This window comes from Acinetobacter sp. NigerLNRRAM0016 (assembly GCF_054112845.1).
The window spans coordinates 1-57,671 of the sequence record NZ_JBSYVT010000022.1 but is presented as its reverse complement, the minus strand read 5'-3'; the positions used below and the strand labels follow the sequence as shown (position 1 = coordinate 57,671).

Genomic DNA, 57,671 nt, shown 5'->3' with positions numbered 1-57,671 from the left:
CTTTGGTCGAAAGTGGTTCTGTCCGTGGCAAAAACACGGTCAATGTCCTGATGAAAAACTATATGGATGCTTGCTTGGGGGGCTTGGTCTTTTGGTTGATTGGCTTTGGCTTGATGTTTGGCATCAATACCACAGGATGGTTTGGCGCCAGTCATTTTGCTCCAAATGATTTGGATGATTGGAATTGGAACTTGGTGTTCTTTCAAATGATGTTTGCTGCGACCGCCACCACCATTGCCAGTGGTGCCATGGCGGAGCGAATTCATTTTGTGGCTTATGTGGTTAGTGCGGCAGTGGTCAGTGGTCTGATTTATCCAATTTTTGGGAGTTGGGCATGGGGCAGTCTGATTGAGGGTGAGGGTTGGTTAAAGTCTCTCGGCTTCATCGATTTTGCGGGTTCAACCGTGGTGCATTCGATTGGTGGTTGGGTCGCTTTGGCTGGGATTGTGGTATTGGGTCCGCGTTTGGGGCGTTTTGGACGGAATGGTCAGTCACATTACTTGGCAGGTCATAATGTACCTTTAGTCGCGTTGGGTGGTTTTATTCTCTGGCTGGCTTGGTTCGGGTTTAATGCAGCGTCTACCGTGAATGCCACAGTCAGCATTGGGCGTATAGCATTAAATACTCACTTGGCAGCGTGTGCGGCAGCTGTTGCCTACATGATTTATGCTTTAATGCGTGGTAAAGCCATTCTCATTCGTACCACAATTAATGCATCTTTAGGGGGCTTGGTCGCAATTACTGCGGGCTGTGCCACCATGTCTCCATTATATGCGGTAGTGACAGGTCTGGCTGCTGGGTTGGTGGTCAGTGTCATGCCTGTTTTGATTGAAAAGTTAAAACTCGATGACGTGGTCGATGCTGTCACCGTCCATGGCTTTTGTGGTGCTTGGGGGACATTGGCGGCAGGGCTGTTTTATGAAGCAAGTCCATTCAATTCGCAAATTATTTCTATTCAAATTTTAGGCATCATTGCTGGTTTTGTCTGGGGTTTCGGTGTGGCATTTGTGGTGTTCAAAGTGTTGGAAAAAGTCTTGGGCGGTTTGCGTGTGAGCAAACAACATGAACAGCGTGGACTGGACTATACCGAACATGCCGAGTTGTCATACCCAGAGTTTCAGCGGGATGTGACTTTTGAAACCGATGGTATGACCAAACGCCATTAAGGAGTTCATGAGTATGCCGAATGAATTATTGACGATAGGGCAAAAGCGCACTGCAATTGAGCGGGGCTTAAGCCAATATATAACAGGAATTGCGCTGGAACGTGTCCTGAGTTATTGGGAGCAAGAATATGGCGATAAACCTTCTTTTGTACTGAACCGCTTTTTAAGTGAAGTGTGTAATACTGAAGAACTGCGGTTTTATCGAAAAGACATGCTGCGCCAAGTGCTGTTTGAAATCTCGGCGGTGGAAAAACAGGTTTTAATGCAAACCAAGCCGCAAGCCAAAGAAGATGCCTTGGTTTCGGCTCAACTGACGGATGCTTTTCTGCAGTTTGTGTTCTTTGTGGTGAAGGGGGTTGCGCAGTCGGACTATTCCGATTTTGATCAGGATGTTAAAGCACGCCTGAATGAATCAGGTTATGCGGTGGTGACACAACAGGACATTCATGAATATGAATTTGTGAGCTGTTTGCCGATCACCAGTTATGCCAAAGTACTCACCACTATTTATGAAGTGTATTGCGAGTTTTATGGACCGAGTAAAGCAGACTTTATCTTTGCGCGGGCCAAAGAGCAAATTAAGCAACAATTTGTGGATGTGGATCTACATCAATTACTTTAGCGGGCATAAGTGTGAAGAAAGATAAAAGCGCTTCAAGCGTGGGGCGTTTTATCAATCCATTGAACGGATGCTAGAAAATAAAAAAAGCCAGTTAATCTTTAGACTAACTGGCTTTTTTAGACCGAATCGGTCAATTTCTTATGCTACAGATTCTGGAGCTGTACGCCATAAACTTTCGAGATCGTAAAATTTACGCGCAGTCGGTAACATGACGTGAACCACAACGAGTCCAAGGTCAATCAAGATCCACTCTGCATCACGTTCACCTTCCACACCAATTGGGCGGAAACCTGCTTTACGCGCTTCTTCAGCGACATTGTCTGCAAGTGCTTTCACGTGACGAGTTGATGTACCGCTAGCAATCACAATCGCATCTGCGACATTGCTGATGCTGCTCACATCAAGTTCGATAATATCTTTTGCTTTTACATCTAATAGAGCTTCATGTACAACTTTTAAGCAAGCTTGTACGTCTTGAGCTTGAGAATTCATTGCGAGATCGAGAGAATTAGAAGCGCTGGGCGATGGTTCTAAATTCATAAAGGGTCATAATTCCTGACAATAACTCATCTTCTAATATAGCGGTTTTATCACCAAATTTCAATTGTCTGTTTTTTAACTTTGTGGATGTTCGGCAAAGTACTTGTTTTTCCATGCAAATGAGTGGTTTGAGTGGGCTTGTGGGCGATACTCCGCGGCAATAAAACCTGCATAATCGCTATGGCTGAGCCAGTCAAAAATCTCTTTAAAGTTAATTTGTGCGGTGTCGGGTTCATGTCGTCCAGGGCAATCGGCAAACTGGATGTGTCCAATTTCGAGAATATTTTCTTTCAATTCTTCAAGCACATCTTCACCCATCATTGCCATGTGATAACAGTCAAATTGCATTTTAAGGGCAGGGTGTTGCACCGCTTCCAGAATTTCTTGTGCTTGGGCGATATTTTGAATTAGAAAGCGTGGCATGTCAGTGCCATTAATCATTTCAAATACGGGCTGAATATGATGTTCTGCTAACATGAAACAGGCCAGTTTTAAGTTTTTGGCCAAGGTATTGAGACATGGCAGCAGATCGCAATCCAGTGGCTGCTTGCCTGCTAAAATGTTTACATTTGGGACTTTTAATGCCACAGCATATTGAATTGCCAATTCAAGGGCTTGGTGAAATTCAACTTCTTTGCCAGGAATGCCCGCCAAGCCATTTCCGCCTTGCATCAAATCGCCCGCAGGTACATTAATTAAGCACAGACTTAAATCATGCTGCGTCAGTTGCTTTTGAATGTCGGTAATGCTGAGTTCATAAGGGAATTGAATTTCAACATGTTTGAAACCATGTGCATAAGCCAGTGCAAAACGTTCAATGAGTGGCACTTCAGTAAAGATCATGGAAAGATTCACAGCGAGTTTAGTCATGAGTCAGCTCCTGCATTATTATTCTGCTTCAACCTGTTGAATTACTGTGGCTAAATCTGATTCAGCATAGCCTTTATTCTGATGTGTCTGCAATTGTGATAATGCTTTTTTTGCTACTGGTATATCTAATTGGAATTTTTCAGCCAATTGCACCGCATTATTTAAATCTTTTGATAAGGTCTGCACCTTCCATTGTACAGGTTGAAATTGATGATTGGCCATTCTTGGTGTTAAAATTTGAAACGGCTTCGAGTCGGCAAAGCATCCTGCCAGTGCAGGAGCCAGTAGGGTGGTGTCCACGCCCGCTTGGCGTGCCAAGGCAACAGCTTCTGCAATAAGCGTGCTATTGGCTGCGACAATTAATTGGTTACAAATTTTGGTGGCTTGCCCTGTACCTGTTTCACCCATACGTGTGACACGTTGAGACAGCACATTATAGATGAGACTGAGATTTTGGATCATTTCAGCATCGCCACCAGCGAAAATCACCAACGTTCCTTGCTCAGCACCTGCTGTACCCCCAGAGACAGGTGAATCAATCCAGTGCAGTCCATCGTGCTGCGCTAAATCTGCCAGTGTTTTGGTTTTATCCACAGATAAACTTGAGAAATCCACAATCACCTGATTCGCTGTCCAGTAAGGCTGAATTTTTTCAATCACCTGTTGTGCAGCGGAATCGTCTGAAAGACAGGTCAAGATCACAGGATATTCTGCAATATTTTCCAGTTTCAGTGCTGTGGCACCTAAATCAATCAGGACATCACAAGCGGCAGCAGTTCTGTTCCATACAGCCACGTCAAATCCAGCCTGAATCAAACGGGTTGCCATGCGGCTGCCCATTAACCCCATCCCCAGAAATGCAATTTTCGTATTACGATCAAAACTCATTGGAATCTCTCTATAGCTTATTCTTGTTACCGAAAGTTATTGGAACTGGCGCGGCACAAATTGAACTTCGGGTTGTTTGTCTTTTTTACGCGCCAATTGACTGTTTTTACCTAATAAAAGTTTTAATTGCCAGATTTTTTCTAAACGTAAAGATTTACGCGGTTGATGTTCCATTGCATCCAGCACCTGTTTGGCTGCGGCGAGGGCATCTGGAGAACGTTGCAGCATTTCCTCTGCAAGGGCTTGCGCTTGTTGTAGTGGGGTCTCAGACAAATGCGTGACCAAACCAATCTGCTTGGCATAATTGGCATCGAAAATACGGGCAGTTAGGGTAAGTTCTTTGGCTAAATCCAGTCCAATCACTCCTTTAAGTGAGCGGCTTAAGCCCATGTCAGGAACTAGCCCCCAACGGCTTTCCATAATTGACATTTGAGTGTCGGGATGGGCAATGCGAATGTCTGCCGCCAAAGCCAATTGCATGCCTGCACCAAAGCAAAAACCTTCTAGGGCTGCAATGACGGGTACAGGTAATTCTTGCCAAATTAAAAATGCTTTTTGGAATAGGCTTTGCCCCGGCTTGACCAATTCCCAAGCAGCATAGGCTCTATTTTTAGGATTATTTAAATCGGCAAGATCAATACCTGCACTAAACACATTGGCTTCGCCAGTTAAAATCACACAGCGAATGCTGCGGTCTTTTTTCAGTTGATTGGCAACTTTGACCAATTCATTCAGTAAGGCAAAGCTCATGGCATTGCGCTTTTCTGGGCGGTTTAGACTGACGCTTGCAATTCCGTTTTGTTTTTCTACACGTAATAAAGCCATGCTGGATACTCTAATTTTGCTTTGCTTCGGAGCATAGCATGTGCATGTATGCCCATGCATGACAGCTCAGTCACATCTTTTTTCCTGAAATTATTGCATTTGTTTATTTAAAATGGACTGTGCTGCCTGTTTCACCTGTTGCATGATCAGCTTCAAATCATCAAAGCGTTGTAAGGTTTCTTGAGTAAACTGTTCATCAGCGCGACGCTTTTCTTTACGCAAGGTCGAGATGAATTGTTCAAACGCTCCAGATGCTTCTTGTAGGCTTGGTACACCCACATAGCGGGTTGCACCATAGAGACGATGCAGTACATGTTCCAGTTGAGGGAAGTCTTCCAGTTCAATCAGTTGTTGCATTTCATCCAGTTCAGTCTGAAAACTGTCGACCAGCATTTTTAGCAGATCAATCGCCAAGTCTTCTTTGTTCGCTGCCAGTTGTAAGCTGTGCTGCCAGTTCAGAATTTCTGGATCAAGCGCCTCAATCACAATATTCTTTTCGACGAGGGCAGCTTTGTCGAAACTTTTACTGGTCCAGTGGGTCAAGATCTGAATAATTTGTTCGATCTGAATCGGCTTGGTGACGTAGTCATCCATGCCGACCTTTAAGAGTTTCTGCTTTTCATCAGCCAGTGCATGTGCCGTGAGTGCAATAATCGGCAGATGGGTTTCTTCTTCTAAAGTGGACTCCAGTGCACGAATCGCGCGGGTGGTATCAATGCCTGACATTACAGGCATCTGAATGTCCATAAACACCAGATCAAAGGGTTTCAGTTTTTGTTCTAGTCGCGTTTGAATGATGTCAATCGCTTCCTGTCCACTTTGCGCTTTGGTGGTGGTGACATTCAGTTCACTGAGCAATGCTTCAAGTACAATCAGGTTCGGTAGGTGGTCATCAACCGCTAGAATATGCAAGCCCTGACCGTCGAAGTTTTCATGATGTTCAGACTGGAAGACCGACTGATTGTTCAGAAGTTGAATCAGGGCGCTACGGCTTAACGGTTGATACAGTGGACGGGCACGATATTCATTCAGCATGTTTGGATCGAGCGCCATTTGGTAGCCATAAACCGCAAGGCTGCCGGTATAACGGCTGCGAATTTCCTTCAACATGGCTTCGGTGTCACCACTATGATCCACAATCAGCCATGTATTTTCCTGTTGTGACTGAATTTGATTGAGACGGCTAAATAAATCCAGAATCGATGCGGCTTCAATATGCTCCACTTGGTAGTTTTCAAGATAGTGACGGAGTACATGTGCCGCTGCAGGATGGGCTAGATAAGACACCACTTTCATATGTTCGAATTGTGGATGCACAATTTCATATTCGTCATCTACTGCAAACATCGCGGTAAACCAGAAAGTCGAACCTTTCTCGGTTGGTGCGCGTTCTTGGTTGTCTTCAAAACCAATTTGGCCTTGCATTAAATGCACCAACTGTTTGGAAATCGCCAAACCGAGTCCTGTGCCGCCAAATTGACGTGTTACCGAAGCATCCCCTTGCGAGAATGATTCAAACAGGCGTTTGCGGTCGGTGCCACTTAAACCGATGCCGCTATCTTGGACGCTAAAATGCAGCAGGCATTGCCCGATATCATCATGCTTCATGCGTACCCGAACAATGATTTCACCATCGGGCGTAAACTTAATCGCATTGGAAATCAGATTGGTCAGAATCTGCTTAAAGCGTAAGGTATCACCAATCACTTGTTTCGGAACATCGTCGCCATAGTAGAACGCCATATCGATATGCTTTTGTGCTGCCAAAGGCGACAGCATATCCATCACATCGAAAATCGCTTCTTCCAGATCAAATGGCGCAGTTTCCAGTTCCAGTTTGCCTGCATCAATTTTAGAGAAATCTAGAACATCATTAATCAGTGCCAATAAGTGCGCGGAAGATTTACGAATGGTCTGTAAATATAGATTTTGTTCATTACTTAAATTGCCCTGACGCAATAGTAAATGAATAAAGCCGTCGATACTGTTTAATGGTGTTCTCAGTTCATGGCTAATATTCGCCAAAAATACTGACTTGGCTTGGTTGGCAGAAATCGCTTGGTCACGTGCTTGACGATAGGTAATGTTTTGCACTTCTAAGGTGTCGAGGGTACGTCTTAAGTCATCTTCAGTTTGTTCGGTATGTTCTTTGAGTTCTAAAAAACTGAAATGAAGACGTTTTACCACATTGGCGATGTCACGCTGTAGTAGGCGTAATTCGCCGGTACTGTTAATGATCATGTGTTGATCAAGGGTATCGGCATTTAGACGTTGTAGCTGCATGCGAATTTCGTACATCGGGGCAATCCAGCGACGCGAATAGAAATTCAAACACAGTAATAGCAGCAACAGGGTTAACAATCCTGTTGCGATCAACACAATCAGGACGCGATAACGCGCAATCTGTAAGGGTTGATTGTCCAGCTCAATCAGCAGCCAGCCTTTATGATTTGGAGAATCATTAATTTGCATGCCATACACATGATTGCCATTGGATTTGAGCGGACCGAAAAAGCTTTTATCTGTCGGGTATTTGGGCCATTGCGCTTGTGCATCACCGCCCACATGGATGCGTTCTGCACCCGTGTGGTCAATAATCGTCGCCTGATTCAGCAGCTTTTCATTAAACATATACTGCAGGGCATTTTGCGCTTGATCATAATGCCATGGATAGCGATTGAGTAAGTCGAGTGCTGATTCGGCAGTACTTTGATAGCGGGTCAAAATTGCAATTGCCATTTGACGTTGCTGCGCTTTGGCTGCATTTGAGGTTTCTGATAAGACCAATGCCGCACCTACACATGCCAAAACCATAATTGGCACAAAAATCATGGCAATCAATTGCCCATACGCATGATTTAAGTGTAAGCGTTTAAATAACTTTTTATTGATATTCGACATGGCAAACGTAGTAAATTCCCTATGCCCAGCATATTAACATGCTTTATTTGAAACTGACCGTGCTTTAATCACTTTCATGAAAAACCCTGCGAAATGGGTGCAGGGACATGCATTTTTTCATACAATACCCGCACCTCGATCAAGGTACACACCATGAGTAACACAACCCCCGATTTTCAAGCAGATGAATTTTTGTTGGACCACTATGTAGGAAAAACACCGCTGGTGCGTTTACAACGTCTAGCAAGTCACACGCAAGCCACGGTTTTGGCAAAATTAGAAGGCAACAACCCAGCGGGTTCAGTCAAAGACCGTCCAGCCTATAACATGATTATGCAGGCAGAAAAGCGTGGACAAATTCGACCTGGGGATACTTTGATTGAGGCAACCAGTGGTAATACGGGCATTGCCTTGGCCATGGTTGCGGCAATGCGCGGCTATCAGATGAAACTGATCATGCCAAACAACATGAGCCAAGAACGTAAAGATGCCATGCGTGCCTATGGGGCCGAGTTAATTGAAGTCACTCAGCAACAAGGTATGGAAGGTGCACGTGATTTGGCCTTGCAGATGCAAGCTGAAGGCAAAGGTTTAGTGCTGAATCAGTTTGGCAATCCAGATAATGTCGAGGCACATTACTTGACCACAGGTCCAGAAATTTGGCAACAAACCGCTGGCAAGATCACGCATTTTGTCAGTGCCATGGGTACGACGGGCACCATTATGGGCGTGTCCAAATATTTAAAAGAACAAAATCCCGACATTCAAATTGTGGGTTTACAGCCTGAAGATGGTTCCAGCATTGCTGGCATTCGCCGTTGGCCACAAGAATACTTGCCGACCATTTTTGATCGCAGCCGCATTGACCGCATTATGGATATTCCGCAAATTGAAGCGGAAAAAACCATGCGTAAACTGGCACAAAAAGAAGGCATCAGTGCGGGAACGTCATCGGGTGGTGCTGTGTGGGCATCCCTACGTATTGCAGAAGAAAATCCAGATGCGGTGATTGTCTGCATTATCTGTGACCGTGGTGACCGTTATCTATCAACAGGCTTGTTCTCAGTACAAGATCCTGAATAATTTAAGATTGATTATAGAGACTAAAGATGCGCTTACCTGTTCTTGTTTTTGACATTGAAACCATGACGGACTTAAAGTCTGGGGCGCATCTTTATGGTCTGGACTTGCCCGAAGCAGATTTGCAGCAGGCACTCACCAAGTTGCGTCGCCAAGAATCAGGGATGGACTTTCAACGCTTAGCTTTACATGAAATTGTCTGTATTTCAGGTTTGTGGATTGATGAGCTGGGGGCGATGAAACTGTTTTCGTTTAGTCGGGAACAGTATTCAGAAGCTGAGATCTTAAAGAAATTTCTCTCGATTTTTGATAAGAAGCATCCGACTTTGGTGAGCTGGAATGGTTCGCAGTTTGATTTGCCCGTGATTCTGTTCCGTGCCATGTATCATGGTTTGTCTGCATCAAGCCTGTTCGATCAAGGTGAGATTGATCATCAGAAGAAGTATAATAACTACCAAAATCGCTACCATCAGCGTCATGTCGATTTAATGGATGTGATGGCGATGTTTAATTTGCGCCATTTCCAAAAACTGGATGATGTTGCCCATCTTTTAGGTTTCCCTGGGAAGCGGGGCGATGGTGGTTATCATGTGCCCGAATATGTTCGGTTACAACAATGGCAGGATTTAACTGGCTATTGTGAGGGCGATGTATTAAATACATGGCTGATCTATTTACGCTGGTTGTTATTGAAAGGTCAATTACAGCAGCAAGAGCATCAGGCTTGGATTCAGGCGAGCATTCAGTTGTTACAGTCTCATCCACAACATGCTGATTTTCTGAATATTTGGCGCCAAACGTCATTGCAGACTGAATTTACAGCATCCGATTTTCACCATTCAAACTAGGTTTTCATGAAGCATCGTCAGCATACCCGTCCAAGTCAGCAACCGATTTATACTTTTCAGGTTGAGACACTTTCACATGAAGGACGTGGAATTGCCCACTACGGTACGGATGCCGCACACCCTGTTGAAAAGCACGGCAAGAAAGTTTTTATTGCTCAGGCACTCCCTGGGGAAACTGTTCGTGCCAAAATCACGCATAGCAATAAGCGCTTAGAAGAAGCGGATTGCATCGAAGTTTTGGGTACGCCATCAAGCTTAAGAGAGAAGCCCGCTTGTCCGCATTTTCATGTCTGCGGAGGTTGTAGTTTGCAACATATTGAAAAAGACGAGCAGATTCGTTTCAAGCAGGATGTACTGAAATCTCATTTACAGCATTTTGCAGGTTTACAGCCTGAAGAATGGCTGGCACCGATTCGTTCATTACGAGAAGACTACCGCCGTAAAGCGCGAATTGGGGTGCGTTATTTTCCGCAGCGTGATCAATTGATTGTGGGATTTCGTGAAAAGCAAAGTAATAAACTGACGTCGATTGACCGCTGTCTGGTACTGGATCAGGCTTTTGGTTCAATTACCCGTTTAAAACAGTTACTCCAAAGTCTAACAGCCAAAGCCGCGATTGGGCATATAGAATTGGCAATGGGTGAACAGGATATTGCCTTACTGATTCGCCATACAGAAAAATTATCGGACCATGATGTCAACCAATTAAAACAGTTTACGTTACAGAAACAATGGCAATTGTATTTGCAGCCCGCAGGTCCAGACAGTTTAGAACGTGTGGATCAGGCACAGGCTGAAATGCGTTTACATTATGCTTTACCTGACTTTGATGTGAATTTTAGTTTTAGTCCACTCGATTTTACGCAGGTGAACTCAACTGTAAATCCGCAAATGGTCAAGCTGGCATGTGAATTGCTTCAGCTGCAACAAGGTGATCGCGTTTTGGATCTTTTTTGTGGACTTGGCAACTTCTCTTTACCCCTCGCACGTTGTGTTGGACCGACAGGACAGGTGATTGCGGTCGAAGGAAGTGATGAAATGGTTCAACGTGGGCAAGACAATGCACGTCGCAATGCTATGACTCATGTTGAGTTCTTTTCACAAGATTTAACAAAAGATTTTTCGCATCATTCTTGGGCAAAACAGGGATTTGATGCATTATTGATAGACCCTCCGCGCTCTGGTGCGGAAGAGGTAATGCATTATGTTCCTAAATTTAATGCAAAAAAAATCGTTTATGTATCATGTAATCCAGCAACACTGGCAAGGGATGCGGGTGTTTTGGCACAACATGGCTATCGATTAAAAAAGGCGGGTGTGATGGATATGTTTACGCATACTGAACATGTCGAATCAATTGCCTTATTTGAGCAAGAAAAAGAGATAAACGATTTATAATATGAATGATCATTTCGTAGGAGAAGGGTATGGTCACAGTACGTGAGCAATTGCCTGGACGACTCAACGAGTTGTCTGAGGAAGCGACTGTAGAGCATGCCGAACAAGCTCAGCTGGATTTAGCCGAATGGTTAGATCGAGTACGCAGCATTTTAGACGGGGCAGCGCTCAAGCAACTCGAAGAAGTTGCCAAAGAGACGCTGCAAAAAGAGTTAGAGTCCACCACCAATCATCGATCGAATACCTTTTATACGGGTATTGAAATGGCTGATATTTTGGCGCATTTACATGTCGATGAAGATACCCTTTCTGCTGCAATGTTGTACCGCAGTGTTCGTGAAGGACTCATGAGCATTGATTTTGTACGAGAACATTTTGGCGAACAAGTCTATGGCTTGGTCAAAGGTACCCTGTCGATGGGTAAGCTTTCCGAGCTGATTGAACAAAATAAACGTTTAGAAGACCATTTTAATAATGATCAGCGTGAACATTTGACTGGTATCTATAAGATGTTGATTTCAGTCACTGAAGATGTTCGTGTTGTCCTGATTAAGCTGGCGGAACGTACCTATGCGTTGCGTGAATTGGCTAAATCATCGCGTGAGCGCCAAGAGCGTGTGGCACGAGAAATTCTCACCATTTACTCACCTTTGGCACACCGTTTGGGGATTGCGCAATTAAAGTGGGAGCTGGAAGATTTAGCCTTCCGTTATCTGGCACCAGAACGCTATAAAGAAATTGCATCTTTACTGAATGAAAAGCGCTTAGAGCGCGAACACTATATCCAGTTCGTGATTGATAAGCTCAAGAATGAATTGGCTGAGCATGGCATTGAAGCCGAGATCAATGGTCGGGTCAAACACATCTATTCGATTTATCGTAAGATGAAAAGTAAGAATCTGAGCTTCGATCAGCTGTATGACATCCGTGCAGTACGTGTATTGGTGAAGTCGGTTCCGGAATGCTATCACTCGTTGGGCATTGTGCATCAAATTTGGCGACATATTCCGCATCAATTTGATGACTACATTACCAACCCGAAAGCCAACGGTTATCGCTCATTGCATACTGCCGTGATTGCGGAAAACAAATCACTGGAAGTACAAATCCGTACTCGTGATATGCATGAAGAAGCAGAGCTCGGGGTTTGTTCGCACTTTAATTATAAAGAAGGCGCGAAAACCACTGACCGTTCTTTCAATCATCGTTTACATTCATTACGTTCAGTCTTGGAACACTACCAAGAGCGCAATGATGCCAGCGCGCACAAAGAAGATGAAGATTCTGAAAACTTTGAACAGATTCAAGAGTTTGAAGATTTTGAAAAAATTTATGTGTTTAGCCGTGACGGTGATATTAAAGAATTGCCACGTGGTTCGACCGTGCTGGATTTTGCCTACCATGTGCATACTGAAGTAGGGAACAAGTGTTATGCCGCACGTGTAAACCAACGCTATGTACCGCTGACCTATACTTTAAAAACGGGTGAGCAAGTTGAGATTTTAACCAAGAAAGACCGTGAGCCAAACCGTGACTGGTTGGTGAACTCGTTGGGTTATATCAAGACTGCACGGGCGCGTGACAAGTTACGCCATTGGTTCCGTCAGCAAGATCGCAGTAAGAATCTTGAAATTGGTCGCGATATTCTAAACAAAGAACTTTCGCGTCTGGCCATTCATCCTAAAAGTATCGATTTAAGCGACTACTGTAATCACTTTAATGTGAAAACAGGGGATGACATTCTGATCAACTTGGTCAGCGGTGATATTAGCCTGCATGCCTTGATGAATCAGGTCAATCGTCATATGCATCTGGATCAGGATGAGCCTGAGCTGGTGCTCAAGCCTGCTTTGAATCCACGTGCCAGTCATACCTTGTCGGCACATGGGATTCTGATTGATGGCTTGGACAATGTGGAACTGCATGTTGCACAATGTTGTCAACCCGTGCATGGTGAATCGATTGGCGGTTATATCACTCTGAATCGAGGGGTCAGCATCCATAAAGTGGCGTGCCCAGACTACGTGCGTATGATCGGTCAGGAACCTGAGCGTGCAGTCGAAGCGGATTGGGAAATGCAGCCAACCCGCGGTCAAAGTGTGCAGATTGTGGTGGAAGCCTATGACCGTCGTGGTTTGCTGAAAGATCTGACCCAAGTGATTTTCTCTGATCAGATTAATATCCGTCAGGTGAATACCATTTCCGAAGCGGACGGTATTGCCAATATGAAGCTGTTAATTGAGGTCAAAGGTTTGGCTCAGTTGTCACGTTTATTGGCACGCTTAGAGCAGCAACCCGGGATTATCAGTGCCCGTCGTTTAATTCAAGGGAATTAAGCGCATTCAAAAGCCTGCCTAGAGCAGGCTTTTTTATCGATGTTTTTTAAATTTTGAATAGAGAGCAAGTCAGAGATGGAACAGCTATTGGCGGTGATGCGTGAATTACGTGAAAAATGCCCATGGGATCAAAAGCAAACGCCCAATAGTTTAACGCCTTATGCGATTGAAGAAGCCTATGAAGTCGAGGCTGCTGTACGTTCGGGCGATGTGCAGCATATCAAGGAAGAGCTGGGGGATTTGTTACTGCAAGTGGTGTTTCAGTCGCAAATGTACAGCGAGCAAGGGGCTTTTAATTTTCAGGACGTGGTGCAGGGGATTACCGAAAAGCTGATTCGTCGTCATCCACATGTTTTTCAGGCTGAACAGTTTAATCAGTTGACCGCAGAAGAAGTATCAACCCTGTGGAAGCAAATCAAACAGCAAGAGAAACAGGGCAAGCCGCAAGCACGTTTAGATCAGATTAAACATGGTCCAGCCTTGCAACAAGCAGAGCAGATCCAAAAAAATGCTGCACAGATTGGTTTTGATTTTCCTAATGTGGCAGATGCCTATGCCAAATTAGAAGAAGAATTGGAAGAATTACAACAAGCCATGCAACAACAAAATTTCGATGAAATACAGGCAGAATTTGGCGACTGTTTGTTTTCTTTAATCAATGTTGGACGTAAACTAGGCGTTAATAATGAGATCGCGCTGTTAGGCACCATCGATAAATTTAGAACACGCTTTGCTTACATTGAAGATCAGACACACCTGCAAAATAAAACCTTAGCGCAGATGTCTTTGGCTGAAATGGACCAACTATGGGAGCAGGCGAAAAAACTATGACTTGATAATAAATATAGGCATGTTATGCAGCTGAATTTTAATGCACATCGTATTGTAGGATTTGTCACGTTTTTCATCGTGCTGGTTTTGGGATTGAAGCCTGCCAGCGCACAAAATTTTGACCAGCAATATTTGAATTGGAAAGCCCAACAACAGGCTCAAGATGCTCGACTCGGTTCATCTAACAGTGATGCAAATTATTACTTATCCAAGCCGAGTCTCACTCCTGCATCGGGTAATAAAATCCGTTTAAACAGTGCGAACACTGAGCAATTGCAGCAATTATCGGGCATTGGTGAGAAAAAGGCAGAAGCGATTTTGCAGTATCGCCAGCAACATGGAAAATTCAAAAGCATTGATGAGTTGCAGAATATCAAAGGGATTGGACCGAAACTGCTGCAGAAAAATAAAGACCGATTAGCTCTCTAAACTTTGCTTTTGGAGGATTGATACTCAATATTCACGATTGTGTTGAGATAATCAAATTGCCCTTTGATTGTGTTAGAGATATGATTAGCACCATCTTAGATATTTTACGTTCAGGCGTAGGAGACAGCGTCTTTTGCAAACTTTGCGCGCGTCAAAATGTGGTTTATCCACCGCTCAATTACCTGCTTCAATTCTTGATGTGATTGATGCCTTAACCAAGGCAGGCTACGAAGCATATATCGTAGGGGGCGGTGTTCGCGACTTAATGTTAGGCCTTAATCCGAAAGATTATGATGCCGTAACCAATGCCACACCTTCACAAATTAAAGAAGTGTTCGGTCGTCGTTGCCGTATTATTGGTCGTCGTTTCGAGTTGGCTCATGTTTATTCTGGGCGCGAACTGATTGAAGTTGCGACATTCCGTGCACCACCTAAAAAAGCAGTGACTTCCGCAGCTGGGATGATCCTGCGTGATAATAATTGGGGCACCATTGAGCAAGATTTTGCCCGTCGTGACTTCTCAATCAATGCGCTTTACTACCAGCCACGTAAAGGCATTGTGCTCGACTTCTGTCATGCAGTAGAAGATATTCAAAGCCGTACTTTACGTTTACTTGGTGATCCTCAGTTACGTTTCGAGGAAGATCCAGTGCGCATGCTGCGTGCATTGCGCTTCTCTGCCAAATTAAAATTCAGTATTGATCCAAAGATTCTCGAAATTTTTACCCCTGAACGGACGCAACTTTTGCGTGATGTTTCACCGCACCGTCTTTATGATGAATCGCAAAAGTTGTTTACCATGGGGCACCTATACCAAGTGTTGCCAATGTTGATTGACTTTGGCATTTGGCGTCAGTTATTTGCAGAGATTCGTCCTGAAATTACGCCGTTTATTGAACGTGCCGCAAAAAATACTGATCAACGCATTCAAATTGGTAAAACCATCAACCCTGCATTTTTCTACGCGGTGTTGTTGTGGAAACCCTTCTTAGAACGTTGTGATTTTTATCTGCAAAAAGGTGTGGTGCCAGCTGAAGCACGTGCCCAAGCGGGGCTGGATGTGCTGAAGCGTCAAGCGACACGTACGGTAATTCCTCGTTTTGCGGAAACCTTTATTCGGGAAGTCTGGGAAATGCAAACCCGTTTACTCAGCCCGAAACCACAACAAATTGAGGCACTGTCGAATCATGTACGTTTCCGTGCAGGATTTGACTTCCTGTTGCTGCGTGAAAAAGCTGGTGATAGCACTACACAAGCGATGGGTAGTTGGTGGGATGCTTATCAATTGATGTCGACGGACGAAAAAGAGCGTGCGATCAGTCAATATAACCGTCAGCGCGCTAAAACACGTCGTAAAGCCGCGACCCATGAAGATGTTCCTGAAACGAAATCCAGTGTGGAAATTGAGCCTTTGGTTCAAGAGCAGGAAAGCCGTAGTCGTCGCAGCCGAAAAGCCAAAGCAACGGAAACCACCTCGCAAATTGTGACCAGCCAAGGTCCATCTGACCTCGGTCAGGATCATCCGATTATGAAAAGAAAACGGGTGAAACGCGATTTAAGCCAAGTGATTTTTGGGCCAACACAATGAAGATGGTCAGCTATATCGGCTTAGGCAGTAATTTGGGTGATTCACGTCAAATCCTGACTGAAGCCATTCAAAAATTAGCAAGCTTAGGCTCGGTTCAAACTTCTAAACTCTATCAAAGCCCACCCATGGGTCCTCAAGATCAACCGCATTATTTGAATGCGGTTGCCCGCTTGGAAACAGACTTGTCTGCATTAAGTTTGCTGGATCAATTACAGCAATTTGAGCAGGAAGCTGGGCGTGTACGTCTGCGCCGTTGGGGTGAGCGTACTTTAGATCTGGATGTCTTGCTATATGGTGATGAGCAGATTCGACATGAACGTTTGACTGTGCCACATATTGGCATTTTAGAGCGCGATTTTGTGGTTATTCCCTTACTGGATTTAGACCCAAACTTACATATTCAGGGACACCGATTAGATCGCTTGGCTTTATTGCAGCATACGACTTTAACTGAAGTTGCTGATCAAAACTGGGCCAATATTTAATCACTAAAGGTATGTTCTAGGAACTTCTAGAGAGGAACATCTCATGATTAGTCTGAGTGACTTAAGACAATTTAAACAAGATGGACGTAAGTTTTCATGCTTAACTTGCTACGATGCGAGTATGGCAAAAGCGATGGAACTTGCTGAAGTTGATACGATTTTAATTGGTGACTCTTTAGGAATGGCGATTCAAGGTCGTGATTCAACTTTACCAGTAACCGTTGAAGATATGGCTTACCATACTGCGGCAGTACGCCGTGGGAATCAACATGCGTTGATCATGACCGATTTGCCGTTTATGTCTTATGCGACACTCAATGATGCCTTGGTGAATGCCAAAACTGTGATGCAAGCAGGCGCACAGATGGTCAAAATTGAAGGTGGTGCTTGGTTAAGTGAAACCGTTGAAGTGTTGACCCGTAACGGCATTCCAGTGTGTGTACATTTGGGTTTAACTCCACAATCCGTACATGTTTTGGGTGGCTATAAGCTACAAGCACGTTCACGTGAAGCGGCAGATAAGCTAATTGCGGATTGTCAGGCTGTTGTGGATGCGGGTGCGGCAGTATTATTGCTTGAGTGTGTGCCAGCACAGTTGGGTCAAGAAGTGACCGCGCGCTTCCCACATATTCCTGTGATTGGGATTGGTGCAGGGGTGGAAACCGATGGACAAGTCTTGGTTGTGCAAGATATGCTCGGTTTGACTTTCGGACGTGTGGCGAAATTCGTACGTAATTTTATGAAAGAGCAAGCAGGGGAAACTGCAATTTTAGATGCAATTAAAGCCTATCATGCAGCGGTGCTTGATCAATCCTTTCCAGCCAAAGAACATACTTTTCAAGTAGAGCTGTAACATGAAGACTGAAACAACAATACAAGGCTTAGCTGCATCATTACAACCAGCTCGTACTGCGCGAAAAATTATCGGTTTTGTGCCGACTATGGGGAATTTGCATCAAGGGCATTTGAACCTTGTGCGCGAAGCACGAAAACTTTGTGATGTGGTGGTGGTCAGTATCTTCGTCAATCCAATTCAATTTGGACCAAATGAAGACTTTGATAATTATCCACGTACTTTGGATCAAGACAGTCAGCTTTTAGCAGATGTTGGTTGTGATATTATTTTTGCACCATCAGTGGAGCAAATGTACGGCAAACAGCCACGTTTAACCAATATCAGTGTTTCAAATATTACGGATGATTTGTGTGGTAAACAGCGTCCAGGTCATTTTGATGGCGTGGCGGTGGTGGTCACCAAATTGTTCAATATTGTGCAGCCCAATTATGCCTTTTTTGGACAAAAAGATTTTCAGCAGTTGGCGGTGATTCGCCAGTTGGTACGTGACTTGAACATTCCACTGGAAGTGATTGGTGTGCCCATTGCCCGCGCTGAAGATGGCTTGGCTTTAAGTTCACGCAATAGCTATTTGAGCGAAGAGCATCGTAAAACTGCACCTGTGATTTTCCAAAGTTTGAAAAAGGCAGAAGCAGAGTTACAGCAAGGCACTGATTTATCAGAAGTGTTAGAGAATATTAAAACCGCATTGACAGCAGCAGGTCTTGTTGTGGACTATGTGGAAGCACGTACACCAAACTTGCAAGCGATTGATCAGTTTGATCAGGATCTTGTGTTGTTTGTAGCGGCGAAATTAGGCACAACCCGACTTATCGATAATTTGCAGGTTAAGCATACTGCAGCATAAAACATCAAGGAATAGCTTTGCCATGAAGCGCATTTTGATTGTGACAGGACAATCTGGTTCAGGTAAGTCATCTGCATTGCAGGTACTGGAAGATTTAGGTTATTACTGCATTGACAATTTGCCTTTGGCATTGTTGCCCGAGATTGTCGAGAAGCTCGATCATGAAAATAATCTAGAGCAGCTTGCACTTGGGGTTGATGTCCGCAGTACCCGTGCCGACTTACAAGAGTTCGATCATGTTTTCGAGCTGTTGTTAAGGCATGGGACGGTCGATATTATTTATTTGACCACGCGTGATCAGGAGTTGATTGCACGTTTTAGTGCTTCAAGACGTCCGCATCCGTTATCCAATCGTTTTAAAAGTTTGAATGAATGTATACAGGAAGAAAAAACCTTATTACTTCCGATACAATTGCGTTCCACAGTACATATTGATACAACGGATAAAAGTGTGCATGATTTGAAGCATACTTTATTGTCTAAACTTGGACAGTCCGATAACTTAATTGTGATTTTGCAGTCATTTGGTTATAAGCACGGCATTCCTTTAGATGCCGACTATGTCTTTGATGTGCGTCATTTACCCAATCCGCATTGGGATTTAGAGTTGCGGAAATATTCTGGCTTAGATATACCCGTACAAAATTTTTTAGAACAAAGCCCACAGACCAATGAAATGTTTAAAGACATTTATCATTTTTTGGACAAGTGGTTGCCTGCATTTGCAGAGGGGCATCGTCACTACATGACGATCTCAATTGGCTGTACAGGTGGACAGCATCGTTCTGTTTATATTGTGGATAGACTGAAAAAAGCCCTTGAGGAAAATTGGTCTATTCAGGTCCTACATCGAGAAATGAAGCACTGGTCATGATTGACACAACTGTTGACGTAATTAATAAACTAGGGTTACATGCGCGTGCATCTGGCAAACTCATTGAAGTAACCACCAAATTCAAGTCATCTATTCAAATTGGAAAAGGTGATAAATTGGTCGATGCGAAAAACATTATGTCTTTACTGATGCTTGGCGCAGGTAAAGGCACCACTTTACGTTTAGTGATTGATGGGGCAGATGAAGAAAAAGCACTGTCTGAAGTTCAAGCACTATTTGCAGCAAAATTTTACGAGGCAGATTAACCGTGGCACGTCGACCGAACCGTTTTACTGACGAAGACTTCGAAACTTTAGAAGGACGTGCAAGTAAAACCGAACAAAAGAAAGCAGTCCAGCGTATGGCTGCTTTAGGTGAACAGTTGGCGCAACTGAGTCCAAAACAAATTCAGCAACTTCCTGTGGATGAGCGTTTGATTGACGCCATCTTGGATGCGCAAACCATTACCTCGCATGAAGCACGTCGTCGCCAATTTCAACGTGTAGGCAAGTTGTTGCGTAATGAAGATGAAACTGTGATCTTGTCGTATTTAACGCCACAGCAAGGTGCGAAGAAAACAGCGCAGTTGCAGCGCTGGGTCGATCGTATCATTAAAGATGGTGATCCGATCATTAATGAATTCTGTAAAGTGTATAATGCCGCAGAACGTCATACCATCCGTCAGCATACTTTGCGTATTCACCGCGATATGGCCAAAGAGATGAGTGAGGCTGAACTGGCTGAGTCTAAACTCAAATTATTTAACTATGTTCAGCAGGTTGCTTTGCTTTCTGATAACTGATCGGGTTGAATAAAAAAAGCACTTCATTTGAAGTGCTTTTTTTATTGGTATTGAGATCGTAGATTCAAATTTTAAAACCCGTATACAATTTTAACTAAACTCACCAACAGCACGTTCTTTTGCCCAGTCTCGCAGCACAAATTTCTGTAGTTTGCCTGTCGATGTCTTCGGAATTTCAGTGATCACAATATCTTTCGGCACTTTAAAACGTGCGAGATGTTCTTGGCAGAAGCTGATGATTTCTTCTGGAGTCACAGATTTTCCTTCTTTCAGTTCAATGAAGGCACAAGGGACTTCTTGCCAGCGTGGATCTGGTTTGGCAACCACAGCAGCCGTCAGAATGGCTGGATGTCGATACAGCACTTCTTCAACCTCTAAGGAGGAGATGTTTTCGCCCCCTGAAATAATCACATCTTTGGAGCGGTCAGTAATTTTGGCATAACCATCGGGTTGGCAAACAGCCAAATCACCAGTATGGAACCATCCGCCTTTAAAGGCCTCTGCCGTAGCTTCAGGATTTTTCAGATAACCTTTCATGACAATGTTGCCGCGGAACATGATTTCACCCATGGTGGTGCCATCTTTGGGTACAGGTTCTAGTGTTTCTGGATCAAGTACTTTCATGCCGTCTTGGAGTGGATAAGGCACACCTTGACGCGAATGCAGTTGAGCTTGTTCTTGAATGCTGAGTTCACTCCAGCCCGCTTGCGATGCACAGAGCGCAGACGGACCATAAGTTTCGGTCAGTCCGTAAACATGGGTGACATTAATGCCGATATTGCGCATACCTTCAATAATGGCGGCAGGGGGTGCTGCACCAGCCACCATTACTTCAACACGATGTTCAAATTTAATTTGCTTCTGTTCAGGTGTATTAATCATCATCGATAATACAATCGGAGCACCGCAGAAATAATCGACCTGATGTTCAGCAATCAGTTTAAAGATCAGTTCAGGATCAACTTTACGCAAGCAGATATTGGTACCGCCATTGGCCGCCATGGTCCATGCAAAACACCAACCGTTGCAATGAAATAGAGGCAGGGTCCATAGGTAAGTCGCACGCGGCGTCATACCACAAGCAATAATGTTGCTGGCGGCATTAATGTACGCACCGCGATGATGATACACTACGCCTTTAGGATTACCCGTGGTACCTGAGGTGTAATTCAGGCTAATCGCATCCCACTCATCATTGGGTAAATGCCATTCAAACTCTGCATCACCCTCTGCAAGCCAGTCTTCATATTCAATTTGACCAATCGGGGTCGAGAAACACTGTTCGTATTCCTCATCATCGACATCAATCACATAAATGGAATGAGAAACTAAACTCAAAGCTTCTTTGGCGAGTGCTGCAAATTCAGGATCGACCAAGAGGACTTTGGTTTCGGCATGCTCCAACATGAAGGCAATGGTCTTAGCATCTAAGCGCGTATTCAAGGTATTGAGTACCGCACCAATCATCGGTACCGCAAAATGTGCTTCAATCATGGCAGGAATGTTTGGCAACAGCACGGACACCGTGTCGTTTTTACCAATGCCCAGTTTTTGCAGCTGATGTGCAAACTGACGGCAACGGTTGTAGGTTTCGCGCCAGCTGATGTGTCGCTTGCCATGAACAATCGCATCTTGATGCGGATAAATATAAGCCGCGCGTTCTAAGTAGCGAAGTGGTGAAAGCGCAACAAAGTTTGCAGGGGTGCGCGGTAGTTCATCATAGGCAGCGACCATGTAATAACTCCATGTATATTTATTATCATCGATGATTTAAAGATAAGCCTTTCAGAATCGACATGCATTTATGCTTTAGTCGAGTGAGTGTTTATTTATAAGATTATGAATTTTATGTAAAAATAATGAATAATCATCATTTAATGAATCTAAATTCATAAATGTGATTAAATTCAATCATATATGAAAAAGTAGAATGTGTGTTTATTTTTTAATCTTTATTGTCAATAGACAGAACTACTGCGGATAAAAATAGAGATTTATGAGATCACTATTAAAAATCATTCTAAAGGCTTCAAATGCATAAAAAATGACAATTTTCTGATTGGGATGAGATTTATAGAGGGAAAAGGTTTTATCCAACCCTGAACACGTGTAAAATTCTTAGCAGTTTTTATACACCGTTTTTATCTTTTGAGGTTCTGCCTCGATCATAATCTCGCGGTGACATGCTCCATGGTACGGGGCATCACTCCTTAAGGATTTTTTTATGCCAATTATCACTTTGCCAAATGGCGATCAAAAACAGTTTGATCAAGCCGTATCTGTGATGGACGTTGCGTTAAGCATTGGTCCTGGTCTTGCAAAAAATACAGTTGCAGGTCGTGTGAATGACCGCTTAGTGGATGCATCGGATTTAATTACCGAAGATGCGACGCTGCAAATTATTACGCCTAAAGATGATGAAGGTGTAGAAATCATCCGTCACTCTTGTGCGCACTTGGTGGGTCATGCGGTTAAGCAGCTTTTCCCAGAAGCGAAAATGGTGATTGGTCCAGTCATTGAAGATGGCTTCTATTACGATATTTTCAGTGCAAAGCCATTTACGCCAGAAGACATGGCAGCGATCGAAGAGCGTATGAAAAAGCTCATCGATCAAGATTACGACGTCATTAAAAAAATGACACCACGTGATGAGGTGATTGCAGAATTCACAGCGCGTGGTGAAGATTATAAATTGCGCTTGATTGCAGACATGCCTGAAGAAACCCAAATGGGCCTGTACTACCATCAAGATTATTTGGACATGTGTCGTGGTCCACACGTACCAAATACTAAATTTTTAAAAGCATTCAAGCTTACTAAAATGTCAGGCGCTTATTGGCGTGGTGATGCGAAGAATGAACAGTTACAGCGTATTTACGGTACAGCTTGGGCAGACAAGAAACAGCTAGCGGCTTATATCAAACGCATTGAAGAAGCAGAAAAGCGTGACCATCGTAAAATTGGTAAAGCTTTAGACCTGTTCCATATGCAAGAAGAAGCGCCGGGTATGGTGTTCTGGCATCCAAATGGCTGGACCATTTACCAAGTGCTTGAACAATACATGCGTAAAGTTCAGCAAGACAATGGTTACCTTGAGATTAAAACACCACAAATCGTAGATTTTACGTTGTGGGAAAAATCGGGTCATGCAGCAAACTATGCGGACAATATGTTTACGACCCATTCTGAAAGTCGTAACTATGCAGTCAAACCAATGAACTGCCCATGTCACGTGCAAGTGTTCAACCAAGGCTTGAAATCTTACCGTGATTTGCCAATCCGTTTGGCGGAGTTTGGTTCATGTCACCGTAACGAGCCATCTGGTTCATTGCACGGCATTATGCGTGTACGCGGCTTTACGCAAGATGATGCGCATATTTTCTGTACCAAAGAACAAATCGGTGCTGAAGTTGCTGACTTTATTAAACTGACTTTAGATGTTTATAAAGACTTTGGCTTTGAAGAAGTGCAAATGAAATTGTCGACTCGTCCAGAAAAGCGTGTCGGTGATGATGCACTTTGGGATATGGCTGAGAAATCACTGGCTGATGCTTTGGATGCTGCGGGTCTGGCTTGGGATCTTCAACCAGGTGAAGGCGCATTCTATGGTCCGAAAATCGAATTCTCGCTAAAAGACTGCTTAGGCCGTGTATGGCAATGTGGTACAATTCAGTGTGACTTTAACTTACCAGAACGTTTAGATGCTTCTTATGTCACAGAAGACAATGATCGTGATCAACCTGTGATGTTGCACCGCGCAATTCTTGGCAGTTTTGAACGTTTTATTGGTATACTTATTGAACACTATGCGGGCTTTATGCCACCATGGTTAGCGCCAGTACAAGCATGTGTGATGAATATTACTGATTCACAAGCTGATGCTTGTGAGTCTGTCGTTGCTAAACTTAAAGAAAGCGGTATTCGCGCGATTTCCGACTTGAGAAATGAGAAAATCGGCTTTAAGATTCGTGAACGTACATTAGAGCGTATTCCATACTTATTGGTCCTTGGCGACCGTGAAGTAGAGGAAGGTACAGTGAACGTGCGTACCCGCTCTGGAAAAAATTTGGGTACTATGTCAATCGACGCTTTCGTTGACTTAGTAAAAGCAGCCGTTGCCGAACGCGGCCGGTACATTGTGGAGTAACAGCGATTAAACAGCCTGACCGTAATCAACAGGGCGGTAACAAATCAAACCGTCCTGCTTTGAATGATGAAATTCGTGCGAAAGAAGTTCGTCTTGTCGACGAAAATGGTGAGCAAAAAGGTATTGTGAGCTTGGCAGATGCATTGCGCGCTGCTGAAAGTGTTGACCTTGATCTTGTAGAGATCGTGGCAAATGCTGAACCACCTGTTTGTAAAATCATGGACTTCAATAAGCATTTGTTTGATCTGAAGCAAAAGCAGAAAGAAGCGAAGAAAAAACAACATCAAGTGCAGGTTAAAGAAATCAAACTCCGCCCTGCAACGGATGTTGGTGATTACAACGTAAAATTACGTGCAATTATCAAGTTCCTTGAAGAAGGCAACAAGGTAAAAATCACATTACGCTTCCGTGGTCGTGAAATGGCTCACCAGCAGTTAGGTTTGGCTCAATTACAAAAAGTTGAAGCTGACGTGGCTGAAGTTGGTATTGTAGAGCAAGCACCAAAAATGGAAGGCCGTCAAATGGGTATGTTACTTGGACCGAAAAAGAAAAAGTAATCCTCCGTTTGAAAAAAAGCACTGCATTGGCAGTGCTTTTTTTTGCAGAAAAGAAAGAGAATTTAAGCTCATTAAATCTGGATTTTATGGATATCGTCAAAGGTGAAATTCATCATTTGAGACTGCTGTAGCAAGAAAAAGCATGTTATAACTACAGTTTCATTCAATCAAGCTAAGTAAAAAGATAGGGTAAAAATGATTGATTTATATTATTGGGGTACACCCAATGGACATAAAATTACCATCGCATTAGAAGAAATGGGCTTGGAATATCAAATTTTTCCCATCAATATTTCGGAAAATGATCAGTTCCAGCCTGATTTCTTGAGAATTTCTCCGAATAATAAAATTCCTGCCATTGTGGATCAGGATGGACCGAATGGTGAATCAATTTCGGTGTTTGAGTCGGGTGCAATTTTACAATACTTGGGACGTAAAACAGGCTTGTATTATCCGACGGATGAGCAAGCGCGAGTTGAAGTTGAACAGTGGTTAATGTGGCAAAAAGGTGGGTTTGGGCCGATGTTGGGGCAAAATCATCATTTTAGTCGTTTTGCACCAGAGCATATTCCTTATGCTGCTGCACGTTATGTCAATGAAACCAAACGCTTGTATGGGGTTTTGGATAAACAGTTGATTGGGCAGCAATATGTTGCAGGTGAGTATTCAATTGCGGATATGGCAATCTTGCCGTGGATTGCGCGTCATGAATGGCAGCAGATTCTATTGGAAGATTATCCGAATGTGCAAGAATATTATGAACGTTTAATTGTGCGTCCTGCTGTGCAAAGAGCATTGGCGATTCAGGTGTAACATCCAGTGTGGGGGTGAATGATAAACCTCCACAAGGAAGTATATTTTTTGACGTTGAGTCTTTTAAGAAAAACAAAATTTATATCAAGAGTTTATTAAGTTATACAGCACTTATCACTTCTTGAGCATAATTTTTCTAGAATGCAGGGCTTGGCTTTTGATGGGTTTTAAAGATTTAAGGAAATCTCTATTTTTCCTTGGTATTTATTCGCTTTGATGATGGCTTGTGTCTTTTTTTGTATCTGAGCTATGAAAGGAAGATTTTCGTTCTCTGGCGGATACCTTCATTATGTTAATATCTGCCACTTACCCAGCATTTTTTGTGATTTCCATATTTGGAAGTCAGTAGGTTGTGATGAAAGCATTTTTTTTGAATTTAACCCGCATCATTGAAGCGAATCCTAAAATTTATATCAGTATTATTGTGGGAATAGCAGGCTATTGTATGTTATTCGTTGCAGAAGCCGTGCATGTTCAAAAAATTGTGGAATTACTAAATACCAAGAATCAAACCATCTTGCGTGCAGCCATTGAGCCGATTTCCGATAAATACACGCTGGCACGCAGTGTGTTATTGATCTTCACATTTATTTGGTCAGCTTATGAATATCGTTCGACCAAGAAAAAGTTAGGCTTGTCTTCATAATCGTATGTGGGCTTTGGGGCTTTTGTTTCTTTCGGCTTTTGGTGCTGCGACTTTATTGCCCTTACAGTCTGAGGCAGTGTTGTTGGGTTTACTGGCAGAGGGCAGTCATTCTGCTGGTGTGCTGATTGCTGTGGCGAGTCTAGGAAATGTTCTGGGTTCTTGTGTAAATTGGTATTTGGGCTTCAAGATTGAGCATTATAAGCACAAAAAGTGGTTTCCTGTTTCTGAACAAAAAATGCTGCAAGCACAAGTTATATATCAAAAATATGGTTTTTGGTCACTGCTGTTAAGCTGGGTGCCGATTATCGGAGATCCGATTACGTTAATTGCAGGATTGTTAAAAGAAAACTTCATTCGTTTTTTGTTGATGGTGATACTGGCGAAAACGGGGCGCTATGTGGTGCTGTATTGTGTTTTTATTGGTTGGTTCTAGTATTTAAAGTTAGCTTGAAGTGGTCATGAAGCACAACCCGAAATCTATCGCAATCATAAAGAGGGAGGAAGAGCTCCTCCCTGAATTACTTAAGAACAATGGTTTAGCTTGAACTGGATTTCGTCTTTAAAGCTAGATTTTTTATAAAGCCATAAGGTAGAGGCGCTACGTTTTACCGCAACTTGGCTATTCCTCACGGCTTGGATGATATTTTGGTCGAGTGCATAAAGACCAGAGCCTTGGTTGATTTTGACTTTTTTTACATCACCGTGTTTATCGACTTTAAAGCTAAACTTGATATTGCGGTCATGCTGATTCAAATCATCACGGTTGAGTTCAAGGTGTGGTTGCTTCGTGTAAGAGAACTTCACTTTTTGTTGCTGTTGTTGTGCCAGCCAGTTTTTAGAATTAAAGCCGTAGTTGCATTCAGCCTGTTCTTGTTCCAAATTTAAACTAAAGGTTTGATAGCCAATAATGGGTAGCGTGGTATCTTCCACTGTATAAGGTTGTACACGTGCCTTGCGTACCGCTTGAATCAGAACCTCATCTAAGTTTTTTAGTCCTGTACTTTCCTGAACACTGGCTTGTGTAATTTTTCCAGTCTCATCTGCATAAATACGCAAGATGGCTGCGCGATTCTGTCCCTTTAAATCCTCATTGTTGTATTGAGGTTGAGGGAAAGAGGTCCATTGAATACGTGTCGTTAAATGGGCAGGTAAAGCCGTACTTTTTTGGACTGCCAATTGTGAGGTGCTGGCTTTTTCTGCGCTATAGCTATGTACAAATGGGAAGCTCAGAATCAAGGAAAAACAAAGCAGTTGTTTCATAAGATCAATTAGGACATTCGTTCAAGAATGCTCATGCATAATGGTGGCTGAATTGTTGCTCAGTATTTCCTGATTTAGAAATACTGGCAAGTCTAAATTCATGTTTTATTGATCTTTTCCTTGAGTGATATCAACTCCAAATAGATCAGATGTTTTTGACCAACTGAGCCCGACCACCAGCAGGGTCATACATCCACCAAACACAGCCGCCATAATCGTGCCCATATATCTGGCGGCTAGACCAGATTCAAATGCACCAAGTTCATTGCTTGACGATACGAACATGCCATTGACCGCAGCCACACGTCCGCGCATATTTTCGGGTGGGTAAATTTGCAAAATGGTTTGGCGTACCACAACCGAAATGCTGTCACAGGCACCAGTCATGGCTAAAGCAAATAGGGAGAGCCAGAAATGGTTGGAAAAAGCAAAGACCAAGGTGAAAACACCAAAACCAGCCACAGCAAGCAACATGTTGCGCCAAGCATGATGGGTCGGAGGGAATCTGGTGAGTGCAATCATGGTGATGAGTGCCCCAATGGATGGTGCTGCACGTAAATAGCCTAAACCTTCAGGACCTATTTTAAGAATGTCTTCTGCAAAAATAGGCAATAAGGCAATGACACCACCAAAGAGTACGGATACCAGATCGAGTGAAATGGCCCATAATACAATTTTGGTTTTCCAGATAAAGCGGAAACCATCTCCCAAACTTGCCCATAAGTTCTCGGTTTCAATGCTGGGAAAGCGGCGCTTTTGCAATAAATTAATCAGCAGAAAACAAATGCTGAGTAATACGGCAACGCTGAGTAAACTGGTTTCACGCCCCAAATAGGCCAACATGAAGCCACCTAACATCGGACCTAAAATGACGCCACTCTGCCAACCAATGGTGGTCCATGTAGCACCATTGGCATACAGTTCACGAGGTATTAAAAAGGGTTTTAAGGATGTTGCCGAAGGATTGTAAAAACCGCGAATGGTGCCTAAACCAAAAATTACGGCATAAATGCCCCAAGACAGCGTTGTGACACCGATGTGTCCTAAGCCAAAGGTGTGAAATAAGCCCCATAAAACCAGTGGAAGCGGGACTGCGAAAAATAAGCAAATTTTCATGATGCTTTGTTTATTAAAGCGATCGGCGAAGTAACCTCCCCAGAGTGACAAGGCAATAAAGGGGAGAGCTTCGGCAAGCCCGATAAAGCCTAAAGTCAGTGGATCTTTGGTGATTTTATATAGGGAATACGCCACAATAATTTCTTGAATCAGAATAGCGAGGGTGAGGCAGAATTGATTTAAGGTCACAATTGAAAAATCGCGATATCTTAATGCCGCGAAAGCATCAGGGGTTGGCTTCATAATCTTGGTATTTTATCGTCATGTGATTATTGTAGTGTTTATTGATCCTTGCGATGCTGAATTATTATGATTTTTATATTAAAAATACCTTTAATGTTATGCGTGGATTTATTGCCTAAATAATACGGTTTTTGCTTTTGTTTTGTACAAAGATGATTTAGAATAGCGCCTTCCTTACCTGCAGGTCGTTTTTGCAATGGTGCAGACGTGCCGAACAGGTGTTTAAAGAGGTTGTTATGGCTAAGTTAAAAACTCGCCGTGGTGCAGCTAAACGTTTCAAAGCGACTGCAAACGGTTTCAAGCGTAAACAAGCGTTCAAACGCCACATTTTGACCAAAAAATCTGCTAAGCGTATTCGTCAGTTACGCGGCTGTGTAATGGTTCACGTAAGTGACGTTGCTTCAGTTCGCCGTATGTGCCCATACATCTAAGGAGATTTATAAATGGCTCGTGTAAAACGTGGTGTACAGGCTCATCGCCGTCATAAAAAAATTCTTGCTCGTGCTAAAGGTTACTACGGTGCTCGTTCACGCGTTTATCGCGTAGCGTTCCAAGCAGTAATCAAAGCGGGTCAATACGCTTACCGTGACCGTCGTCAGAAGAAACGTCAATTCCGTGCTCTATGGATTGCGCGTATCAATGCTGGTGCTCGTTTAAACGGTTTGTCTTACAGCCGCATGATCGATGGCTTGAAAAAAGCTCAAGTAATCATCGACCGTCGCGTACTTGCTGACATCGCTATGCATGACGCAGTTGCATTTGCTGCTTTAGCTGAAAAAGCTAAAGGCGCATTAGCTGCTTAATCGTCTTCGGATGATTGAAAAAGACCGCTTTATGCGGTCTTTTTTATTGTCTCTAATTTCTGAATATGCTGATGGCATGTGCTTTGAATTACATAATTAAGCTTTAAATTAGATTGGCTTGGATGCCTAATGGAGTGAAGTCATCATAAAAAGGAATGGGGCGATGCTTGCAGAGATTGTTGGTATGAATCAGGCACGGATTACTGTAAAACTAGAAATGATTCCAAGAATTGGTGAGTTGGTCAAAATTATGTATGGACCTGATGCGCAGTTAGAAGGAGAGGTGGTAGCGGTACAGCATTATATCAATCAGCATGCGGATGAGCATAAAGTGCGCATTGAGATACGACCCTTTAATTTGTTGATCACCTCCTGATGGAATACGACCACACAATACTTTCACTAAACGCTAGAATGAGAAATTTCAAGCCAAGGGATTGATCTATTGATTCATGATGAATGAAAGAAAGCCACATTATGTGGCTTTCTGGGTTTTTATAAACCGAAATAGTAAGCCACAATACAAATCACCATGGTAATCAGGATCAGTTTGAAAACCGCAGAAGAACCAATCTTGTGATGTGGATGTGGTGCAGATGTTGCTGTTGCAACAGGAGCACCTTCTAAGGGGTTATTCACGGCAACTTGAGTGAGCTGTGCGGTTTGATAATGATTGGCAACTTTAATAATAAATTTAGCCTGAAGATCTTCTAGTTTTTGTGAAAAGTGACGTAGGTTGAGTTGCTCATCAGCACTGAGTAGCGCGCCATCTTCATGTTGCGGGTGTTGGAGTTTGTCTTGTAGGCATTTTTCTAAGGCTTCAAGTCGATACAATGATCTATGTGCAAAATCAGCTGGATAATCTGTAGGTAATAACGCTAATTTTTGTGAATCTAAGCCACTAGCATTTTCAGCAATGCTCTTGGATGCATAACCATAATACGGCAGGTTTGACTGTGTTGGTTCGACAAAACCTTGAGCAAGCGGACTATTAAAGAGTTCGGCTTGGGTATAGCTTTGAATGTCATCCCAATTCGGGCGTTGTAAGTCTGCTTCAATGCGCTTGGCAAGTTTAGCGCTGAGTTCAAAGCGCCAAAAGGTTTCATGACGAAGAGGATTTTGTTGTGAAGCCGGGGCTTCAAAATCATTATCTGCGTTATACCATTCCGCCAATTCCTTACCAAAAATCCAAGCAGTTTTTTTATTGGCTTCATGGCTGACCATGAAGTGGGCGAAAGGAAGTAATTCTACATTTGCATTCGGGTTTTGTTCATCATTGAGCAGGCTTGAGCTGTGTAAACTCAGGCGTTTTGTGCCTTGCTTTTTCAGTCCTTCGAGCCAAACTTGAAAATGTTGTGCCAATAAGTGTTGTGAGAGTAGATCTCGAAATGTAAATTGCTGCTGATCAAAAATTGGATGTTGTCTCCAACGATTAAAACTCAGCTCTTTGGTGAGAAATTCATTGCCATAAGTCACTAAAGTGAGCTGCTGTTTCCAAATTTGATCTAGGGCCATAGATAATGATCTCTTTGCAAGTGGGTTTATCTTATCCTTTTTCTAATTTCGGATGTTAATCAAATTTTCCTTAATTGGAAACTCATCAATCTTGTTAAAAACTGATAGAATATCGGGTTTTATCTTATTATTAAATTGTTGCTTTGAGAGTTACTATGTCACTGGAAGCCCTGACCACCGAAGCGCTTGCTGCCATTGCAGCAGCTCAAGACCTTGCTGCACTCGATCTGGTTCGTGTGCAATTTACAGGGAAAAAGAGCCAGCTTGCAGAACAATCGAAAGCGCTAGGTAAAATGGACCCTGAGGAGCGTAAAGTTCAGGGCGCTGCAATTCATGCTGTGCGTGAAGCCATTAATGCTGCATTGACTGAGCGTCAAGCGCAATTACAACAAGCGGCATTAGAACAGCAACTTGCGAGTGAAACCATCGATATTACCCTGCCAGGGCGTGGTCAAACGATTGGCAGTATTCACCCAGTTACACAAGTGCAGGAACGCATTTGTCAATTTTTTACTAAAGCAGGATTTACGGTCGCAACTGGCCCAGAAGTCGAAGATGACTATCACAACTTTGAAGCCTTGAATATTCCTGGTCATCACCCTGCGCGTGCCATGCACGATACCTTCTATTTTGATGCAAATCATTTGTTGCGTACACATACTTCAGGCGTGCAAATTCGTACCATGGAAACCTCACAACCACCAATCCGTATTGTGTGTCCAGGTCGTGTCTATCGTTGTGACTCGGATCAAACCCATTCACCAATGTTCCATCAAATTGAAGGCCTATATGTTGCCGAAAATACCAGCTTTGCAGAGCTGAAGGGTTTGTTGGTGAACTTGCTGAATGAATTCTTTGAGAAAGACTTAAAAGTCCGTTTCCGTCCATCCTACTTTCCATTCACAGAGCCAAGTGCAGAAGTGGATATTATGGATGAACGTGGCAAATGGTTAGAGGTTTTGGGTTGTGGTATGGTGCATCCAAATGTCTTGCAGGCTGCGGGGATCGATCCTGAAAAATACAAAGGCTTTGCTTTTGGTCTAGGGGTAGAGCGTTTTGCAATGTTACGTTATGGCATCAATGACTTGCGTATGTTCTACCAAAATGATGTGCGTTTCTTACGCCAATTTGCTTAAACAGATTAAGACCTCTCCCTAACCTCTCCTAAAAGGAGAGGAGCTTTTAAAGTGAAATGGGTTCTCTTCCTTTGTAAGGAGGAGTTAGAGAGGGATTTAAAAAATAGATTTATAGGTTTTTATAGAAATGAAAATTAGCGAAAATTGGTTGCGCACATGGGTCAACCCAGCCATTGATAGCGAAACTTTATCTGATCAACTGACCATGCTGGGTCTAGAAGTGGATGATTTATCTCCTGCAGCAAAGCCATTTACAGGTGTGGTTGTTGGTGAAGTACTTACTGTAGAACAACATCCAGATGCAGACCGTTTACGCGTTACGACGGTAAATATTGGTTCAGGCGAGCCATTGCAAATTGTCTGCGGTGCACCGAATGTTCGCGTGGGCATGAAAGCGCCTGTAGCAACGATTGGTGCAGTGCTCCCAGGCGATTTTAAAATCAAAAAAGGTAAGCTACGTGGTATTGAGTCACAAGGCATGCTGTGTGGTGCTTCGGAAATTGATCTTGAAGACAAAATTGATGGTCTTTTAGAGCTTCCATCAGATGCGCCTGTAGGTGTGAATGTTCGTGAATATTTAGACCTTGATGATCACGTGATTGATATCAGTATCACGCCAAACCGTGGTGACTGTTTCAGTATTCGTGGGATTGCACGTGAAATTGCGGTCATTAATCAAATGACTGCGACTGCACCAGAGATTAAGGAAGTGGCTGCGACAATTGCTGATGAGAAAAAAGTCATTGTCAGCACTGAAGGTTGCCCGCGTTATTTAGGACGTGTGATCAAAAACGTCAATACCAAAGCACCGACGCCAGAATGGATGGAGCGTGCGCTTGCTCGTTCGGGTATCCGTCAACACAGTATTTTGGTGGATATTACCAACTATGTACTGATGGAGCTGGGTCAGCCTTTACATGCTTTTGATGGTGGAAAAGTTCAGGGTGCGGTACATGTGCGTCAAGCAACAGCGGCTGAAAAACTGGTGTTGCTCAATGAGCAAGAAGTTGAACTGAATGAAAAAGTTATGGTGATTGCTGATGATGAAAAAGCATTAGCGATTGCAGGCATCATGGGTGGTTTATCTTCTTCTGTAACGGATGAAACCACTGAAATTTTCTTAGAATCAGCTTTCTTCGCGCCATTACATATTGCAGGTCGTGCGCGTAGCTTTGGTCTACATACCGATGCTTCACAGCGTTATGAACGTGGCGTGGATTTTGAATTGCCAATGATGGCCATGCACCGTGCATCACAATTAATTGCTGAACTGGCTGGTGGCGAATTTGGTCCGATTACGGTTGCTGAGCAAGCAGATGTATTACCAAAACGCGAAGCGATTGAATTGGAGCAGGCACAAGTTGATCAATTGTTGGGATACCGTGTAGAAGGCGAATTTATTGCGGATGCATTAACACGTTTAGGCTGCGTAGTGACGGTGAAAGCAGAAGGTCAGTGGTCTGTTGTTCCACCATCGCATCGTTATGATATGGCAATTTATCAGGATTTAATTGAAGAAGTTGCACGTATCTACGGTTATGACAATATTCAAATCAGTCTGCCAGTGATTGATGCACAACTTGCGAAGTATCAAGATCAATTTGAAGTGGCACAGTTACGTCAAACTTTGGTAACTTTGGGTTATCAAGAAGCAATTAGTTTTAGCTTTGCCGATTTGAAACTTGAAAAACAACTGAATCCAGCCGTCAATCCATTGGCTTTGGCAAATCCGATTTCAAGCGATTTGGCAGTGATGCGCTCAACCTTACTCTCTAGCTTGATTCCTTGCGTACAATATAATATTAACCGTCAACAAAGCCGTGTACGTTTCTTTGAATTAGGTCTACGTTTTGATTATCAGGATGCAAGTAACATTCATGACTTAAAACAGATTCCAACTTTAGCGATGATTGCCGTTGGTTCTAAGCAAGTTGAATCTTGGCATGCTAAACCACAAGCGATGGATTTCTTTGATTTCAAAGGTGAAGTGGAAGAAGTTTTGGCAGCAGGTCGTGTTCAAGTGGAATACGTACGTTCAGAGCGCGCATGGTTGCATCCAGGTCAGTCCGCTGAAATTATGGTAGCAGGACAGTCAATTGGTTATTTAGGTCGTTTACACCCGACTTTAGAGGCTGAGCTAGATTTGGGAACGACTTGGGTTGCAGAACTTGATCAAAAAGCAGTTTTGCAAACTTATGTATCTAATTTTACAGAATTATCACGTTTTCCATCGGTTAGACGTGATATTGCGCTTTTAATTAGTGATAAGATTAATATTGGTGAAATTCAGCAACTTATCTCTAAAACGGGTGGGGAGCTGTTAAACTCGAATTGGCTCTTCGATGTGTACACAGGACAAGGGGTTGAAGCAGGTAAACGCTCATTGGCATTTGCTTTGTTGTGGCAACATCCGTCACGTACCTTGGAAGATGCTGAAATCAAATCGGGTATGGATACAATCATAGAAGTGTTGCAGAACACTTATCAGGCGACATTGAGGGCTTCATGACAGCATTAACTAAAGCAGAAATGGCTGATCATTTAAGTGAGCTCACGAGTTTAAACCGTCGTGAAGCAAAACAAATGGTCGAATTATTCTTCGATGAAATTAGCCAAGCGCTCATTTCAGGGGAACAGGTTAAACTTTCGGGTTTCGGGAACTTTGAGTTGCGTGATAAGCGTCAACGACCGGGTCGGAACCCTAAAACGGGTGAAGAAATTCCGATTTCTGCCCGTCGTGTTGTGACATTTCGTGCGGGTCAGAAATTTAGACAGCGTGTTGGGAAAGAGCAGATCGATTGATCTGCTTTTTTAATTCATTAATTTTTGTGTTTTACTAAAATTTAGACGTAAAAAAAGAGAGCAAATGCTCTCTTTTTTTTGTGCTACCTAATCGTAAAGATTAGTGAGCAGCAGAAGCAGCAGCGTCAGCAGCAGAAGCAGCAACTTCAGCAGCAGAAGCAGCAACTTCAGCAGCAGAAGCAGCTTCAACAGCAGCAGCGTCTACAGCAGCAGAAGCTTCAACAGTAGCTTCAGACGCAACAGAAGCAGCAGCTTCAGCAGCAGGAGCTTCTTCTTTTTTAGCACAGCCAACGAAAGCTAAAGTAGTAGCAACTGCAGCAGCAATAGCGATTTTTTTGAATAACATGGCATCACTCTCTAAAATATGAGATTAAAAAAAACCAAGGTCAGCTGTTATGTGCTTTTATTCTTCCTAAATTTGTTAGGCAGTAACAATGCAGGAGCAGCTTAACTGGTCTGCGAATATGCTATCACTGCCTATTTTGAATTACTACTGCCTTGCATGAAAAAAAACCAAAAAATGAGCAAATATTTGTATTTTTTTAACAGAAAATAACAATTAAAATGAAGCTTTATATTGGATAACCACCTTATAAGGTTATAAAAATAAACAGGTTTTAAAATCCTAATATTTAGGCATCAAAAAAATAAAAATTAGATAACATAGAAAAGATCGATTTGTGTTTTTATGTTAAGAAAGTCAACCAAATAAAAAAGTCGCCAACATGGGCGACTTTTTTTTAAATTTTTAATGCAAATTAATTACTTGCTTTACGCTTCATTTGATCGAAGAATTCATCATTGGTTTTGGTTTCTTTCATACGATCAAGTAAGAATTCCATTGCCGCCAATTCATCTTGGGTGTGAAGGAGTTTACGTAGAATCCAAACTTTACGTAGATTGTCTTCAGACATTAAACGCTCTTCACGACGGGTACCGGACTTTTTGATGTTCATGGCAGGGAACACACGTTTCTCTGCAATACGACGATCCAGCGTAATCTCTTGGTTACCTGTACCTTTGAATTCTTCGTAAATGACTTCATCCATTTTACTGCCAGTTTCAATGAGGGCAGTTGAGATAATGGTCAGTGAGCCACCTTCTTCAATGTTACGGGCAGCACCAAAGAAACGTTTTGGACGTTCAAGCGCATGGGCATCGACACCACCAGTTAATACCTTACCTGATGAAGGGACTACCGTGTTATAAGCACGAGCCAAACGGGTAATCGAGTCAAGCAGAATAACCACGTCTTTTTTGTGCTCAACCAAACGTTTGGCTTTTTCAATCACCATTTCAGCCACTTGTACGTGACGCGCTGGAGATTCATCAAACGTAGAGGCAACCACTTCACCACGAACGGTACGTTCCATTTCGGTTACTTCTTCAGGACGTTCATCAATCAGAAGCACAATCAGGAAAACTTCAGGGTTGTTACGTACAATCGACTGGGCGATGTTTTGTAACAACATGGTTTTACCCGCTTTTGGAGGCGCAACGATAATAGAACGTTGTCCTTTACCAATTGGCGCAACCAGATCGACGACGCGAGCAGTTAAATCTTCAGTAGTACCATTCCCTAACTCCATTACCAATTGTTCAGTTGGGAATAATGGGGTTAAGTTTTCGAATAAAATCTTGTTACGCGAATTTTCAGGCGTATCGTAGTTAATTTGATTAACTTTGAGTAGGGCAAAATAACGTTCACCTTCTTTAGGTGGGCGAATCGTTCCTGTGATGGTGTCACCTGTACGCAAGTTAAAACGACGAATTTGTGAAGGACTTACATAAATGTCGTCGGGACCTGCAAGATATGAACCTGCAGCAGAGCGTAAGAAACCAAAACCATCTGACAGAATTTCGAGAACGCCATCACCAAAGATCTCTTCACCATTCATCGCATGACGCTTTAAGATGGCAAAGATAATATCTTGCTTACGGTTACGAGCCATTCCTTCAAGGCCCATAAACTCTGCAATTTTGATGAGTTCGCCAATTGGTTTTTTCTTGAGTTCGGTTAAATTCATAGGTGGTCAGATAGAATCAAAAATTCTAGAAACAGGTTGGAAGGAGAGCAACATTCGGTCGCATACAGCAATAAAATGACGGCATCGTGTTAATACAATAACAACGCGGAGGTCTGGTAAATTGTTGCGAAGAGAAAAAGTATGTAACAATTTCTGTTGCCGAGTGGCGATCTTATGTGTTGTGTCTTGTAAGAAAATGACGGACTTGAAATCCTTTCTTTCTTGAGCATGCAATATAAGAGAGATTCTTGACTTTGTCAATTTATAGACGAAAAAAATGCGCTATAGGACATAGCGCATTTGGTCTAATTGCAATGTGAAAATTAGATGTGGTCTTCAATAAATGCAGTCAATTTAGACTTTGGTGCAGCGCCAACTTGTTGTGCAACAACTTCACCATTTTTGAACATAAGTAATGCAGGAATGTTGCGAATGTTGTAGTTTACTGCTGTTGCTTCACATGAAGTCACGTCAACTTTAACAATCTTCACTTTGCCTTCGTATTCGTTTGCAAGCACTTCCAATACAGGTGCAATCGCCTTACATGGTGCACACCAGCCTGCCCAGAAATCAACTAAAACGGGAGTATCTGAATTTAAAACATCTGCTTCAAAGTTTGCATCAGTCGTGTTGATGATATTGCCTGACATGGAATATGCTCCAAAAATTTTATTAAAAGATAGCTAATGGCTCTAAGTATTACATAGCCATCTTTAACAATGTAGTGTTAGATGCAAATTTTCAGCCTTTCGATCAAATTTGTCTAATTGATGCTCACGATGATGCTGATCGCGTAACACAATTGTCATATATGCTTAAAAATAAAAAGCTCAATATTTAAAAGAGATAAATGGCTTTTAAATTGCATGCATGTGCATTACTCTAGGCTCAATTCTGTACAGGTTTATTTGAAGAATGTCTGATTTTTTGATTGATGAAGAATTACTTGCTGCCATCGATATGGGATCGAACAGCTTTCACCTTGCGATTGCGCGTGTAGACCATGGTGAAGTTAAAAAAGTTGCATCAATGTCAGAGAAAGTTCAGTTGGCAGCTGGACTGGATGAAAATAAAAATTTAACGGAAGCGGCGCAACAACGTGGCTTGGCCTGTTTGGCGCGTTTTGTCGGACGTTTAAGTTCGGTGCAGCCAAACCGTTTAAGAATTGTGGCGACCAATGCTTTACGTCAAGCCAAAAATGGACATGAATTTATTCAGAAAGCCGCAGAAATACTGCCAAAACCGATTGAAATTATTGCAGGGCGTGAAGAAGCGCGTCTGATTTATTTGGGTGTTTCGCACACCATGGCGAACAGTGGTCGTCGTTTGGTCATTGATATTGGTGGTGGTTCAACCGAACTGATTATCGGTGAGGAATTTGAACCCATTCATACCGAATCTTTACAGATGGGCTGTGTGGCGTTTACCAAGTGTTATTTCCCAGATGGTGAAATCAACCAAAAAAGTTTTGATAAAGCGGTGGTTGCCGCACGTAAAGAACTTTCTGCTATTGCAAACACTTATAAAGAAGCAGGTTGGGATACTGTTGTCGGTTCGAGTGGTACCATTAAAGCTTGTCGTCAAATTGCGGTCAATATGGGCTGGAGCAATGAGCAGGAAAATCTGACCCGTGAAGGACTGGAAAAACTCAAAGAAAAGTTACTCAAATTCAAACATATTTCAGAAATGGATTTTGACGGCTTGAAAGAAGACCGTCGAGCAGTTTTGCCAGCTGGCGTTGCAATTTTATCCGCAGTTTTTGAATTATTAGACATCGAAGTGCTGGTGTACTCAGATGGTGCTTTACGTGAAGGCGTGATGTATGACTTGTTGGGTCGTTTCCAACACGAAGATATCCGTGACCGGAGTGTGCAAGCCTTAATGGGACGCTATGGTGCAGATCCAAAACAAGCGGAACGTGTGGTCAAAACAGCACAACATTTATTTGATGGTGTGGCAGCTGCATTGAATTTAACGAGTGATGACAGTGACTTACTGCGTCGAGCTGCCTATTTGCATGAAATTGGTTTGGCCATCAGCCACGGTGGATATCATCGTCATGGGGCTTATTTGTTACAGCATTCCGACATTGCGGGCTTCTCACAAATTGACCAAAACCTCATTTCACATTTGGTCGCACATCATCGTCGTAAGTTGCGCAGTGATGCCAAAATTGACGTGATGAAGGTGGGTGGTAGCAAACTTGTGCACTTATGTCTATTGCTTCGATTAGCAGTTTTACTGAATCATAGTCGTAGCGATGCGATGCTTCCTGCCATTGAATTAACCATTGGCAATGCGCAACAATGGCAACTCTGCGTTTCTGGTGATGCCAAACAATGGCCTTTGCTTGTAGCAGACTTGCACGACGAACAAGTGCAATTCAAGCACTGGGATATTGAATTGAATATTCAGTCGGAACAATTTATCGATTAACACTGTTTGGTTAATTTAGGGATAATGGTCGACCTATGAAAAATAAAGCTGCTCAATCTAAAGCATGGACAACAGTCCAAATTGCACGTCATCCAGACCGTCCGCAATTTTTGGACTATGTTGGTGAAATCTTCACTGAATTTGATGCTTTACATGGGGATCGTTTGTTTGGTGATGATGGTGCGATGGTCGGTGGCTTAGCGCGTTTTGACGGCAAACCAGTCATGGTTGTAGGTCAACACCGTGGTCGTAGCACTCGCGAAAAATTAAAGCATAACTTCGGGATGTGTAACCCTGAAGGTTATCGTAAATCACAACGTTTGCTAGATTTGGCTGAGCGTTTTAATTTACCTGTTTTCACTTTTATTGATACTATGGGCGCTTACCCAGGTGTTGGTGCGGAAGAGCGTGGTCAAGCAGAAGCGATTGCCACCAGCCTTGCACAACTTTCAAATTTGAAAGTCCCTGTTATTGCAACAGTGTTGGGTGAAGGGGGTTCAGGCGGTGCTTTAGGTATTGGTGTTGCTGACCGTGTGATCATGTTGTCACACAGTATTTATTCAGTAATTTCACCTGAAGGCTGTGCTTCGATTCTGTGGAAAACAGCTGAGAAAGCAGAACAAGCCAGTGAAGCATTGGCATTGACTGCAGACCGTTTACAACAGATTGGTATTGTTGAATACGTGGTTGACGAAGGTCAAGGTGCGCATTTAAACCCTGAACAAGTCATGGAAAACTTAAAGGTCGTACTCAAACAAGCATTGGATGAGTTACAGCCAATGGATGCCCAAGAGCGATGCGAAGCACGTTACCAACGTTTAATGAAGTTTGGCAGCGACAATTTAGGTCTAACGTCTTAACACAGGCGCAGACCTTTACAGAACAGCGTTCTTATCTCATAGGATGTAGCGGTGGCGTGGATTCCATGCTGTTGCTGCATCTTATGTCGTTTTTATTCCCACTAAAAGTTCGTGCGATTTATGTCGATCATCAGTTACAAAGTATGAGTTCGGCTTGGGGCGACTTCGTCCTGAATACCTGTCAGCAATTGCAGGTGCCCTGTAGCGTGGTTCCTGTTCACGTAGCGGAAGGAAATCTGGAAAACCAAGCACGTAATGCCCGATATCAAGCCTTTGCAGAACATTTACAACACAATGAGGTGTTGGTTTTAGCGCATCATCAGCAAGATCAGGCTGAAACCTTGATGTTAAGACTGCTTTCTGGCGCGGGTGTACAAGGTTTATCGGCCATGTCTACGGTGGATGTTCGGGAACAAATGACCCTTTGGCGTCCATTACTGGAACTGTCACGTGAGCGGATTTGCCAATGGGCTGCGCAGTTGGATGTGCAAAATATTGAAGATCCGACCAATGCCGATCTAGATTATGATCGTGCTTGGTGTCGTCAAATTCTATGGCCTGTTTTGCAACAACGCTTCCCTAAAATGCAGCAAGCGCTGACTCGCACCAGTACTTTAATGCAAGATGCGGATGAAATTTTGGCGGAAGTATTGGCTTTAGACTTGGCAAAATGTGGCAATCAATCTTGTCTCAATATTGAAGCACTCAAGTTATTGTCCATTGCTCGACAACGTCAATTACTCTCTCACTGGATGCAAGGTGAGGCAACTTATCGTCCCAATTTTGCCATGGTGCAGCGTCTAATTACTGAGGTGATTGAAGCCAAACAAGATGCACAAGCTGCTTTGCATTGGCATGGTTGTTATTTTGTTCGTTATCAACAGCAGATTTTTCGTTTAAATGCAGAGATCTATCTGGCGGAACAGCAAAATCCTGTTCCAGCACAGCAATATCTCTCTTTTATGCTCAATCAAAGCTTTGCTTTGGCTTCAGGAAGATATCGTGTCGAAGTCCAAAATCAGGGATTGTCTCAGACACTTTTGGATCAAAAATTGACATTGTCAGCACGGATGGGGGGAGAGAAAATCCATCTGCATGGACGGATCGGAAGTTGGCCTTTAAAAAAAGCGTTGCAACAGGCACAAATTTTTCCGTGGTTGCGTCATACAATTCAAATATTAAGCATAGATAATGTTATGCTAGGGGTTTTTACACCCAAAGGTTTTTGGTTGGCCGAATCTGAATATCTTGTTAAGGATGGATGGCAACCGAGATTAGTTTCAGGGCAATAGAATACTCAATAACGAGCGTAAATCATGAGTGCAGTTTTAAATTGTAATATTACTTTTATTGGTGGCGGCAATATGGCGCAAGCCTTAATTGGCGGATTAATTGCACGAGGCATGCCGACTACGCGTATTACAGTTGCTGATCCTTTTGAAAATGTACGTCAACTTTTACAAGAAAAAGATGTGCATGTGACTGATGATAATATTGCTGCGATTGAGAAAGCAGATATTGTCGTTTTAGCGGTTAAGCCTCAGGTACTTGCAAGTGTATTGAAGCAATTGCATGGTTTACTGGATGGTAAACTAGTGATTTCAATTGTTGCTGGTGCGGAAATTGCAACCATGGCAACTTTATCGGGTACAGAGCGTATTGTGCGTGTGATGCCGAATACACCAGCTTTGGTACAGACGGGTGCGCATGGTTTGTATGCGACAGATGTTGTCGATGCGAAAGACCGTGAGTTGGCGAGCCAAGTTTTGGCTGCAACTGGTTTGACCATTTGGGTGAATTCTGAAGCACAAATTGATGCTGTGACGGCTGTTTCTGGTTCGGGTCCTGCTTACTTTTTCTATATGATGGAAAGTATGATTCGTGCAGGTAAAAACTTAGGTTTAGATGAAAAAGTTGCAACAGCTTTAACCTTGCAAACTGCTTTAGGTGCTGCACAAATGGCAATTACCAGTGCAAGTTCACCATCAGAGTTACGTAAAAATGTAACCTCACCAAATGGTACGACACAGGCTGCTTTAGAAGTCTTTGATCGTACGCAAATTTCACAAAATATTCAGTCTGCTTTGGCGGCTGCGAAAAAGCGTAGCCAAGAGTTGGCGCAAGAATTAAGTGAAAGTATCAAGTAATTGATTTTAATTAGGAAAAATTTAATATGGGTGCAAACTCTGCGCTAATTTTTGGCATTATTATTAACGTAGCGATTTTGCTCGTATTCTTCCGCTTTTTAATGCAATTGGCTGCGGTTAATCCCTACAATCCTGTGGTGATGTCGACAGTCAAAGCCACCAAGATTGTGGATATTTTTAGTCGTATTTTCCCAACACTGGGTAAAGGGCGAGTAAATTCTGCTGCCTTGGCGTTGGTGGTGGTGCTTTATCTACTTAAAATATTTGGCATCATGTACTTGTCAGGTGCCATGCCGAACAGTCCGATTCATTTGGTGATTTTAACCTTTGTCACCATGATACAGGATTTGATTCGCTTCTGTCGTTACTTGATTTTTGCCACGATTATTTTAAGTTGGGTGGTGATGTTTACCCAGTCACGTTCGCCATATATTGAAGTGATTCAGGAATTGGCAGAACCTTTGTTGGCACCATTCCGTCGCTTGTTGCCAAATATGGGAATGATTGATTTGTCTCCAATTATTGCATTTTTGGCATTGTATATTGCCGAAATTATTATGAATGAAGTGGCAATTGCCTTGTTGACGGGTTTATAAGATTTTCTTCCCTATCTTTTGATTTGGTAATAAAAAGGACTCTAAGTAGAGTCCTTTTTTATGAAATGAAATAATTTTAAATCGGGATGCTGTTGAATGAGTAGTGAGCTTGAACCCAAATTTATGCTGATCGATCAGGAAGCTGATTCATATTTGGCAACAATCCATACAGCAAGAGAATCGCTATATATTTTTAAAGAAAATTTAGAAAAATTATCTGAAGATGATTTTGCTTGCGTTAAATTTTACATTCCAGAGAGCTTAGATTCCGAAGATGGTGCGAATATTTGGTTAATGATGCCATTTTTTGAAGATACATTTTGCTTTTCTCAACTATTTGAACTACCAGAAAAATTTAAGTGGATTCATGTTGGGCAGTGGCTTAAATTCAGTGAATCAGATCTTTTAGATTGGTATATTTTAAAACCCAATGGGGAAATGCTAGGCGGCTATTCATTACGTTATCAGCGTTCAAAGCTTTCAGTTGAGCAGCAAGAAGAATTCGATCAGCGTATTGGGGTAAAAAAGTTTATTGATTTGTAATAAGCATTTAGAATTTTTTTTAATTTTACTTAACTGAAACAACTATGTCATTCATATCGGATATTGCTTGGGGTAGGAGAGATTCTTCAAATTCTTAAAGAATCTCTCCTTTAATCCCTTTTTATGGATATAGGGAGGTATTTTGATTAATGAGCTTCATCCCAGTTGTTACCTTTACCGACTTCAACCAGCAAGGGCACGGAAATTTCCAATACCGATTGCATCACTTCAGCCAGTTTTGGTGCCAAGTCATCTGCAATGTCGGCATCTACTTCAAACACCAATTCATCGTGCACTTGTAACAACATTTTGGCTTGATCTTTCGGTAGCATTTTATCCACTTCAATCATCGCCATTTTAATAATGTCCGCAGCACTGCCTTGTAGGGGGGCATTAATTGCGGCGCGCTCAGCCGCTTTACGGATCATCATGTTACGCGCATCAATTTCAGGGGTATATAAACGACGCCCTAAAATGGTTTCAACAAAACCTTGTTCTAAGGCAACCTGACGCGTACGTTGCATATACTCATAAATGCCAGGGTAACGATGGAAATATTGCTTGATATAGTTTTGTGATTCTTCACGGGTGAAGCCCAATTGACGAATCAGACCAAATTCTGACATGCCATACAACAGACCAAAGTTTACCGCTTTGGCTTGACGACGCTGGTCATTGGTGACTTGATCTAGTGGAATATTCAAGACTTCCGATGCGGTACGACGGTGTACATCCTGACCATGACGGAAGGCATCTAGCAGGGCATCATCTTGAGAGAAATGTGCCATCAAACGCAATTCAATTTGTGAATAGTCGGCTGCCAATAACACACGACCTTCTGGTGCAATAAAGGCTTTACGGATTTGACGCCCAATTTCTTCACGTACCGGAATATTTTGCAGGTTTGGATCAGTCGAAGATAAACGTCCAGTTGCGGTAAGCGCTTGATGATAACTGGTATGTACGCGATGGGTATCATTGTTGGCTTGCTTCAATAATCCATCGGTATAGGTGCTTTTCAGTTTGGATAAACCGCGATAATCCAGAATCAACGCACTAATCGGATGATCCAATTTTTCGAGAATACTTTCGCTGGTGCTGTATTGCCCTGTTGAGGTTTTCTTGCCGCCTTTTAAGCCCAGTTTTTCAAACAGGATTTCACCTACCTGTTTCGGTGAGCTGACATTAAACGACTGACCCGCCAATTCTGTGATCTGATTTTCCAAATCTTGCATGGTCTTGGAGAAATCTTCACCCAATTGATCTAAGAACTGCAGATCAAGTTGAATGCCATTTTCTTCCATCAGGGTCAATACGCGTGCCACAGGCACTTCAATATTGTGCAAAATATTGATCAGTTCAGGATGTACTTTCAGCTTTTTATCCAGTACTTCATATAAGCGGAAGGTGACATGGGCATCTTCGGCTGCATAGTGTGCCGCAGTTTCTATCTCGATTTGATTGAAAGTCTTTTGTTTTGCACCTTTACCCGCAACTTCTTCAAAAGTGGTGGTGAGATGGCTTAAATACAGGCGTGCCACATCATCCATGCCGTGACGGGTCGCCACAGAGTTCAATACATAGGATGCTAGCATGGTATCGAAATACCAACCTTGCAGCTCAATCCCGTGATTGGCAAAAATATGCGCATCATATTTCAGATGATGACCGATTTTTTTGATTTCAGGATTTTCTAAAATCGGTTTGATTTGGGTCAAAACGCTGCTGCGGTTTAATTGCGCTGGTGCACCTTCATAATCATGTGCGAGCGGGACGTAGTAAGCATCTTCGGCATCAAATGCAATCGAGAAGCCGACCATTTCTGCAACACGATAATCCAGACTGGTGGTTTCAGTATCAATCGCAAACTTGTTTGCAGTCTGCATGCGTTGTAACAGTTGCTTCCAAGCCTCAGTAGACAACACGGTATGATAATTGGCTTGACCAAGTTGATCATCAACACTGGTTAAGGTCGCTTGATCTTCAGTTTCAATTGGTGCAGCGACAGGAGCTTGCTGAAGGCTGGCATTACTTTGTTTGTTGTTGTTATTGTTAGGATTATTTGGGTGATCCAAAGATTGTAATTGATTACGGAATTCTAGTTCGGTATATAAGCGACGTAATTCATTCACATTCGGGTCTTGAAGGGCTAAATCTTCATAGCAAATGCCCAATTCTAGATCACAAACAATGCTCGCCAGTTGATGGTCAATCGCAATGCCTTCGACGCTGTCTTTAATATTTTGACCGACTTTACCTTTAATCTGGTCAACATTCTCCAAAATACCACCAATCGAACCGTATTCAGTCAGCAATTTTGCCGCGGTTTTGGCACCTACACCTGGAACGCCCATAATGCCATCGGAAGCATCGCCCATCAGGGTAAGGTAATCAATGATTTGATGTGGCCAAACGCCAAACTTTTCAAAGACGCCATTCACGTCCATCGGTTTTTCTTTGAAGCTGTCTTCAAGCGTGACTTTTTCCGTCACCAATTGCGCCATGTCCTTATCGCCAGTCGAAATCAGGACTTGCTGTCCTTTGGCTTCGGCACGTTTTGCCAGTGTACCAATGATGTCATCAGCTTCTGCACCTGGCAGCATATGTACAGGAATACCTAAAGCACGAATCAGTGCGTGTAGATATGGAATTTGTTGTCCTAGCTCATCGGGCATGCTCGGACGATCACCCTTATAAATCGGTGAAAGTTCATGGCGGAAAGTCGGTTCTGGTGTATCAAAAATCACCGCCATGTGGGTCGGTTGAGTACGACGCATCAGTTTCTGAATCGCAGAAATTGCGCCACGTACAGCATTGGTATGCAACCCCGTAGAAGTTGTTAGAGGTGGGACCGCATGAAAGGCGCGAAATAAAAAATATGACCCATCGACCAATACAAATGGTGGCATGCTGCAAATCCTGATTATGAACTAGGGCTTATCTTACGTGAAAAAGGCAAATCTGTCTTATTCGGAATGTCACTCAGCAGCGTTGCAGTTTTTGCGGATGAGCTTCAAGTCCATAAAATTGCAGTATTTTGTATGTTAAATGGTCTGCTTGAAGCTTGATCAAGTAAGATAAATAAATTGAAGCTGTGTAACTCATTGACTCATGTATAAAAAAGACAAACAGGGAATGTTCCTGCTGTTAATTGCCTTAAGCGTGCTGTTGGTCGTTGCGATTGTGATGCAATGGCAATCTACGGTGTTCGCTGCTGCGATTGGATTGACCCTAGTATTGATGCAGTCGATTTCCAATATTCATCAGCGTTTGCTGCAATTGGAACAGGCGGCAGCCAGCCCCATGATGCAGTCCACCGGCATTGGAGTGCAGAAGGTGTTGATTTATGCCGCGACTTTGTTGGCATTATGGGGTTATGCCAATACGTGGCTGTGGTTGGTTGCTGGGGCAGTGTTGGTTTTACTGTTCTGCATTATTCACTTGATGAGCACATTTCAAAACCGATTGGTGTTGTTAGAGCAGATACAGCAAGTGGCAGCTGAGCCACCGATACCAGTCTTCAAACCAACGGCAGTAGAGCAGCCTCTTACATCAGCGATACCTGTATCGGGGCAGTTGACGCTAACTCAGCAACAAGATGCAACGGTACAGCAACCACAGCAAAGTTCGGATCTTCAAAATCCAGCACCTGATTCGCAGCCTCCTGCTTGGTGGCAACCCGCACTGGACTGGATGAAACATGGCAATCCGATTTTGCGTGTCGCGGTTGCGGTACTGATGGTCGGTATTGTGTTGTTGCTGCGCTTTGCCAGTGAGCATTGGCAGTTAAGTTTGGCGGTCAAACTGGGTTTTATTGCAGCGGCTGGGGGAGTAACCACTGTTGCGGGTTATCTGCTACAGCGTAAAAATGCGTTGTTTGCCATTGCCCTGCAAGGTTTGGGTTTGGCTGTGATTTTCCTCACGCTGATTTTTGCGCACCATTTTGCCGTTGTACACAGTCTAATGACGGCCAGCATTCTATTTGTAATTTTACTCGGCTTGACCGTTGTGTTGAGCCTGAAACAGCAAGCCTTGTATTTGGCGATTTTGGCCTTGAGTATGGCGTATCTGGCGCCGTTGCTGATTCCGCACAATCATCCTGATGTGGTGTTTTTATTTGGCTATTATTTTGTGATTAATTTGGCTGTGGTCGCAGTCAATTACTTGCAACCGTGGAAAATTTTGCACCAAATTGCCTTTTTCGCCACCATGTTTATTGGGGGATCGGTCATTGGGTTATATGCAGAAAATGATCAGCTCAATATTTTGGATGTGATTCTATGGTTACAGATCGCCTTGTTTATTTGGCTGAGCATCCGTTATAGCCAGTTGATGTTGGCAGAACAAAAGCAACAGCATGCGTCCGTACCCAGCTCGAATACACAGAAAAAACTGCAACCTATTCTAGATGTTGGTTTAATTTTTAGTGTTCCAGTGCTGGGGTTCTCATTACACGCTTTTCTCATGCATGATTCAACCGTTGCTCTAACTTGGGGAGCAGCTGCCTTGGCGGTGACCTATGGACTGCTGAATTTCTGGATCAAACGTCAGCATCCACAGTTGTCGATTCTGGCGAAAAGCTTTTTTATTCTTGCTGTGGTCTTTACAGCCTTGATCTTCCCGCTAGCAAAAGGCGCACATTGGACTTCTACGGGTTGGGTCATTCAAGGTACAGCTTTGATTGTCTGGGGTATTACCGAGCGTTACCGACTTAGTCGTTATATTGGTGTGGTATTGGTGCTGCTGAGTACCATCGCCCTAATGTATCAAATCTGGTCGAATGATGATTTTCCCGTATTAACGACCAGTATTTATGCCATTGCTCAATTTATTTCTGCCTTTTATTTGCTGCATTATCAGGATGTAGAAAAATATTTCAGCGCACGTATGTTGAGCGGTATTTTTCTGATTTCAGGCATGTATGCAGGAGCCATTGCAGGTGTCGAGCTGATGCATTGGCAGGCATGGAGCTATAGTTGTTCTATTGCAATTGCGACCGCATTGCTGGCTGGATTTAGTTTGGTGGTCTGGTTGAGGTTGAAACTGGAATGGCAAAACTTACTACTCACCTTACTGGCTGGCTTGTTGGTGCTGCTTTACGGGGTGACCCTGCTCGAAGAGGTGTTTAGCAGTCAGCAATGGTCAAGTCCAACGGCACAACTGAGTTTTGCCGTGAGTGCAGTGCTCTTGAGCTTGATGTTGATGTTCATGCAGCGAGTTTCTGTACGATTCAGCAATGAATTATGGGCTGCGCAGTTATGTTTCGCACTGGCGGCTATTGGTTTAGCCATCTTCCCGCAAATGCCAATTTGGGCTCTGGGTGTGGTTCCAGTTGTATATGCGCTGTATGTGTTCTTTACACATAAAGCCGATTTTTTAAATCAAACTTCAATGTGGTGTTTAGGACTGTTGTGGTTAGTGGTTTTGAATCTCGATCCGTATTCGGCAACCCATTATTATCTGGCACCGCTGTTGAATTTAACTGATGTGCTGTCTTTGCTGGTGTTTGGTGGGCTGTTGTGGATGATCTATCAGCATGATTTCGTGCAGCAATCCTCCACAGAGTGGAGCTTGAAAATTAGCACGATTCTGATTGGCCTGTTGGTGTTCAGTAGTATTGTAGTGCGTGGTATGCATCATTATAAGGATACGCCATTGTGGAGCGGTGCGATTTGGCACGATGGTTCGGTACAACTGAGTTTGACTTTACTGTGGGTAATTCTGGCCTTTGTCTTAATGACATTTTCTAGCCAAAGACATATTCGACAAATCTGGTTTGTCGGTGCTGCTTTACTGGGGATTGTGGTTGCCAAGTTATTATTATTGGATCTCTCTCAAAGTGGTACCTTAACGCGGGTAATTTCCTTTATTGGCTCGGGTGCAGTGATGTTGGTGATTGCCTATATCGCACCTTTACCCCCAAGTCTATTGGAGCAAAAAAAAGAGCGATAATCTTATCGCTCTTTGCGCTCTTGTTTCAGTTCCTTCTCATAAGCATATTGATCAATCTCGTCGCGAGCTTTTGGGCGAGGGCGGTCAATAATGCCCATTTTAGGCACAGGAATTTCAATATGATTTTCCAAAAAGCCATTGCGCACACGTTCTTGTAATTCATCGCGGGCTTTGAGGAAAATTTCCTGTCGACACCACACGGCAAACAGAATTTCAATGGATGATTCACGAAAGGCGGTAACGGTCACTTCAGGTTTAGGATCATCCAGTGCCAAAGGATAGCGTGCTGCCACATCCAGTAGGACTTCACGGACTTTGATGATGTCTTCCTGAAAGTTAATCGATAAGGTAATCGGAATCCGCCGAATGGGAAATTTAGATAAATTCATCACGGGCGCACGAATCAATTGTTCATTGGGCAGACGGACATAAATATTGTCTAAAGTCAGTAGTTTGACCGAAAGCAAATCAATGGAAATCACTTCCCCTTCAATGACATGACCTCGAATTAAGGTAATTTGAATGGTATCGCCCACTTCAAAAGAACCTTCACCAATCAGGAATAAACCACTGATAAGGTTACTGGCAGAGGTTTGTGAAGCGAAACCGAGTGCGACCGTGAAAATACCCGCCGCCCCGATAAAGACACTGAGTTTAAAGCCTGCTTCTTTCAGGCTTGCCATAATAAACAGCACGAAAATGAAATAAAAAATTCCGCGACGCCAGACCATGCTTTGATGGGCATTAAAATTCTGTCCAACCGTACGAATAAAGGTATTGGAAATCAGGCGCGCTAAGATAAAACCGATTAGACACAGCACCAGCGCGACCAAAATCTCACTGATACGCTCCAAATTAATATTGGTAAAAATTTCCTTCAGGCTGACTGCAACATCTTTAGGAATATTGGTATCTGGCATAAAAGCATCCTAAAAAAATGAGTCAAACATATTGAACAAGGCGCCCCCAGGGGAGCGTGGCGCATGCACATAAGTCACTTCGCCCGCCAATGGTGGGGTGCGGTTTTCAATTTTAATCCGTGGTGGACGGGTCAAATCTTCATGGATAACTTTAATCTGCGAGGTCCATAAGCGATCGGTACTTTCACTATAAAACAGCGGCAATGCCGACACGGGTACATTCATGCGGTCAAAACGCAGCTGTTGACCGCTGGTATTGTGAAATTCAATTGGCGTGACGGCACGAAAAGGACTGGGTTTGAGTAAGTTTAATTCGGTCCGTCCATCCACCGCAGTTGCATAGCACATTTCACCTGTCCGCTGGTCGGGGCCAAACCATGTATCTTTGGGTTGCATCATTGGCAGGTCAAATAAAGGTTCGCGTTGGCTTTCGACAAAACCTGCAATCCATAAGGGAGTGCTGATATATAGGGTGCCGCGTTGTCCAGCAGGAATATAAATCGGGTCGACAGGTTTAATCACCACCGAACGATCGGCGAGGCGTGGCATCAGATGAAAGGTATCGTGCGTTTTACGAAACATATAACGCTCAATTTTAATTGGCTGCGGAAAAGCAAACTCAGGATCATCAATCATTTTCCACTGACGTTCAGAATCTTTCTGAAATAGTGGACGGTGATATTCCAGTCGCCATTCGTTGATGCTGCGCGCCAGACGAAACAATAAAGAGCCGAACTGCCATGTTCTTGCTTGGTTTAATTCGAATTTTTGTTCGCCCCACCATTTCAGTGATGGATGATCGGCTTGAATATGCTCTAAATCAGATGGTGCCAAAATAAAAAAATCCTCTAGTCAGTTCAGTCAAAAACAGACTTCACGCTGTCATAAGCTTAGAGTACACTCAAAAGCCTCTTTTTCATCATTATAATTTTGTGATGCAAATACTTAAACAAATACAAATTCCTTATAGTTTTGCCAAACGACATGGCGTTTTACTTCGATATGATGGGGATCAGGTTTTTATTGTACGCCGTGAAAATACCGCATGGATTGCATTACAAGAAGCACGCCGGTTACTGACGACACCTGCACATTATGAAGTGTTGGATGATCAACGTTTCAATGCACTGTTAAGTTCAAGTTATGCAGGGGATACAGGGGAGTCTCAGCAAGTGGCTGCGGGACTGGAAGATCACCCCGATTTACTTAGTTTAGCCGATCAGGTTCCCGAAGCTGAAGATTTGATGGATCAGGAAGATGATGCGCCGATTGTGCGCTTGATTAATGCCTTGCTCTCGGAAGCCATTCGCGTCAGTGCTTCGGATATCCATATTGAAGCTTTTGAAAAGAAACTCTCGGTACGTTTGCGGGTTGATGGTCAACTGCGTGAAATTGTACAGCCGCGTCGTGAATTGGCACCGCTTTTGGTATCGCGAATTAAAGTCATGGCGAAGCTGGATATTGCCGAAAAGCGTATTCCGCAAGATGGACGTATTTCATTGCGTCTAGCGGGTCGTGAAGTGGATGTGCGTGTGTCGACCTTACCGTCTTCACATGGTGAGCGTGTGGTAATGCGTTTATTGGATAAACAAGCGGGACGCTTGAATATGACCCACTTGGGCTTATTGCAACCTGACTATGAATGTTTAACCCAACTGGTGCATCGCCCGCACGGCATTATCTTGGTCACAGGTCCGACAGGTTCGGGGAAAACCACTACGCTTTACGCTGCTTTATCGGACTTGAATGACAACACGCGTAATATTTTGACCGCTGAAGATCCGATTGAATATCAGTTGGAAGGGATTGGTCAGACGCAAGTGAATACTAAGGTGGACATGACCTTTGCGCGGGCGTTAAAAGCCATGTTGCGTCAAGATCCAGATGTGGTCATGGTCGGTGAAATTCGTGATTTAGAAACGGCAGAAATTGCAGTTCAAGCATCCTTAACCGGTCATTTGGTGTTGTCGACGCTACATACCAATACCGCAATTGGGGCTGTCACTCGATTAAAAGATATGGGGATTGAACCCTTCTTGCTTTCAAGTTCACTGATTGGCGTGATTGCACAGCGTTTGGTACGCACCTTATGCCCACATTGCACCACATGGCATGAGGCAGATTCGTTTGAACAACAGATGTTTAAATCGATTGTGCCTGCGGTACAAGGTTTAAAATTGCCAGAGCCACAAGGCTGTGAGCAATGTTCGCATGTGGGCTTTAGTGGTCGAACAGCCATTTACGAAATCGTACCTGTGGATGAGTCGATGCGCCGTCTAATTCATGGCAATGCAGCTGAGTTTGAGCTGGAAAATTATGCGCGTCAGCATTCAGGTTCTATCCGTGATGATGGTTTGCGTAAAGTATTGGCAGGCAAAACCACTTTGGAAGAAGTGTTACGTGTGACCAATCAAACTGAAGAATAAAGACAGTCATTTAAACAAAAAAGGCGCCACTCGGGCGCTTTTTTTGATGAGCTGAACTCTATTACGCAGTAATAATATTGAAGTTCACATCAATATTGCCACGTGTCGCATTTGAATATGGGCAAACAATATGGGCAGCAGCGACAAGTTTTTCAGCTTCATCGGCATCCATGGCAGGAAGATGCACATTCAAAGTGACCTTAATGCCAAAACCTGTTGGAATTGGACCAATCCCAACTTCACCTTCAATAAATGCATCTGCTGGAATCTTGTATTGATCACGGTTCGCTACAAATTTCATGGCACCTAAGAAACAAGCTGAATAGCCTGCTGCAAAAAGTTGTTCAGGGTTGGTACCACCACCCATACCGCCCATTTCTTTAGGGAGTGTTAGTTTGATATCCAGAATACCATCATCAGAAATTGCACGACCATCACGACCACCCGTTGCTTTTGCTTTAGCACGGTAAACCACTTGTTCTAGAGACATCTTATTCACCTTTAATTTATATCGAACACAAATATATCGTACACGATTTAAATTGTAGTGCAAGTCTTAAACAATAGAATTTACATCTCGATACAGGATCTCTATACATCAAACATGTTTGATTAAGATCAAATCACAGTCAAGCAGGGGGGTAATACCATTTAGGTTGAAATCACTAAGCTTGTATCAAACCGATCAGTTTGAAATGAAGCGGTAAATTAAGCTGAATAAAATATATGACTGATAGTGAAATAAGCGTGAATTAACCGAACTGAACCAGTCTACGGTGTTGCATCAGGGGCATAGATTCACGGATCTGTTGTTGTTCTTGTACGTCAAATGGCACAGTAATTAAATGTGCACCATCCTCTTGAATGATATCCAGTAATTGTCCACGACTATTGGTGGCAGCCGTATGTCCCCAAGTTTGACGCTTTTCACCATGCCAACCTTGTTGTGCAGAACCTAAAACTTGGCATTGGCTGTCCATCGCACGAGCTTGTAGCAGTAGTTGCCAATGCATTTGACCTGTGGTGTAAGTAAACGCAGCAGGCGCCGTTAAAATGTGGGCACCACGGGCACGTAAATGCAAAGCCAGTTCAGGAAAGCGTAGGTCATAACAGACCATCATGCCAATATTGCCAAAAGGTGTTTTGGCAACTACAAGCTCAGAGCCAGGTTCAAAAAACTTGGACTCTTGATAGCCCCCAACAGCATCGCCTACTTGTACATCAAACAAGTGAATTTTGTCATAACGGGCTTCGGTACGTTCAGGGCTAATACATAAACTGACGGTGCGGACACGACCATCTTGAATCACGGAACCATCTGGGCGGAAAGGACAAGGTAAGGTCCCAGCAATAATCCAGATCTGATGCTGATGCGCCAATGTCTCAAGTCGTTTTTGAATTGCTTCAAACTGTTGAGCAGTATCTCGTTGCTTGCCTGCTGCAAAACACACGAAATTTTCAGGAAACACCACCAAAGAGGAACCCTGCGCTTTACTCTGTTGAATAAATGATTCGATGACCTTGAAGTTTTCTTCAATGTCATTTTGAGAATTCATTTGAGCAACAGAAAGTAAAGACATGTGTTCATCCTTGCAACGGGTGCATTAAGCGTTTTGCTGATTAGACGCTTGTTCCATATTATCTTGTTCTTTTTGAAGTTGTTTGACCAGTGGTTCAAACATATTTTGATTATTTTCGTTCAATTTCATCAAGGTTTTGTGCGCATCAAGTACGGTTGTAAGCATGTTTGAATGCGTTACATGTTCTTCCATTAATTCAAGTGTACATACGCTTGGGTCACCACAATAATTCAGGATGACAAAAACCTGACCTAAGCCCATGCTGTTGGCTAAAGTCGTAATATCGGGATTGGTTGATAACATGACAGCCTGAATGTTATGCGCTTGTTTTAGCTTCAAACCAAGTTTCGCTAAAATGCCTAACACGGTACTGTCGATGAACGTCGTTTGGGTTAAATCTACGATTGCCCCAACAACATTCGCCTGTTGTTCAATTCGGTTTAAAAGTTTGTCTAGACTGATACAAGATTGGGCACGCACTTCGCCAATAAGCTTAAAAATATGCGTTCCATCTAAGCTTGCATATTCAACATGACCTGTTGACATATAAATGCCATTTTCAGAGAAGGATAGGAAAATTATCACATAGGGCAAGTACAGACTCAAGTATTCTAGAGTCGTAGATGCAGGTTTAAATCTTTAAATATTTGAAAAATAGACTAATTCATTCTGCATAAACTTAAGATGGCAATATCATCTGCAACATGTTCGGGTGCTTGAAATGATTGATTTTGCAAATGGAAGACCAATTGTTCAAATTGTTCGTTCAATCCGCCATCGAAAGGTTCAAGGGCCCCATCCGAGCAAATAATGAAACGCGATTGTTTATTTAATACACACTCAAATTCTTCCACTTCAAGGTCTTCAGTAAGACCCAACGGGAAACTGCTGGTATTTAGAATTTTAGGCGGATGATTTGGTTCTAAAAGAATTGCGGGCGGATAGTGTCCTGCACTCGACCATTTTAAAACATGGCTTTCCAGATTCAGCGTACCCGCAATCATGGTGATGTGCTTTTCAATATTTTCCTGAACCAGCATGCCATTCAGTTTTTTTATCAACTCTCTTGGGGTCTTTGAGCGACCATGAAAAGCAGCCATCCAAGAGGTGAGTAAACTGCTGGTCACACCATGACCTGACACATCGGCTAAATAGAAGATGATTTCTTTATCACTCAGTTTCCAGTAGTCATACCAGTCGCCTGAAAGATAGGCTGAAGGTTGAAACAGGGTTTCAACTTGATAATTGGTGAGTTCAATTGGATTAGGCAGTAAACGCTTTTGTAATTCAGCTGCGGAAGGAAGATCACGACTGTCTTGATTGCGCTTGTACTGAGCATCAATCTTTAATAAGGAATGTTCTGGGTTTGCAGGCAAACGGTTCCAGATCCAGCCAGCCAAAGCACCCACTTCCCAAGCTTGTGCTAAAGCCGTACCTTCATTCTCGAATGCCAATACAATGGTGGGTAAATTCCATTGATGAATAAGGTAATCTTGCACATCGGCTATGGCAATAATGGTCGGATCATACAAGTCTAAGTCATCTATGTGAATCATTTGCACACTTGGGAGTGTGTTAAGTACCTGATCTAAATAAGGAATATTGCGAGTCGGTTGAATGAAATACATATATAAATTGTATGATCCTTGGCGTGTACCTAGTTAGATGTACTATATCAATCACGTAATTGCTAGAAAAAGAATATTTTTCCAGACAAATAAGTTTTACAAATTATTCAGAAGGTGTTGAAGAATCTTCATCTTGTGTGTCATCCATGCCATCGCCTGGCTCTTCATCTACAAAAGAAATGTTGTCCGCATCTAAACCTTGTTTTTGTGCAATCTCAAAATTTTTGCGTTGCAGGTAAATGTCGCGAATTGCAGCATAGCGGTCACCTTGAAGTACATCTTCAACATCAAGAATTTGAGCACGTGCATCAATGCCGCGTAACATTTGATCAGACCAGTAAATACCATCGTTATTGTCGAATATATAGCGTTGTGGACGGGCTTGACCATCAACAAAGAAGCCAATGCCATCACGGAAAGTACTTGGGCCAATAATCGGTAAAACCAAATATGGACCAGATGGCACGCTGTAATAACCTAGCGTTGTACCAAAACCTTCTTCTTCCATATCTAAGCCCAAGCGTCTCGCTGGGTCTGCAAAACCTAAAGTCGTGACTGTATTAATGGTAAAACGACCTAAAGACTTCGCCGCACGTGATGGGCGACCTTGTACCAATTGATTTACGGCATTCCAAGGCTCATTTAAGTTTTTACGAAAAGAACGATAAGCGCCACGCACACTGTCAGGGACTTTAGTTTTATATTGAACCGCAACTGGTCGCGCAAAATTCCGATCCAAGAAGTCATTAAACGCAAAGGTTTCACGATTTAAGGCTTCTAAAGGATCTTTGATGCTATCAGGCTGTGCAGCATTAGCATTCACTTTTAAATCATTCGCTTTTACATTTTTAAGTTCTTTTAATGATTCAAGTCTAGAAACCTGTGTCGTCGATGATTCATCTGGTGCAACTTCATTTACAGAAGCGTCGCTTGCGGCTGTAGTAGAAAGCTCATCATTTGCTTGTACAGTAGAAGCAAAACTAACCGCTAAAAGTGTTGCACATAAATAATAGTGAGTATGTTGCATAATAGATCCAAGACGATTCTTAATGTCGCAAGCAACTTAAGTGGTCTAAATTAAAGAGTATGGAGCGTATTGTAACAGTTGTTATAAGCTCAGTATTAAAACAAATTTGATCAAAATATGTAATAAAACTGCTTTTTTGCCGATTAAATGAACGGGCGAACGTTTTTTTTGAATTAATTTGCGGAAGGGTGTTGCAAGTGATTAGAAATGCTGTAGAATGCACATCCATCGGCGGTGATGTAGATAAAAACTTGTTGATTAACAAGGATTTAGCTTAAGGGTTAAGTTTTTGGATTAATTGAATG

54 protein-coding genes (1 of these 54 running past the window's edge) are annotated in these 57,671 nt (G+C 43.0%); 34 read left to right on the top strand and 20 right to left on the bottom strand.

What is annotated here, in order from left to right:
* Both ACWQ4X_RS13595 and ACWQ4X_RS13590 read left to right on the top strand, forming a co-directional pair.
* A protein-coding gene (locus tag ACWQ4X_RS13595; RefSeq protein ID WP_457904012.1) for an ammonium transporter crosses the window boundary here: on the top strand, positions 1–1,166 show its 3' portion. 175 nt of this gene lie to the left of the window's left edge; 1,166 of the gene's 1,341 nt are visible here — the last part of the coding sequence; the start codon falls outside the window, past its left edge; it ends in the stop codon at positions 1,164–1,166.
* Positions 1,167–1,173: 7 nt separating this feature from the next.
* Positions 1,174–1,788, top strand: a complete 615-nt coding sequence (locus ACWQ4X_RS13590) for a hypothetical protein (protein WP_457904011.1) — start codon at positions 1,174–1,176, stop codon at positions 1,786–1,788.
* A gap of 138 nt (positions 1,789–1,926) precedes the next feature.
* Here the strand turns inward: ACWQ4X_RS13590 and rsfS are convergent, their stop codons facing one another.
* The 5 genes from rsfS to ACWQ4X_RS13565 form a co-directional block, all read right to left on the bottom strand.
* A complete protein-coding gene (gene rsfS / locus ACWQ4X_RS13585) occupies positions 1,927–2,328 on the bottom strand; it encodes a ribosome silencing factor (RefSeq protein WP_016166152.1) in 402 nt (133 codons plus the stop codon).
* 75 nt (positions 2,329–2,403) lie between these two features.
* A complete protein-coding gene (locus tag ACWQ4X_RS13580; protein WP_457904010.1) occupies positions 2,404–3,198 on the bottom strand; it encodes a hydroxypyruvate isomerase family protein in 795 nt (264 codons plus the stop codon).
* 18 nt (positions 3,199–3,216) lie between these two features.
* Positions 3,217–4,086 carry an NAD(P)-dependent oxidoreductase gene (locus ACWQ4X_RS13575; protein WP_457904009.1) on the bottom strand — a complete coding sequence of 290 codons (870 nt, stop codon included), beginning with the start codon at positions 4,084–4,086 and terminating at the stop codon, positions 3,217–3,219.
* A gap of 36 nt (positions 4,087–4,122) precedes the next feature.
* Entirely contained in the window at positions 4,123–4,911 is a 789-nt protein-coding gene (locus ACWQ4X_RS13570; RefSeq protein WP_457904008.1) for a crotonase/enoyl-CoA hydratase family protein, read from the bottom strand.
* 90 nt (positions 4,912–5,001) lie between these two features.
* Complete coding sequence (locus tag ACWQ4X_RS13565) at positions 5,002–7,812, bottom strand: GacS-like sensor histidine kinase (protein ID WP_457904007.1); 2,811 nt, start codon at positions 7,810–7,812, stop codon at positions 5,002–5,004.
* Between the two features lie 153 nt (positions 7,813–7,965).
* On the opposite strand from ACWQ4X_RS13565, the gene cysM reads away from it, so the two are divergent.
* The 13 genes from cysM (at position 7,966) to yjgA (ending at position 20,186) form a co-directional block, all read left to right on the top strand.
* Entirely contained in the window at positions 7,966–8,895 is a 930-nt protein-coding gene (gene cysM / locus ACWQ4X_RS13560) for a cysteine synthase CysM (protein WP_161934399.1), read from the top strand.
* A 26-nt stretch (positions 8,896–8,921) separates the two neighbouring features.
* Positions 8,922–9,740, top strand: a complete 819-nt coding sequence (locus ACWQ4X_RS13555; RefSeq protein ID WP_100242069.1) for a 3'-5' exonuclease — start codon at positions 8,922–8,924, stop codon at positions 9,738–9,740.
* Between the two features lie 6 nt (positions 9,741–9,746).
* Entirely contained in the window at positions 9,747–11,138 is a 1,392-nt protein-coding gene (rlmD, locus tag ACWQ4X_RS13550; RefSeq protein ID WP_457904006.1) for a 23S rRNA (uracil(1939)-C(5))-methyltransferase RlmD, read from the top strand.
* A 29-nt stretch (positions 11,139–11,167) separates the two neighbouring features.
* On the top strand, positions 11,168–13,474 hold the full coding sequence (locus ACWQ4X_RS13545) for a RelA/SpoT family protein (protein ID WP_142767845.1): 2,307 nt from the start codon (positions 11,168–11,170) through the stop codon (positions 13,472–13,474).
* A 75-nt stretch (positions 13,475–13,549) separates the two neighbouring features.
* On the top strand, positions 13,550–14,305 hold the full coding sequence (gene mazG / locus ACWQ4X_RS13540; protein WP_457904005.1) for a nucleoside triphosphate pyrophosphohydrolase: 756 nt from the start codon (positions 13,550–13,552) through the stop codon (positions 14,303–14,305).
* 24 nt (positions 14,306–14,329) lie between these two features.
* Positions 14,330–14,734 carry a ComEA family DNA-binding protein gene (locus ACWQ4X_RS13535; protein ID WP_457904004.1) on the top strand — a complete coding sequence of 135 codons (405 nt, stop codon included), beginning with the start codon at positions 14,330–14,332 and terminating at the stop codon, positions 14,732–14,734.
* Positions 14,735–14,867: 133 nt separating this feature from the next.
* The gene (pcnB, locus tag ACWQ4X_RS13530) at positions 14,868–16,322 is read left to right on the top strand and encodes a polynucleotide adenylyltransferase PcnB (RefSeq protein WP_457904003.1); all 1,455 of its coding nucleotides are present in this window, start codon (positions 14,868–14,870) and stop codon (positions 16,320–16,322) included.
* A complete protein-coding gene (folK, locus tag ACWQ4X_RS13525) occupies positions 16,319–16,807 on the top strand; it encodes a 2-amino-4-hydroxy-6-hydroxymethyldihydropteridine diphosphokinase (protein ID WP_457904002.1) in 489 nt (162 codons plus the stop codon). Before pcnB ends, folK begins: the two co-directional genes overlap by 4 nt.
* A gap of 43 nt (positions 16,808–16,850) precedes the next feature.
* Positions 16,851–17,660 carry a 3-methyl-2-oxobutanoate hydroxymethyltransferase gene (gene panB, locus ACWQ4X_RS13520; RefSeq protein ID WP_457904001.1) on the top strand — a complete coding sequence of 270 codons (810 nt, stop codon included), beginning with the start codon at positions 16,851–16,853 and terminating at the stop codon, positions 17,658–17,660.
* A 1-nt stretch (position 17,661) separates the two neighbouring features.
* Positions 17,662–18,510 carry a pantoate--beta-alanine ligase gene (panC, locus tag ACWQ4X_RS13515; RefSeq protein ID WP_457904000.1) on the top strand — a complete coding sequence of 283 codons (849 nt, stop codon included), beginning with the start codon at positions 17,662–17,664 and terminating at the stop codon, positions 18,508–18,510.
* Positions 18,511–18,532: 22 nt separating this feature from the next.
* On the top strand, positions 18,533–19,384 hold the full coding sequence (gene rapZ / locus ACWQ4X_RS13510) for an RNase adapter RapZ (protein ID WP_100242078.1): 852 nt from the start codon (positions 18,533–18,535) through the stop codon (positions 19,382–19,384).
* The gene (locus ACWQ4X_RS13505) at positions 19,381–19,650 is read left to right on the top strand and encodes an HPr family phosphocarrier protein (RefSeq protein ID WP_100242079.1); all 270 of its coding nucleotides are present in this window, start codon (positions 19,381–19,383) and stop codon (positions 19,648–19,650) included. Before rapZ ends, ACWQ4X_RS13505 begins: the two co-directional genes overlap by 4 nt.
* A 2-nt stretch (positions 19,651–19,652) precedes the next feature.
* Positions 19,653–20,186 carry a ribosome biogenesis factor YjgA gene (yjgA, locus tag ACWQ4X_RS13500; protein WP_142767852.1) on the top strand — a complete coding sequence of 178 codons (534 nt, stop codon included), beginning with the start codon at positions 19,653–19,655 and terminating at the stop codon, positions 20,184–20,186.
* Between the two features lie 90 nt (positions 20,187–20,276).
* Here the strand turns inward: yjgA and ACWQ4X_RS13495 are convergent, their stop codons facing one another.
* A complete protein-coding gene (locus ACWQ4X_RS13495; protein ID WP_457903999.1) occupies positions 20,277–21,920 on the bottom strand; it encodes an acyl-CoA synthetase in 1,644 nt (547 codons plus the stop codon).
* Between the two features lie 490 nt (positions 21,921–22,410).
* Here ACWQ4X_RS13495 and thrS point away from each other — a divergent pair, with 490 nt between their 5' ends.
* From thrS to ACWQ4X_RS13470, 5 genes are all read left to right on the top strand, one after another.
* The gene (gene thrS, locus ACWQ4X_RS13490; protein ID WP_457903998.1) at positions 22,411–24,333 is read left to right on the top strand and encodes a threonine--tRNA ligase; all 1,923 of its coding nucleotides are present in this window, start codon (positions 22,411–22,413) and stop codon (positions 24,331–24,333) included.
* A 5-nt stretch (positions 24,334–24,338) separates the two neighbouring features.
* Positions 24,339–24,890: a translation initiation factor IF-3 gene (gene infC, locus ACWQ4X_RS13485; protein ID WP_100242083.1), complete on the top strand. Its 552-nt coding sequence runs from the start codon at positions 24,339–24,341 to the stop codon at positions 24,888–24,890.
* 195 nt (positions 24,891–25,085) lie between these two features.
* A complete protein-coding gene (locus ACWQ4X_RS13480) occupies positions 25,086–25,703 on the top strand; it encodes a glutathione S-transferase N-terminal domain-containing protein (RefSeq protein ID WP_457903997.1) in 618 nt (205 codons plus the stop codon).
* 352 nt (positions 25,704–26,055) lie between these two features.
* Complete coding sequence (locus tag ACWQ4X_RS13475) at positions 26,056–26,349, top strand: hypothetical protein (RefSeq protein WP_457903996.1); 294 nt, start codon at positions 26,056–26,058, stop codon at positions 26,347–26,349.
* 4 nt (positions 26,350–26,353) lie between these two features.
* On the top strand, positions 26,354–26,782 hold the full coding sequence (locus tag ACWQ4X_RS13470; RefSeq protein ID WP_457903995.1) for a YqaA family protein: 429 nt from the start codon (positions 26,354–26,356) through the stop codon (positions 26,780–26,782).
* 89 nt (positions 26,783–26,871) lie between these two features.
* Here ACWQ4X_RS13470 and ACWQ4X_RS13465 read toward each other — a convergent pair whose 3' ends face one another.
* Together ACWQ4X_RS13465 and ACWQ4X_RS13460 are read right to left on the bottom strand one after the other, a co-directional pair.
* A complete protein-coding gene (locus ACWQ4X_RS13465; RefSeq protein WP_457903994.1) occupies positions 26,872–27,609 on the bottom strand; it encodes a TonB family protein in 738 nt (245 codons plus the stop codon).
* A gap of 105 nt (positions 27,610–27,714) precedes the next feature.
* On the bottom strand, positions 27,715–28,968 hold the full coding sequence (locus ACWQ4X_RS13460) for an MFS transporter (RefSeq protein WP_457903993.1): 1,254 nt from the start codon (positions 28,966–28,968) through the stop codon (positions 27,715–27,717).
* Between the two features lie 236 nt (positions 28,969–29,204).
* On the opposite strand from ACWQ4X_RS13460, the gene rpmI reads away from it, so the two are divergent.
* From rpmI to ACWQ4X_RS13445, 3 genes are all read left to right on the top strand, one after another.
* Complete coding sequence (gene rpmI / locus ACWQ4X_RS13455) at positions 29,205–29,399, top strand: 50S ribosomal protein L35 (RefSeq protein WP_001096359.1); 195 nt, start codon at positions 29,205–29,207, stop codon at positions 29,397–29,399.
* Positions 29,400–29,411: 12 nt separating this feature from the next.
* On the top strand, positions 29,412–29,771 hold the full coding sequence (gene rplT, locus ACWQ4X_RS13450) for a 50S ribosomal protein L20 (RefSeq protein WP_004675688.1): 360 nt from the start codon (positions 29,412–29,414) through the stop codon (positions 29,769–29,771).
* A 163-nt stretch (positions 29,772–29,934) separates the two neighbouring features.
* Positions 29,935–30,147, top strand: coding sequence for a hypothetical protein (locus ACWQ4X_RS13445; protein WP_161934412.1), 213 nt, complete (start codon positions 29,935–29,937; stop codon positions 30,145–30,147).
* A 119-nt stretch (positions 30,148–30,266) separates the two neighbouring features.
* Here ACWQ4X_RS13445 and ACWQ4X_RS13440 read toward each other — a convergent pair whose 3' ends face one another.
* Positions 30,267–31,286, bottom strand: coding sequence for a hypothetical protein (locus ACWQ4X_RS13440; protein WP_457903992.1), 1,020 nt, complete (start codon positions 31,284–31,286; stop codon positions 30,267–30,269).
* A gap of 155 nt (positions 31,287–31,441) precedes the next feature.
* Here ACWQ4X_RS13440 and pheS point away from each other — a divergent pair, with 155 nt between their 5' ends.
* The 3 genes from pheS to ACWQ4X_RS13425 all read left to right on the top strand — a co-directional run bounded on the left by pheS (position 31,442) and on the right by ACWQ4X_RS13425 (position 35,224).
* The gene (gene pheS / locus ACWQ4X_RS13435; protein WP_374529092.1) at positions 31,442–32,422 is read left to right on the top strand and encodes a phenylalanine--tRNA ligase subunit alpha; all 981 of its coding nucleotides are present in this window, start codon (positions 31,442–31,444) and stop codon (positions 32,420–32,422) included.
* A 127-nt stretch (positions 32,423–32,549) separates the two neighbouring features.
* Complete coding sequence (pheT, locus tag ACWQ4X_RS13430; protein ID WP_457903991.1) at positions 32,550–34,931, top strand: phenylalanine--tRNA ligase subunit beta; 2,382 nt, start codon at positions 32,550–32,552, stop codon at positions 34,929–34,931.
* Positions 34,928–35,224, top strand: a complete 297-nt coding sequence (locus ACWQ4X_RS13425; protein WP_016166119.1) for an integration host factor subunit alpha — start codon at positions 34,928–34,930, stop codon at positions 35,222–35,224. Before pheT ends, ACWQ4X_RS13425 begins: the two co-directional genes overlap by 4 nt.
* A 100-nt stretch (positions 35,225–35,324) precedes the next feature.
* On the opposite strand, the gene ACWQ4X_RS13420 is transcribed toward ACWQ4X_RS13425, so the two are convergent.
* The 3 genes from ACWQ4X_RS13420 to trxA form a co-directional block, all read right to left on the bottom strand.
* Positions 35,325–35,570 carry a hypothetical protein gene (locus tag ACWQ4X_RS13420; RefSeq protein ID WP_374529088.1) on the bottom strand — a complete coding sequence of 82 codons (246 nt, stop codon included), beginning with the start codon at positions 35,568–35,570 and terminating at the stop codon, positions 35,325–35,327.
* 412 nt (positions 35,571–35,982) lie between these two features.
* A complete protein-coding gene (gene rho / locus ACWQ4X_RS13415; RefSeq protein WP_100242094.1) occupies positions 35,983–37,251 on the bottom strand; it encodes a transcription termination factor Rho in 1,269 nt (422 codons plus the stop codon).
* A 323-nt stretch (positions 37,252–37,574) separates the two neighbouring features.
* Positions 37,575–37,901, bottom strand: a complete 327-nt coding sequence (gene trxA, locus ACWQ4X_RS13410; protein ID WP_016166116.1) for a thioredoxin — start codon at positions 37,899–37,901, stop codon at positions 37,575–37,577.
* A gap of 265 nt (positions 37,902–38,166) precedes the next feature.
* On the opposite strand from trxA, the gene ppx reads away from it, so the two are divergent.
* The 6 genes from ppx (at position 38,167) to ACWQ4X_RS13380 (ending at position 43,833) form a co-directional block, all read left to right on the top strand.
* Positions 38,167–39,687, top strand: coding sequence for an exopolyphosphatase (ppx, locus tag ACWQ4X_RS13405; protein ID WP_457903990.1), 1,521 nt, complete (start codon positions 38,167–38,169; stop codon positions 39,685–39,687).
* A gap of 35 nt (positions 39,688–39,722) precedes the next feature.
* Entirely contained in the window at positions 39,723–40,547 is an 825-nt protein-coding gene (locus ACWQ4X_RS13400; protein WP_100242096.1) for an acetyl-CoA carboxylase carboxyltransferase subunit alpha, read from the top strand.
* Entirely contained in the window at positions 40,484–41,839 is a 1,356-nt protein-coding gene (gene tilS / locus ACWQ4X_RS13395) for a tRNA lysidine(34) synthetase TilS (protein ID WP_457903989.1), read from the top strand. The genes ACWQ4X_RS13400 and tilS overlap by 64 nt, the downstream gene beginning before the upstream one ends.
* Positions 41,840–41,863: 24 nt before the next feature.
* Positions 41,864–42,694: a pyrroline-5-carboxylate reductase gene (gene proC / locus ACWQ4X_RS13390; protein ID WP_457903988.1), complete on the top strand. Its 831-nt coding sequence runs from the start codon at positions 41,864–41,866 to the stop codon at positions 42,692–42,694.
* A gap of 26 nt (positions 42,695–42,720) precedes the next feature.
* Positions 42,721–43,290: a YggT family protein gene (locus ACWQ4X_RS13385; protein WP_100242099.1), complete on the top strand. Its 570-nt coding sequence runs from the start codon at positions 42,721–42,723 to the stop codon at positions 43,288–43,290.
* Between the two features lie 96 nt (positions 43,291–43,386).
* A complete protein-coding gene (locus tag ACWQ4X_RS13380) occupies positions 43,387–43,833 on the top strand; it encodes a DUF2314 domain-containing protein (protein ID WP_457903987.1) in 447 nt (148 codons plus the stop codon).
* Between the two features lie 146 nt (positions 43,834–43,979).
* On the opposite strand, the gene polA is transcribed toward ACWQ4X_RS13380, so the two are convergent.
* Complete coding sequence (gene polA, locus ACWQ4X_RS13375; RefSeq protein WP_457903986.1) at positions 43,980–46,742, bottom strand: DNA polymerase I; 2,763 nt, start codon at positions 46,740–46,742, stop codon at positions 43,980–43,982.
* A 202-nt stretch (positions 46,743–46,944) separates the two neighbouring features.
* Between polA and ACWQ4X_RS13370 the strand changes: the two genes are divergently transcribed.
* Positions 46,945–49,785 (top strand): DUF2339 domain-containing protein, encoded by a 2,841-nt coding sequence (locus ACWQ4X_RS13370; RefSeq protein WP_457903985.1) that lies wholly within the window; start codon positions 46,945–46,947, stop codon positions 49,783–49,785.
* Positions 49,786–49,787: 2 nt separating this feature from the next.
* On the opposite strand, the gene ACWQ4X_RS13365 is transcribed toward ACWQ4X_RS13370, so the two are convergent.
* Together ACWQ4X_RS13365 and ACWQ4X_RS13360 are read right to left on the bottom strand one after the other, a co-directional pair.
* On the bottom strand, positions 49,788–50,705 hold the full coding sequence (locus ACWQ4X_RS13365) for a mechanosensitive ion channel family protein (RefSeq protein WP_100242102.1): 918 nt from the start codon (positions 50,703–50,705) through the stop codon (positions 49,788–49,790).
* Positions 50,706–50,714: 9 nt separating this feature from the next.
* Positions 50,715–51,515 (bottom strand): hypothetical protein, encoded by an 801-nt coding sequence (locus ACWQ4X_RS13360; RefSeq protein WP_171334081.1) that lies wholly within the window; start codon positions 51,513–51,515, stop codon positions 50,715–50,717.
* 125 nt (positions 51,516–51,640) lie between these two features.
* Between ACWQ4X_RS13360 and gspE the strand changes: the two genes are divergently transcribed.
* A complete protein-coding gene (gspE, locus tag ACWQ4X_RS13355) occupies positions 51,641–53,131 on the top strand; it encodes a type II secretion system ATPase GspE (protein ID WP_457903984.1) in 1,491 nt (496 codons plus the stop codon).
* 61 nt (positions 53,132–53,192) lie between these two features.
* Here the strand turns inward: gspE and ACWQ4X_RS13350 are convergent, their stop codons facing one another.
* From ACWQ4X_RS13350 to ACWQ4X_RS13330, 5 genes are all read right to left on the bottom strand, one after another.
* The gene (locus ACWQ4X_RS13350; protein ID WP_457903983.1) at positions 53,193–53,621 is read right to left on the bottom strand and encodes an organic hydroperoxide resistance protein; all 429 of its coding nucleotides are present in this window, start codon (positions 53,619–53,621) and stop codon (positions 53,193–53,195) included.
* A gap of 262 nt (positions 53,622–53,883) precedes the next feature.
* Positions 53,884–54,711, bottom strand: a complete 828-nt coding sequence (locus ACWQ4X_RS13345) for a carbon-nitrogen hydrolase family protein (protein WP_457903982.1) — start codon at positions 54,709–54,711, stop codon at positions 53,884–53,886.
* 24 nt (positions 54,712–54,735) lie between these two features.
* On the bottom strand, positions 54,736–55,257 hold the full coding sequence (gene gigB / locus ACWQ4X_RS13340) for an anti-anti-sigma factor GigB (RefSeq protein WP_100242107.1): 522 nt from the start codon (positions 55,255–55,257) through the stop codon (positions 54,736–54,738).
* Between the two features lie 113 nt (positions 55,258–55,370).
* Complete coding sequence (gene gigA, locus ACWQ4X_RS13335; RefSeq protein WP_457903981.1) at positions 55,371–56,339, bottom strand: RsbU family protein phosphatase GigA; 969 nt, start codon at positions 56,337–56,339, stop codon at positions 55,371–55,373.
* Positions 56,340–56,442: 103 nt separating this feature from the next.
* Positions 56,443–57,366, bottom strand: a complete 924-nt coding sequence (locus ACWQ4X_RS13330; protein ID WP_457903980.1) for an MlaA family lipoprotein — start codon at positions 57,364–57,366, stop codon at positions 56,443–56,445.
* Positions 57,367–57,671: the final 305 nt, after the last annotated feature.

Bases quoted from the DNA above. Each gene is read 5' to 3' on its own strand.
- ACWQ4X_RS13345 (WP_457903982.1), bottom strand. From the start codon at position 54,711: ATGTCTTTACTTTCTGTTGCTCAAATGAATTCTCAAAATGACATTGAA.
- polA (WP_457903986.1), bottom strand. From the start codon at position 46,742: ATGCCACCATTTGTATTGGTCGATGGGTCATATTTTTTATTTCGCGCC.
- ACWQ4X_RS13535 (WP_457904004.1), top strand. From the start codon at position 14,330: ATGCAGCTGAATTTTAATGCACATCGTATTGTAGGATTTGTCACGTTT.
- ACWQ4X_RS13460 (WP_457903993.1), bottom strand. From the start codon at position 28,968: ATGAAGCCAACCCCTGATGCTTTCGCGGCATTAAGATATCGCGATTTT.
- ACWQ4X_RS13425 (WP_016166119.1), top strand. From the start codon at position 34,928: ATGACAGCATTAACTAAAGCAGAAATGGCTGATCATTTAAGTGAGCTC.
- ACWQ4X_RS13350 (WP_457903983.1), bottom strand. From the start codon at position 53,621: ATGTCTCTAGAACAAGTGGTTTACCGTGCTAAAGCAAAAGCAACGGGT.
- ACWQ4X_RS13570 (WP_457904008.1), bottom strand. From the start codon at position 4,911: ATGGCTTTATTACGTGTAGAAAAACAAAACGGAATTGCAAGCGTCAGT.
- ACWQ4X_RS13565 (WP_457904007.1), bottom strand. From the start codon at position 7,812: ATGTCGAATATCAATAAAAAGTTATTTAAACGCTTACACTTAAATCAT.
- rsfS (WP_016166152.1), bottom strand. From the start codon at position 2,328: ATGAATTTAGAACCATCGCCCAGCGCTTCTAATTCTCTCGATCTCGCA.
- ppx (WP_457903990.1), top strand. From the start codon at position 38,167: ATGTCTGATTTTTTGATTGATGAAGAATTACTTGCTGCCATCGATATG.
- ACWQ4X_RS13545 (WP_142767845.1), top strand. From the start codon at position 11,168: ATGGTCACAGTACGTGAGCAATTGCCTGGACGACTCAACGAGTTGTCT.
- ACWQ4X_RS13385 (WP_100242099.1), top strand. From the start codon at position 42,721: ATGGGTGCAAACTCTGCGCTAATTTTTGGCATTATTATTAACGTAGCG.
- folK (WP_457904002.1), top strand. From the start codon at position 16,319: ATGAAGATGGTCAGCTATATCGGCTTAGGCAGTAATTTGGGTGATTCA.
- ACWQ4X_RS13495 (WP_457903999.1), bottom strand. From the start codon at position 21,920: ATGGTCGCTGCCTATGATGAACTACCGCGCACCCCTGCAAACTTTGTT.
- ACWQ4X_RS13590 (WP_457904011.1), top strand. From the start codon at position 1,174: ATGAGTATGCCGAATGAATTATTGACGATAGGGCAAAAGCGCACTGCA.
- thrS (WP_457903998.1), top strand. From the start codon at position 22,411: ATGCCAATTATCACTTTGCCAAATGGCGATCAAAAACAGTTTGATCAA.
- tilS (WP_457903989.1), top strand. From the start codon at position 40,484: ATGCGAAGCACGTTACCAACGTTTAATGAAGTTTGGCAGCGACAATTT.
- ACWQ4X_RS13370 (WP_457903985.1), top strand. From the start codon at position 46,945: ATGTATAAAAAAGACAAACAGGGAATGTTCCTGCTGTTAATTGCCTTA.
- pheS (WP_374529092.1), top strand. From the start codon at position 31,442: ATGTCACTGGAAGCCCTGACCACCGAAGCGCTTGCTGCCATTGCAGCA.
- ACWQ4X_RS13555 (WP_100242069.1), top strand. From the start codon at position 8,922: ATGCGCTTACCTGTTCTTGTTTTTGACATTGAAACCATGACGGACTTA.
- mazG (WP_457904005.1), top strand. From the start codon at position 13,550: ATGGAACAGCTATTGGCGGTGATGCGTGAATTACGTGAAAAATGCCCA.
- ACWQ4X_RS13580 (WP_457904010.1), bottom strand. From the start codon at position 3,198: ATGACTAAACTCGCTGTGAATCTTTCCATGATCTTTACTGAAGTGCCA.
- ACWQ4X_RS13445 (WP_161934412.1), top strand. From the start codon at position 29,935: ATGCTTGCAGAGATTGTTGGTATGAATCAGGCACGGATTACTGTAAAA.
- cysM (WP_161934399.1), top strand. From the start codon at position 7,966: ATGAGTAACACAACCCCCGATTTTCAAGCAGATGAATTTTTGTTGGAC.
- trxA (WP_016166116.1), bottom strand. From the start codon at position 37,901: ATGTCAGGCAATATCATCAACACGACTGATGCAAACTTTGAAGCAGAT.
- ACWQ4X_RS13470 (WP_457903995.1), top strand. From the start codon at position 26,354: ATGTGGGCTTTGGGGCTTTTGTTTCTTTCGGCTTTTGGTGCTGCGACT.
- rpmI (WP_001096359.1), top strand. From the start codon at position 29,205: ATGGCTAAGTTAAAAACTCGCCGTGGTGCAGCTAAACGTTTCAAAGCG.
- ACWQ4X_RS13440 (WP_457903992.1), bottom strand. From the start codon at position 31,286: ATGGCCCTAGATCAAATTTGGAAACAGCAGCTCACTTTAGTGACTTAT.
- ACWQ4X_RS13330 (WP_457903980.1), bottom strand. From the start codon at position 57,366: ATGCAACATACTCACTATTATTTATGTGCAACACTTTTAGCGGTTAGT.
- proC (WP_457903988.1), top strand. From the start codon at position 41,864: ATGAGTGCAGTTTTAAATTGTAATATTACTTTTATTGGTGGCGGCAAT.
- ACWQ4X_RS13465 (WP_457903994.1), bottom strand. From the start codon at position 27,609: ATGAAACAACTGCTTTGTTTTTCCTTGATTCTGAGCTTCCCATTTGTA.
- gigB (WP_100242107.1), bottom strand. From the start codon at position 55,257: ATGTCAACAGGTCATGTTGAATATGCAAGCTTAGATGGAACGCATATT.
- gigA (WP_457903981.1), bottom strand. From the start codon at position 56,339: ATGTATTTCATTCAACCGACTCGCAATATTCCTTATTTAGATCAGGTA.
- rlmD (WP_457904006.1), top strand. From the start codon at position 9,747: ATGAAGCATCGTCAGCATACCCGTCCAAGTCAGCAACCGATTTATACT.
- gspE (WP_457903984.1), top strand. From the start codon at position 51,641: ATGCAAATACTTAAACAAATACAAATTCCTTATAGTTTTGCCAAACGA.
- ACWQ4X_RS13575 (WP_457904009.1), bottom strand. From the start codon at position 4,086: ATGAGTTTTGATCGTAATACGAAAATTGCATTTCTGGGGATGGGGTTA.
- ACWQ4X_RS13480 (WP_457903997.1), top strand. From the start codon at position 25,086: ATGATTGATTTATATTATTGGGGTACACCCAATGGACATAAAATTACC.
- rapZ (WP_100242078.1), top strand. From the start codon at position 18,533: ATGAAGCGCATTTTGATTGTGACAGGACAATCTGGTTCAGGTAAGTCA.
- ACWQ4X_RS13420 (WP_374529088.1), bottom strand. From the start codon at position 35,570: ATGTTATTCAAAAAAATCGCTATTGCTGCTGCAGTTGCTACTACTTTA.
- panB (WP_457904001.1), top strand. From the start codon at position 16,851: ATGATTAGTCTGAGTGACTTAAGACAATTTAAACAAGATGGACGTAAG.
- ACWQ4X_RS13365 (WP_100242102.1), bottom strand. From the start codon at position 50,705: ATGCCAGATACCAATATTCCTAAAGATGTTGCAGTCAGCCTGAAGGAA.
- ACWQ4X_RS13400 (WP_100242096.1), top strand. From the start codon at position 39,723: ATGAAAAATAAAGCTGCTCAATCTAAAGCATGGACAACAGTCCAAATT.
- panC (WP_457904000.1), top strand. From the start codon at position 17,662: ATGAAGACTGAAACAACAATACAAGGCTTAGCTGCATCATTACAACCA.
- ACWQ4X_RS13380 (WP_457903987.1), top strand. From the start codon at position 43,387: ATGAGTAGTGAGCTTGAACCCAAATTTATGCTGATCGATCAGGAAGCT.
- rplT (WP_004675688.1), top strand. From the start codon at position 29,412: ATGGCTCGTGTAAAACGTGGTGTACAGGCTCATCGCCGTCATAAAAAA.
- ACWQ4X_RS13505 (WP_100242079.1), top strand. From the start codon at position 19,381: ATGATTGACACAACTGTTGACGTAATTAATAAACTAGGGTTACATGCG.
- rho (WP_100242094.1), bottom strand. From the start codon at position 37,251: ATGAATTTAACCGAACTCAAGAAAAAACCAATTGGCGAACTCATCAAA.
- pheT (WP_457903991.1), top strand. From the start codon at position 32,550: ATGAAAATTAGCGAAAATTGGTTGCGCACATGGGTCAACCCAGCCATT.